This is a genomic window from Novosphingobium panipatense (genome assembly GCF_900182875.1).
Classification (GTDB): domain Bacteria; phylum Pseudomonadota; class Alphaproteobacteria; order Sphingomonadales; family Sphingomonadaceae; genus Novosphingobium; species Novosphingobium panipatense.
Genome location: NZ_FXUI01000004.1, coordinates 282,622 through 336,693, shown reverse-complemented (window position 1 = coordinate 336,693; position 54,072 = coordinate 282,622). Strand labels below are relative to the sequence as shown.

Genomic DNA, 54,072 nt, shown 5'->3' with positions numbered 1-54,072 from the left:
CAAGGGCCGCCAGGTTGGCTGCAACGTCAGCCATGCCAACAACAAGACCAAGCGTGTCTTCCTGCCCAACCTGCAGAACGTAACGCTGCTGTCGGAAGGCCTGGACCGCAGCTTCAAGTTCCGCGTTTCGACGCACGGCCTGCGTTCGGTCGAGCACAACGGCGGCCTCGACAACTGGCTGCTGAAGACTGCGGACACGAAGCTTTCGCCGCGCGCCGTCAAGGTGAAGCGCGAGCTCAAGAAGCAGCAGGCCGCCTGATCGTCCGCTCCCTTCGGGGAGCGTGCCAGGATACGGTTCTCGAAAAAGCGTGCGAAGGCATTCTTCGCGCGCTTTTTCGCGTTGAAGAATGGGTTAGCGGGGGCCCGGCAGGTCGGCGGGATGGACCGACAGCTTCCAGAGCAGCGTACGCTGCAGCACCCGCATCGCGTTGTCATCGGACATTAGCCAGACGACGATACGGCCATCCTTGCCAGGAACGGCCGCGATGGCTTCGAAGTTGTCGCCGGGCAGCACGGAGGCAAGTGAGGCCACGGGCGTTGAGCGCCACACGGTGCCGGGCCTGATCTGGGCCGTGTCGGCCAAAACGATTCGGCCTGCGTACCGCATCGGCAGGGGCCAGAGCAGCCGCCGCATCAGGACAAGCGCGCGGCCATCCGGCAGCACCGCCATGTCGACGACCGAAAAGTTGTCCGGCCCTTCGAAGTGGAACGCCTGCGCCACAGGATGGTCCACTGGATCGCCCGCGAACAGCAAGGCTTCGTGGCGTCGGCTTTCGAGGATCGACGTCGTGACCTCGCGTATGACCACGAAGCGCCCGTCGCGCAGACGGGCCATCGCTTCAGCGCCGCTGTTCCGGCCCCACCGCGCCATTCCCGCCGGATGAACATGCCCCGTCTCCCGCAGCTTCGGGGAGAGACGGACGATGCGGTTGCTGCCTTCGAGGGCTACCCACTGCCGACCGGTCTTCGGGTCGAAGGCCACGGACTCGACGTCGCGTCCCGCCTTGTCGTTTCGCGGCAACGAGAAGCGCAGCGATACGGTGCGCGCGCCGCTGCCTGGTCCCGGTGGGCGCGGAAAGGACAGGACTTCTCCGCTGTCACTGAAGGCACGCAAGCGGCCGTCCTTCAACGCTACCAGGGCTGAATACCCGGAAATCCGCTGATTGGGGGAGCGGTACTGCCACGCCCCCTCCAGGCGCAAAGGTCCAAGGTAAGCGTCAAGAACCGGGCGCGCGGGCAGCTTCTGCCGCTCGATCGTCAATTCCGCATCGGCGCCCTGCACCGTCTGCGGCCGCTCGCTGCGCGCCCACGTGGCCCACAGAAGGGGAAAAGCGAGGGTCACAAGAGGAAGGCTACGGCGCACGGGGCGTGCATAAGGTCGGTCGCCGGAATGGCAACCGCCTTGGCCCGCTCAGGTCATCGGCCCTGTGAACAGGAGCGGATCGAGGCGCGCGTCGGCCCACTTGATCGACCAGTGCAGGTGCGGCCCGGTCGCGCGGCCCGTCATGCCGATGCGGCCGATCACCTGCCCCTGCTTCACATGCTCGCCTTCCTTTACCAGGATCTGGGAGGCATGCAGGAAAGCGCTGTTGAGGCCCATGCCGTGATCCAGCATCAGCAGGTTTCCCTCCAGCGAGAAGGGTCGCTCGGCAGACAGGATCACGACACCGTCGGCGGGCGCCACGAACGGTGCGCCCGCTCCGCCCGTACTGATATCGAGGCCTGAATGGTAAGCGCCCGGCTCCCCGCGATAGACGCGCTGCGAGCCGAAGCGGCCGGAAATCCTTCCCTGAGCGGGCCAGATGAAGCGCTGACGCCAACCCTGCGCATCCGTCACCCGCGCCCGTGCGGCTTGGATTAGAGCAAGTTCGGGGCGGCGCACCTTCATGAAGGCTTCGGAGGGGCCGCCCGGTCGCCGTGCGACGTTCACATGCTCGATCCGCCAGTCCCGCGGGGCGACCGCCAGGTGCTGCTCGCCCGCGCTGCCGTCGGCATAAGTGACGCGCAACAGCGCATTTGGGGCAGCATCGCGATCGAAGGCGACGAACCACTGGCCGTCCTGGGCGACCTTCACCGGTGTTCCATCCAGCGACAGCGCGCGCACTCCGGCCGGCAGGGTCCCGCGCAGCCATCCCCCTTGCGTCAACTCACCCGTAAACGGCAGCGTCACCGGCCTTGGCGCCAGGATTCCGCGCGCCGGGCGCGGCTTCGCGGCTGCCCCCAGGGCGACGGGCAGCCCGAGAAGCAAGGCCACCATGAAGAACGTACGTTTCGAGATGCGGCGCCCGGTCCGCCGGGTCATGCCGGCTCCAGAAGGCGCCGTGTCGCGATCTCGGCCGTGGCATAAGGCTCCTGCCGGTCCGCGCTCCAGTAGCGGAGAGCTTCCAGCGCGATCTTCTCTCCGGTGACGGCACAGGTGACGTAATGGCCGGGGCTGAGCACGCGAAAGCCATTGGGGCCATAGGCAAGCTTCGCCGGACGGTCTGCAGAGGACATCAACATGGACCGATCCTAGCAAAACCTTTTCGTCAGAACAAATCGCCCTGCCGCGAGGGGGCGCGTGCCGGTCGCGCAGGCTTGCGAGAGGCCGGCGGCGGCGATGTCTGCCCTTCCCGCAGGACTGACAATTCTCCGTCACGAAACTCTATCACGAGCCGGTTCTGCGCCGCTGCGGCCTCCTTGCTGGTCAGAGCCGCCCCGTCCGGCGACTTGACCAGCGCATATCCGCGCTGCAGCGGCAAGCGCGGATCGAGCTGGGGCAGCACCCGGGCCGTCGGAGCGAGTGCGTCGCGTGCGAGCGCCCACCGGCGCTCAAGCAGGCGCGGCGCAAGGCCGATCCGACCGAGGCGTTCGTCGCAAAGCTGCACACGGTGGCGCAGCAAAGGTAGCGAGAGCCGGCCCGCCACCTGCTGTAACGCCCGCCCCTTGGCTGCGGCCTCATCGCGCAGGCCGCGCCGCAGCCGCTCCGAAAGTTCATCGAGCCGCTGCGCCCTGGCCGCTAAGATGGCTTCCGGCTTCGGCAGACGCTGCACCCGCGCCTCGAGCCGCTCACGGCCCAGCATCACCGGCCGCAGCGCGCACTTGCGCTTGCGAAGCGCCAGATCGGCAAGCTGCGCGGAGAGTTCGAACCGCACCGGCACCGCCATTTCCGCAGCGGCCGTGGGCGTGGGCGCGCGGCGATCCGCCGCGTGGTCGCACAGCGTCGTATCCGTCTCGTGCCCAACCGCCGAAATCACGGGGATTGTCGATTCGGCGACGGCGCGCACAACGACTTCCTCGTTGAAGCTCCACAGATCCTCGATCGAGCCACCGCCCCGGGCGACGATCACCAGATCGGGGCGCGGTATCGGGCCGCCGGGTTGGATTGCGGAAAACCCGCGCACGGCGCCTGCGACCTGCGCGGCGGCACCTTCGCCCTGCACGAGCACCGGCCAGACGAGCACCCGGCTCGGGAACCGATCGGCGAGACGGTGCAGAATATCGCGAATCACCGCCCCGGTGGGCGACGTGACCACGCCAATGACCTGCGGCAGGAAAGGCAGAGGGCGCTTGCGCTCCGGCGCGAAGAGTCCTTCAGCGGCAAGGCGGGCGCGGAGCTTCTCCAGCAGCGCCAGCAACGCGCCCTCCCCCGCGATCTCCATCGTTTCGATGACGATCTGGTACTTGGAACGCCCCGGATAAGTGGTCAGCTTGCCGGTCGCGATGACTTCCACGCCGTCCTCGGGCCGGAAGGCCAGCCGCTGTGCGCCGCCTTTCCACATCACCCCATCGATAACGGCCTTGTCGTCCTTGAGAGCGCAGTAAAGATGCCCCGACGCCGCCCGCTTCACACCGGACAGTTCCCCGCGCAGGCGCACGAAACCGAAGCGGTCCTCCACGGTCCTCTTCAGCAGGTTCGAAATCTCGCTGATCGAAAGCGGCGCGGCGTTGTCCCCGGCGGTCTCCTTCGCTACCAGCCCCCCGGAACGAGCGTCATCGTTATCATCGAAGAACTGACTGGAAGGCACGGGAAATGAACATCCTGCTACTGGGTTCGGGCGGCCGCGAACATGCGCTGGCCTGGAAGCTGGCGCAATCCCCGCGCTGTGATGCCCTGTGGGCGGCGCCTGGAAATCCCGGGATCGCGGAAGAGGCAACCTGCATCGATCTGGACGCCACCGATCACGCGGCCATCCTGAAGTTCTGCGACGAAAAGGCGATCGGTCTCGTCGTGGTCGGCCCGGAAGCGCCGCTGGTCGACGGCCTGGCGGATTCCCTGCGGGCGGGCGGGGTCGCCGTCTTCGGCCCCAGCAAGGCCGCCGCACAGCTTGAAGGGTCGAAGGGGTTTACCAAAGACCTGTGCGCACGCGCCGGCATCCCGACCGGCGGCTACGAACGCGTCTCCACCCTGGCCGATGGCCAGGCCGCGCTGGAGCGCTTCGGTGCCCCGGTCGTCATCAAGGCCGATGGTCTTGCCGCGGGCAAAGGCGTCACCGTCGCCATGACGATGGAGGAGGCGGAAGCGGCCATTCAGGACATCTTCGCCGGACGCTTCGGGGAAGCCGGCGCGGAAGCCGTGATCGAGGAGTTCCTCGAAGGTGAGGAGGCGAGCTTCTTCGCCCTGACCGACGGCGCCACCATCGTTCCCTTCGCCTCGGCGCAGGATCACAAGCGGGTGGGCGATGGGGACACCGGGCCGAACACGGGCGGCATGGGCGCCTACAGCCCCGCGCGCGTTCTCACGCCCGAACTTCAGGCCGAAGCGATGACCCGGATCATCGCGCCTACGGTGAAGACTCTGGCGAATGAAGGCATGCCCTATTCCGGCGTGCTGTTCCTCGGCCTCATGCTGACCGCCAAGGGGCCGCAGCTAATCGAGTATAACTGCCGTTTTGGCGATCCGGAATGCCAGGTCATGATGATGCGCCTCGAAAGCGATCTCGTCGAACTGCTGCACGCCTGTGCCGAGAACCGCCTCGCGGCCATTCAGCCTCCGCGTTTCTCGGACGATGTCGCGCTGACGGTCGTGATGGCTGCCAACGGCTACCCCGGCACGCCCGAGAAGGGCGGAACGATCCGCAACATCGACGCGGCCGAAGGCGAAGGAGCGAAAGTCTTCCACGCGGGCACGGCCATGAAGGACGGGAGCCTTGTCGCCAGCGGTGGCCGCGTCCTGGCTGTCACCGCCCGTGCCGGAAGCGTGACTGAAGCGCAGGCAAGCGCTTATGCGGCGGTCGATCGGATCGACTTCACCTCCGGCTTCTGTCGCCGCGACATCGGCTGGCGAGAGGTGGCGCGCGAAAAGGCCCATGCTTAAGCACGCCGACCCCATCCTGAAGCTCTGCCTGGCGCTCGGTACCCTTCTGGCCGGGGCAGGCGTGGGCTACTATTTCGGTATATACCTGCCCGCGCAGGACATCCGCCGACAGACGCTTGCCATGGCGGAAAAGCAGTCCCGCGCGGCGGAGCAGGCAAAGGCCCTCGCCATCCGCGCGCAGCGGGAGCGGGAGGCGCAGGCCGCTTATGAACAGTGCGTGACGTCCAGCGAAATGGCCTATCGCCAGCGCTGGAACCAGGCATGCGAGGCGATGCACGATGCGGATCGCGCGGCTTTCGACGATTGCGCGGACGACTTCTTCAGCACGCGCGGCGGCTGCCTTGCGCGGCATCCGATCCGGCCTGCGCAGGATTGCGCACTGCCCAGCCGGACCGCGCAGTCGCTTTCGGATGCACGGGATCAGCGCAAGGGACAGTGCGCCGCCCAGCTGCAGACGGCGCAACGGGCGCAGCCCTAGTTCCTGCAGCAGGACGGAGGCGAGGTGTCAGACCTCGCCGTTCACCAGAAGGTTGACCATGAGCGCAAGCCGCTGGGCATCGTCGCGTGCAAGGTGCTGCCGGGGAAGCCGCTTTCTCGCCGCTTCCACCGCAGCGGCCACCTGATCGCGGGTGAAGCGGTGTTCCTGCAGCAATTCGCCAAGGTGATGAACGGGAAACGGCAAGGGTCGGCGCACCGCCTGGCACAGGACTTCCAGCCAGTACTGGTCGAGATCCGCATCGGCGTAGACACGGCAGTCCTTGGCGAAATCCGCCATCTCGTCGAGGACGTGCTCCGCGGTAAGGCCCTGTGTCTCCAGCAGCGCGCGGGAGATGCCGTGCAGGGCCTCTGCCTCGGGCGACCAGTCCCAGTAGCGCCAGGCTTCCACCGGGCGGATCAGCCAGGCGCGGCTTGAGCCGTCGCTGCGCGCCAGGGCAACTTCGATGGGGTAGGACTGCCCATAATCGGGCAGGCAGCTCGCTTCGAAGTCGATCAGCGCGGGACAGCTCAAGCGCGTTCCTTTCCGGTTCAGCCCATGCGGCGGTTCACGTACTCTGCCAGATCGCATTCCGGGCGGGCCCCGTAGTGCGAAATGATTTCGCTGGCACAGATCGAACCCATCTGCAGGCACTCCTGCAGGGATTTGCCCCGAACGTGACCATAGAGGAAGCCGGCCGCGAAAAGATCCCCGGCGCCGGTGGTGTCGATCACCCGGTCGATCGGCTGCGCGGCCACCTCGGCCCGCTCTCCGTTCGTAAGCGCCACGGCGCCTTCCGCGCCCTTGGTGACGACCAGCACCTGCACCTTGTCCGACAGCATGGCGATGCCGTCTTCGAACGAGGACGTGCCGGTGAGCGTCGCCATTTCATGTTCGTTGCAAAACAGCAGGTCGATCGCACCCTCTTCGATCAGCGCGAGGAAGTCGCCCCGGTGCCGCTCGATCACGAAGCTTTCCGAGGGCGTGAAGGCGATCTTGCGGCCCGCGTCCCGTGCGGCCGCGATGGCCTTGCGCATGGCCGCGCGCGGCTCTTCCGGATCCCACAGGTAGCCTTCGAGATAGAGGACGGCGGCCTCGGCGATCTTTGCCGCGTCCAGCTTCTCGGCCGGCAGCAGGTGCGAGGCGCCGAGGAAGGTGTTCATCGTGCGCTGGCCATCGGGCGTCACGAAGATCAGGCAGCGCGCCGTCGGCGGCTGACCCGGGCGGGCCGGGACGTCGAATTCGATGCCGGCGGCGCGGATATCGTGCGTGAAGACCTCGCCCAGCTGATCCTCGGCGACCTGACCGATGAAACCGCACTTCGCGCCGAGCGCGGCAAGGCCTGCAAGGGTGTTCGCAGCGGAGCCGCCTGATATTTCCCGCGCCGGGCCCATGGCGTCGTACAGGGTGCGCGCCTGGTCCGCGTCGATCAGCATCATGCCGCCACGGGAAAGGCCAAGCTCCTCGATCTGGGTATCCGAGCAGTTGCCAATGACGTCGATGATGGCGTTGCCAATGGCGATTACGTCCAGACGGGGTTGCGTCATGGGGTTGATAAGTCCTTCGTGTCCGGAAAAAGTGTTGCCAAGGCGAGTAGCGTGCGGCTTGCCGCTCGGCAAGCGCTGCCCGGACGAAGGGGCGTTGACTCGAAAGCCGGGGCGCGCAATGCCCCGGCCCGACCATGAGCAACACCCTCAATGCCCGAGCCGCCCTGAACCGCCGCCTTGCCGCACCGCTTGCGGCGGTGACACTGGCGCTCGCCGTCTCGGCCTGCGCCGGTGGCGCGATCCCGAGCACGTCGGCTCCGAAGCGCATAAAGGGCGTTCCGGCCGTGCGGCAGCCCAGCCGGGCCGCGCCGCGCGATGCCGCCATCCAGATGGCCCCCGGCCTTGAAGGCGTGATCGGGGCGAACCAGGGCCAGCTTGTCCGCACCTTCGGACAGCCGCGCCTTGACGTCTGGGAGGGTGACGCCCGCAAGCTGCAGTTCAGCGGAACCGCCTGCGTCCTCGACGTCTTCCTCTATCCCAGCTCCACCTCGAGGGAGCCGCACGCAACCTACGTCGAGGCACGCCGCAGCTCCGACGGCCAGAACGTCGACCGCGCCGCTTGTGTCGCCGCTCTGAAGAGGTAGCCTCAGCTTACCCGGATCGGCGGGAGGATGTCCTTGCCCGCCGCGCCCGCTTCATCGACCAGACCTTCAGGGTCGGTGTGGATGAGGATTTCGGTATCGGGAAACGCGCTTCGCAATTTGCTTTCCAGCGCGTCCGTGACCTTGTGCGCCTCCCGCACGGTCATGTCGGCATCGACCCAGACGTGGAACTGGACGAAGTCCCTGTTGCCCGATGTGCGCGTGCGCAGGTCGTGAACGCCGCTGATGTCCGGATTGCCAGCGAGAAGCGCCAGCAGGCGCTCCTTTTTCTCCGACGGCCATTCGTGATCCATCAGCTGGTCCAGCACCTGCTTCGAGGCGCCCCAGGCCCCCCAGCCCAGCCAGCCTGCGATGGCGAGACCGAAAAGCGGGTCTGCGCCCGACAGCCCCGCATACCGGTCGAGGACAAGCGCCGCGATCACCGCCAGGTTAAGCAGGAGATCTGATTGGTAATGGGTGCTGTCCGTGCTGATGGCGAGGCTTCCGGTGCGGCGCACCACGTGGCGCTGCCAGCCGACCAGCAGCAAGGTCACCGCGATAGCCGCCAGGGAGACGCCGATCCCGTTACCGGCTGACTGCACGCGACTGCCCGCGAAGAACTGCTCCACCGCCCGGCTGGCGATACCCAGCGCCGAGAGCGAGATCAGCACGATCTGGAAGAGAGCAGCGATCGCCTCCGCCTTGCCATGGCCGAAGCGGTGCTTGTCGTCGGGAGGATGCGCCGCGATCCCTACGCCAATCAGAGTCGCAACGCTCGCCACCAGATCGAGCGCGGTATCGGCCAGGCTGCCCAGCATCGCCGTGGAACCGGTGGACCAAGCCGCCCAACCCTTGATCCCGAGGAGGATCCCCCCCGCCGCGATGCTGGCCATCGCGGCGCTGCGGTTGAGGTCGGCCGAAGTGCGGCTCACGGGTAAAGCAGCGTGCTGGCCCACCCGTCGGGACCGTGTTCGAAGCGGCGGCGTTCGTGGAGACGGAACGGCCTGTCGTGCCAGAACTCCATCGCCTGCGGCCGGACCCGCCAGCCGCCCCAGTGCCGGGGCCGCTCGACGTCCTCGCCCTCGAACCGTGCGCGTGCGCGCTCATAGCGGGAGAGGAAGGTGGACCGCGCATCCAGGGGGGCGGACTGGTCGGAAGCAACCGCGCCCAGTTGCGAATCGCGGGCACGCGAATGGAAGTAGGCTTCGGCTTCGGCGTCGCTGACCGGCGACACCACACCTTCGATCCGTATCTGGCGGCGCAGGCTCTTCCAGTGGAAGAGCAGCGCGACGTTCGGGTTCGCCACGATCTCGCGCCCCTTGCGGCTGTGGCCGTTGGTGTAGAACACGAAGCCTTCCGGCCCATGATCCTTCAGCAGCACCATGCGAACCGAAGGCAGGCCGTCCGGCGTGGCCGTGGCCAGCGCCATCGCATTGGAATCGTTCGGCTCCGAAGCGCGCGCTTCCTCGTACCACTGCGCGAACAGCCTGAAGGGATCGCCATGAGGGATGACCTCACGGACCTGCTCGGGATCGCCGCTGACGATGGATTCGGTGGGAGACGAAGGGGTCATGATGTGCATGTCCTGCCGTTGAGAAAGGGCAACTCGCCCGCCGTTGCCCCGGTTGCGCAAGGCTGCGCCTTGATCATGGACAATTCGAAAAGCGATTAAGGGACCTGCCGTAGACGTGCAACCCACCGGAATAGCCACACGACCGCTTGTCCAAACCCCGGCCGCAACCTAGCTAGGCCACATGGCAGCAGATCCTTATTCCATCTTGGGCGTTTCCCGCGGCGCAAGCGAGAAGGACATCAAGTCCGCCTATCGCAAGCTGGCGAAGGAACTTCACCCGGACACCAACACGAACAACCCGCGTGCGGCGGAACGCTTCAGCGAAGTGACCGGCGCCTACGACCTGCTTTCGGACAAGACGAAGCGGGCCCAGTTCGATCGCGGCGAGATCGATGCGGAAGGCAATCCGACGAACCCGTTCGGCGGTGGCTACGGGGGCGGCTTTGGCGGCGGTCCCGGCGGGCAGCGTGGATTTGGCGGCGGCTTCGGCGCAGAAGACGGTATCGATCTGGAGGACATCTTCGGCGGTATCTTCGGTGGCGGCGCCGGTGGACGTGGTGGCGGCATGGGGGGCATGGGCGGCGGACGCGGCCGTGCGGCCCCGCGCGGCGCGAATGTGAACTACCGGCTTGCCGTGTCGTTGACCGACGCGGCGGAGCTGAAGCCGCAGCGCATCACCCTCTCCGACGGCAAGACGATCGACCTCAAGCTGCCAGCCGGTGTGGAGGACGGAACTCAGATGCGGCTGGCCGGCAAGGGCGAGCCCGGGCCCGGCGGCGCTGGCGATGCCACTGTCACCATCCAGATCCAGCCTCACGCCTTCTTCAAGCGCGATGGCGACGACCTTCGCCTGGACCTTCCCGTCACCCTGGATGAGGCGGTGGCCGGGGCCCGGATCAAGGCTCCGACCGCGTCCGGCGCGGTGATGCTGTCAGTTCCGGCCGGCGCCAGTTCCGGCAAAGTGCTGCGCCTGAAGGGTCGCGGCATGACCCGCAAGGACGGCACGCGGGGCGACCAGCTCATCACCCTCCAGATCGTCCTGCCGGAGGCGGCGAGCGAAGCGGCAGCCGATCTCGCCCGCCGTCTCGAAGGCTGGCAGGACACGCGCGACGTACGCGGAAAACTTGGCGTCTGACGCGCCGACGCGCGCCGCCCCGGCGGAGCATGAACGCACCGACGCTTTGCGGCGGAAGCTGAAACACAACATTCGCCGCCGGGCCGGGCCGGGGACGCGCGTCTTTCGGGTAGTGATGCGCATTGCCGGCGGCACGTGGGACGACGGCTTCATTCACGCCGGGAACCTTGCCTACATGTCGCTGCTGGCGCTGTTTCCGTTCTTCATTGCCCTTGCCGCCATCCTGTCCGTGCTGGGAGAGCAGGACCAGATGGGCGCTTCCATCGACACGATTCTCCACACCCTGCCGCCGCGTGTCGCCGACGTGCTGCGGCCGGTGGCCTACGACGTAGCCGCAGCGCGGCACGGCTGGCTGCTGTGGATCGGCGGCTTTCTCGGCCTGTGGACGGCGGGCAGTCTGGTGGAGACGATCCGCGACATCCTCCACCGGGCCTACGACGTGAAGAAGCGCCTGCACTTTTGGCGCTCGCGCCTCGTGTCAAGCGCGGTCATCTTCGGATCCGTCCTGCTGCTGCTCATCTCCCTGTCCTCGCAAGTGCTGCTTTCCGCCGCCGAGACGATCCTCGCCACGCTTTTCCCAAGGCTCGGCACTCTTTCGGACCAGATGGCGGTCTCGACGGCCGTCAGCGCGGGCGGCATCTTCGTGTCGATTTACCTGCTGTTCTATCTGCTTACCCCATCCGACTATCAGGGGCGCGGCTACCTCAAATGGCCCGGAGCGGTCTTCGTGACAGCCTGGTGGCTGCTCGTCGCCTGGGCCCTCCCGAAAGTCCTGCAGAGCTTTCTCATGTACGACCTGACATACGGAAGCCTTGCCGGAGTGATGATCGCGCTTTTCTTTTTCTGGCTTGTGGGACTAGGGATGGTCATAGGCGCCGAACTTAACGCGGCGCTTGCGCAGGCAAACGAGGCGACAGTCGGCCCCGCAAGCCCGCCATCGACGGCCGACACGGCCTCACGGCCCAACGACGAATAGTTTACAGGAAGAAACGAATGACCGGTCTGATGCACGGTAAGAGGGGCCTCATCATGGGCCTTGCCAACGACAAGTCGCTGGCCTGGGGTATTGCGAAGAAGCTGCACGAACAGGGCGCCGAACTGGCGTTCTCCTATCAGGGCGACGCCCTCGCCAAGCGGGTGAAGCCGCTGGCCGCAAGCCTCGGCTCCGATTTCCTCATCGACTGCGACGTGTCGAGCATGGAGGCGCTCGACGCGGCCTTCGCCACCCTGGCGGAGCGCTGGGAGACAATCGACTTCGTCGTTCACGCGATCGGCTTCTCGGACAAGAACGAACTGCGCGGCAAGTACGTCGACACCAGCCTCGACAACTTCCTGCTTACCATGAACGTCTCGGCCTATTCGCTGGTAGCCGTCACCAAGCGCGCGATGGCGATGATGCCGAACGGTGGGTCCATCCTCACGCTGACCTATTACGGCGCAGAGAAGGTCGTGCCGCACTACAACGTGATGGGCGTGGCCAAGGCCGCCCTCGAATCCTCGGTCATGTACCTTGCCAACGACCTTGGCCCGCAGGGCATCCGCGTCAACGCGATCTCGGCGGGACCGGTCAAGACCTTGGCGGCCAGCGGCATCGGTGATTTCCGCTACATCCTGAAATGGAACGAGCTGAATTCGCCGCTGCGTCGCAACACCACGATCGAAGACGTCGGCGGTTCGGCACTCTACTTCCTGTCCGATCTGTCCTCGGGCGTGACGGGTGAGACGCACCACGTCGATTCGGGTTACCACCTCGTCGGCATGAAGCAGGAAGACGCGCCTGACATTGCCCTGGCCTGACCGGCGCCACCACGACGAAAGGGCCGGAGGGAAACTTCCGGCCTTTTGTTTTTCTGATGACGCTCTACGGGGTCTCCACGGCCCGGGCGGGGGCGATCGCCTCGATCTTCACCTTCTCGGGCGCTGTCGCCTTGACGAAGAGCTGCCACGACGAAATCGCGAGCACCGCCGCCAGCAGGGGCTGCAACACGCGGTCCGGGGCGTGCGTGGACAGATAGCTGCCAACCACGACGCCCGGGATGGAGCCGATCAGCAGGTTCGTTAGCAGGGTTCCGTCGACGTCCCCCATGATCCAGTGCCCGGTGCCGGCGATTAGCGCCAGCGGGACGGCGTGGGCGATGTCGGACCCCACGATCCGTGCGACCTGAAGCTGGGGGTACAGCACGAGCAGCACGGTAACGCCGATCGCACCGGCGCCCACGGAGGAGATTGAGACGGCAAGGCCGATGAGCGCGCCGAGCACGATCGTTCCGCCCACTTCTCGGCCCGCGGATCGGCGGGCGCTGCAATCATGGGCATGGCGAAAAAGCCACTTTCGCCCAATGACCGCCAGCGAGGTCAAGGCGAGAAGGCAGGCCAGCGATACCAGAATGATCTGCTCGGTTGATTCGCCCACCTTGCCGATCAGGGCCAGGACCACCAGCGTGACGAGAGCGGCGGGGATGCTGCCAAGTGCCATGCGCCTGACGATCGTCCATTCCACCGTTTCCCGGGAGCCGTGAACGGCCGAACCGGCAATCTTGGTAAGGGCGGCAAAGAGAAGGTCGGTGCCGACTGCGGTCTTCGCGCTGACGCCGAACAGGAGCACCAGCAGGGGCGTCATCAGCGAGCCGCCGCCTACGCCGGTAAGGCCGACGAGGCCACCCACGAACAGCCCCGCGATAGCATGGTAGATGTCGATCGTTTCGGTTACGCCCAAGGCTCGCCCCTCCCGCACAGGGGCATGCGCAGGGATGCGCCCGCTTCATGCCCCTTACCCCCGTCTTGCAGCCGGTTCCCCAGCGCAAGACAAGCAGGTTTACCGTTTCAGCCGGGCAAGCCCAGCTTACTTGCGGGGTGACTCGCCCGGAGGAGGAAGCGGTGCGTCAGTACCTCCTTCGGCGGTGTCGCGCTCAGCCTGCTGGCGCTGCTGCTGCTCGAAGTAGGCCTGCTCGGCCTCTTCGACCCGAGCCTGCTCCGCCGCGGCCTGAGCGTCGATCGTCGAGAGCCGCTTCTCACGCTCTTCCTCGATCAGTTCGCTGAAGCGCACTTCCGAGCTGTTCGCCCTTTCGGCGAAGGCGCGGTTCACGAGCTGCTGCGTGCAGCCGAGAGAGCCGCCCGCCCCGACCGGGGAACAGCTGAGCGTGCCGAAGCGGCCCACCGTCTCGTAAGCCTGCACCTTGTTCGCCCAGGCTTCCGATTGAGGCTTGTCTATGCCTCGTAGCGGTTCGGGTATACGGTAGCGCTCTTCCTCCGGCTTGCGGGCACAGACGGTGATCTCCCCGGACGCCGACGTCGGGCACGGATCGTCACCGTAGACGATAAGCTGGTTCACCTTGTCACCGCCGGGATCGACCATCGCACCTTCCTGAGCGAAGGCAGGCGCGGCCGCCAGCGAGAGAGCTACGATAGCGGCGGAAGCGAGGCGGCGGGTCATCGGTTGCTCCAACAGGTCAGATCGGCGATTTTTCCGCCCTGCCATAGGGAAGCGGCGGATTGAATGACAGCTTAAGGGAAGAACCCCGGGACGATCATATCCGTTCCGAAAGCTTTATGGCGACCCGGCAGCCCAGGCGGATGGCGTTGAACAGCACCGGGTAGGCCGGCGCCTTCTCCGCTCCGGCGGCAAGCGCGGCATCGCGATGCTCCCGCTCCTCGTCGCGGAACTTGCGGATCGTTGCGCCGAGTTCGGGATCTTCATCGCCCAACTCCTCAAGCTGTTCGGTGTAGTGCCGGTCGATCTCGGTCTCGATCGCCGCCGTACAGGCCATCGCCGCTTCGGGTCCGATCAGCGCGGTCGCCGCGCCAAGGACGTACCCGGCGGCGGACCAAACCGGCTGGAGCAGTGTCGGGCGCACGCCGCGCTCGGCGATCATGGCATCGAATTTGGCCTGATGCTCCGCCTCCTGCGAGGCCATGCTGGCGACTTCGGCCGAGTGCGGCGCGCGCGATCCCATCACCGCCAGCTGGCCCGCATAGATCCGGGTGGCGCCGTATTCACCCGCCTGGTCCACGCGAAGCATGCGCTCCTTGGTCTTGCTCATTGCCTTCACGTCATGCCTTTCCTTCACTGCGGGCGATGAGGCCGAAGATGGCCAGGGCGCCGGCCGTTGAGAACAGGAAGTTCCATCCTGCCAGAGAGACGCCCAGGACGCTCCAGGGTGCCACATCGCAACGAATCACCGGCGCACTCATGATCGCATCCAGCGGATCGCCACCGGCCGCGAAGGTATCTGCGGTGCAGGCGCTCATCCCCTCCCACCAGCCGTATTCCACGCCGGCATGGAAGCCGCCGATCAGGCCGGAGGCCAGGATCGCCAGCGCGGCCACGGCCACAAGGGGCCGGGCCGGGCGCCAGAAGAACGCCAGCCCCGCCAGCACGATCGCAACCGCATGCGGGTAGCGCTGCCACCAGCACATCTCGCATGGATAAAGCCCGAAGACGTATTCGCTCACCAGGGCACCGCCGAGCAGGCCGACAGACAGACCAAGGGCGAGCGCGCGGGCGGCGCGCACGGGTGCGGCAACCGGAATAGGCATTCGCGACCCGACCGTCAGTTCTTCGTCGCGGCGGCGAAAGCGGGTTTGCCGCTGGTGCGCTGGAGCGTGCTGATGGCGTAGTGAAGCTGGAAGTCCTTGATACCCTGCTTTTCGAGCTCGGCGGCCGTGACCTTGAAACGGGGGTCGTCCTGCTTGTCGGTCTCGAGATCCTTGTCCTTGATCGCCGCCTCGTTGATGAGATGACCGCGCAGATCGGATTCGCGCACGGCACGCTCCGCCCTGGCCCGCGCATCCGGGTCGGAAAGCTGGGGCACCTTGATATCGGGCGTGATGCCGCCCTCCTGCACCGAGTGGCCGGCGGGCGTGAAATACCGCGCCGTGGTGAGCTTGATCGCGCTTTTCGAATCGAGCGGCAGGAACGACTGGACCGATCCCTTGCCGAAGGTGCGCTCACCCATCACGACCGCGCGACGCTGGTCCTGCAACGCCCCGGCCACGATTTCGGAAGCGGATGCGGAGCCGGCGTCCACCAGCACCACCACCGGCAGATCCTTGGCCGCATCGCCGCGGAACACGGATTCGGCGCGGTAGAACTGGTTCTCACTGGGATTGCGGCCACGTTGCGAGACGATATCCCCCTTTTCGAGGAACAGGTCGGACAGGGCGACTGCTTCGTCCAGCGAACCGCCGGGGTTGGAGCGCAGGTCGAGCACGAGGCCGGCCAGTTTGCCGCCGCCCTTCACCGCCGCCTGCTTCTTCAGGTCGGCGATGGCGGTGTTCACGTCGTTGCCGACATCGCGTGAGAACTCGTTCACGGAGATGACGCCGACGTTGTCCTTGTACTCCCACGTAACGGGTTCCAGTTCGATCACGCCGCGCGTGACCGTCACGTCGAAGGGCTCGTCGCGGCCGGGGCGGAAGATCGTCAGCCGGATCGACGTTCCTGCCTCTCCGCGCATCTTCGACACGGCTTCATCCAGGTCGCGCTCGTAGTAGAGCACGCCGTCGAGATGCGTGATGTAGTCACCCGCCTTCAGCCCCGCCTTCTCCGCCGGGCTGCCCTTGAAGGGCGACACGATCTTCACGGCTCCGTCATCTTCCACGACCGAGAGGCCGAGGCCGGTGTACTTACCATCGATCATCGTTTCCAGACGCTGAAGCGACTGGCCGTCCAGGTAGTTGGAGTGAGGATCGAGGCTGGCAAGCATGCCGTCGATCGCACCCTTGAGCAACTTGTCGTCATCCACCTGGTCGACATAGTTGTCCTTGACGATCTGATAGATCGTGAAGAGCTTGTCGAACTCATGGCTGGTGCGCGAGTCCACCGCCGCAAGGCCGGATGTCGCGACGGGCACGACGGCCACGGCCGAGACCAGCAGCGCGGCGCGAAGGAAGGGGGCGATCTTCATCAGGCTGATGCCTTCTTCTTATTCGATCCGGCGCAAGACGCGCCGATCCGGTGTCATAGTTCCATCCTATCGCCCGTTGACCTTGAACGCCAGCGGAACGGCGGTGTCGCGGCACATATAGGAACGGCTCCGAAGGATGTCCTGAGGCTAGGAGAAGAATTCTGCGCCGCCCCCGCAGATGCGCCTGGTCAGCGCAAATCACAGCGATCGGACATACTGCAACGGGTTCACCGGCACCCCATCGTGCCGCAGCTCGACCATGATCCGCGGCGATAGCGGTCCGGCGGTCCCGATCGGAGAGCCGGCGACGACGCTTTCACCCACCTCCACCGCCGCCCGCGCAAGACCTGTGACAAGCGATGTCCAGCCGCTCGCATGCTCCACGATGACAATGCTGCCATAGCCGCGATAGGGTCCTGCGAAGGCGATCCGTCCGGCCGCCGGCGCAATGACCTGCGCATGCGCGCGCGGGGCCAGCACCAGCCCTCTTGAACGCGCCTCCCCGGGAGCATCCTCTCCGAAACCGGTCAGCACACGGCCCGTCACCGGCAGCACATAGCTGGAGAGCCCTTCCGGCAAAGCATCGAAGTGTCCCGACCCTATGACCCGCGCGTCCTCCGGGCGAGCCGGACGCATGATGGGGCCGGGCAGAGCGGCGAGTTGCGCCCGTAGTCGCCCCTGCTTGCCGACTTCGGTCACGAGATCGCCCAGATCCCGCGCCTTCTCCGCAAGGGCAAGCGCACGCTCGCTCTCTCGCGCCGCGATGCCGCTCACCTTGCGTCCGTCGAGACGCTGGCGTGTCTCGATCGCGGCAAGCTGCTGGCGGCGTTCGCGCAGGACTGATTGCGCACGCACCAGACCCGCAGCGGCCGCCTTTGCCTGCTGCTCCAGGGCCCGCCCCTGCTCGATCGAGGCGCGAAGGCTTCGGGTACGCCGCTCCACCTCGGGCAGCATCGTGTCCAGCAGCGCGCGCATGTAGACCGCGTCCCTGACCGAACCCGGCCGCAGGACAGCGAGCAGCGGCGGCCGGCGGGAGAGGCGCTGCAACGAGGCCGTCAGCCGCGCCAGAGGTTCCTGCTTCTTCGCCAGCTGCCGCCGCAGGACGGCGCGCTGGGAGGTGATGAGGCGTAACTGCGCGTCCTGAACCGCGATCTGCGCATCGGCTTCCTGGATACGAGCGGCGACGGCAGCCGCTTCCCTGGCGGTGGCGTCCGCCTGCCGGGAAACGGCACGCGCCCTGTGCTCCAGTTTCTCGGCCCGGACGCGAGCGGCCGCCCCTTCCCGCTGCGCCGCGAGCATATCCTGCCGCGCCTGCCCCGCGCTTACGGACGGGTCGAGGACGACGAGCCCGCCCGGCTGCGTCATCGCCCGTGTGCCGAACACCACGCAACCGGCGACCGCAAGAGTCAGGACGAGGCGGGCGGCAGACTTCACGCCGCGTGATTAGGGCAGGCCGACTCGCCCGAAAAGAGAGGAAATGGAAATAGCGCTGCCATCAGCGTGGATGACGGGCCGCCAGAGCCACGCCGGCAAGGTTCTGCGCGCGGCGCACCCAGCGTATGCGAAACGGCGGCAGTTCACGAGCCAGCGCCACGAGCCGCGCCGCATGCGGCTGCGGCCCTCCCCCGGTCTTCAAAGCATGGTTGGCCTGCCGGACCACTTCCAGAGCGTCTCCTACGAAGTCCACCTCGCCGAGATTGTGGTCACGGCTCAGTTCGAGGGCGTGGATCAGTGCGCACCATTCCGCATCGCTGTTCGTACCATCCGCCAGACCGGTGAACACATGGGCGGTGCCGCGGATCACCACCGCAACCTCCACCGGCCCCGGGTTGGGGCGGCAGCCGCCGTCGAAGTAGATCTTGAGCCTTCGTCCCACGCTTTCGCCCCTGGGTTTCACGTTGCGATTGGAGCGCGTCAGCCGGAACGGTGGTAGGGGTGCCCGGCGAGAATGGCCGTCGCCCGCCACAGCTGCTCGGCCAGCATGGCGCGGGCCATGAGATGGGGCCATGTCATCCGGCCGAAACACAGAAGACGGTCGGCACGGGCGCGGGCTTCGTCGCCGTGCCCGTCCGCCGCGCCGATCAGGAAGCGGCATTCCCGCACCCCTTCATCCCGCCAGCGGCCCAGCAGAGCGGCGAACTCCTCCGAGCTCATCGCCTTGCCGCGCTCGTCGAGCAGCACTTCGCGTACGGGGGTTTGAGTGGGGGGCGGCACCTTGCCGCCGACGTCCGGCAGTTCGCTGTGCCGGAAGGGCCATGTGATGCGCTTCGCATACCGATCGAGCAACTCGCCCTCTGGCGAACGGGCGATCTTCCCGCGAGCGATGATGTGAAGCAGCATAAGCCAGGACGCGGGGACGGAGCAGTGTCGCCCGCGTGGTTTCCTTTCAAAGACCGGCCGCGCCAGCAGCCGGGCAGAAGAATCGAGCGCGTTCCCTTGCGGCGATCAGGCCGCGCCGGACGGTCCGTCGAAGCCCCACATCCGCTCAAGGTTGTAGAAGCTGCGCACTTCCGGACGGAAGAGATGTACGACCACGCTGCCAGCGTCGACGAGGACCCAGTCCGCAGCGGGAAGGCCTTCCACGCGCGGGTGGCCGAAGCCTGCGTCCTTCAGGCGTTCGCCCAGCTTCTGTGCCATCGCGGCAACCTGTCGGGTCGAACGGCCCGAGGCGATCACCATGAAGTCAGCGATGCTGGATTTGCCCTCGAGGTCGATAGTGACGAGTTCCTGTGCCTGGTCGTCATCAAGAGACCGAAGCACGAGGTTGAGCAACGGATCGTCGCTCTCGACTATCGCCGCGGGCGGGGTGGCGCCGGTTGAGTCCGGCTGTATCTGTGCCTGTGGCATTTGGGTTAGGTTCTGCTCCTTTCAAAATCGGCGAGACAGGATGGAAGCCACCCTGCCGCGTTCGATCGTATGCCGTGTAAGCCGGATATGCGGTAAGAAGGCCTGAAGGCCGTTCATTCCGCCGTCCCGGGGATGGGGTGGTGCGTGACTGCGTCCCGCGAAGGCCCTTTGCCGAACCTCCGTGCCCAGTCCGGATCTGCTCGGCGTAGTGCCGTGGCAGACCGCGTATCGGGGTCAAATCGCAATGTCACAAGCGCTGGTGCGCTCCACCTTTCCGGACCGCGAAGACTGGTCAGGGGTCTCCGGAATCTCCCCAGCCAGGCCATCGCGGGGCTCGCGAGGGCGACGCCATCATACCCCGGACGCGCGATTACCGCAATCGGCATGAGTCGGGCCAGATTCCGCCAGTCTCTCCAGCGGTGCAACTGGGCCAGATTGTCGGCTCCCATGAGCCAGATGAAGCGGCGTTGAGGGTAGCGGCGAAGAAGCGCGCGAAGAGTGTCTACGGTGTAGCGCGTGCCCAGTTCCCGCTCGATCGCGGTGGGCCTGATGCGGGCACGACGCGCCTGCGCGCGGGCGGAGGCGACGCGTGCCGGCAGCGGCGCCATGCCGGCCGCTGGCTTGAGCGGGTTCCCCGGTGACACCAGCCACCACACCTCGTCCAGCGCCAGCGCCTTCATGGTGAAAAGGGTGATTCGGCGGTGCCCACCGTGCGCGGGGTTGAAGCTGCCTCCCAGCAGACCCGTCACCGGGCCCCTGCGGATCTTTCCTGTCCTGTTCAACGATGACCTCAGGGGCGGGTCTGGCCCGCACCGCGCACCTGCCACTTATAGGTGGTCAGTCCCTCCAGCGCGACGGGTCCGCGAGCGTGCAGCCGTCCGGTGGCGATGCCGATCTCCGCCCCCAGGCCGAACTCCCCGCCGTCAGCGAACTGGCTGGACGCATTCACCATCACGATCGCGCTGTCCACTTCGGAAAGGAACCGGTCGGCCGTTTCCGCATCGTCCGTCACGATCGCATCGGTGTGGTGCGAGGAGTGCGCCGCGATGTGCTCCAGCGCTGCCTCCACCCCATCGACCACGGCGACGGACAGCACGGCATCGAGGTACTCGGTGTCCCAGTCCTCGCTCGCGGCGGGCCGGACGCGCGGATCAAGGGCCTGCGCCCGCGCATCACCGCGCAGTTCGCAACCGGCGTCGATGAGACTGGCGATTACCGTCTCACTTGCGGGGAACTGGGTATCAAGGAGAAGCGTCTCCATCGCGCCGCAGATACCGGTACGCCGCATCTTGGCATTCAGCGTGACCTGGCGCGCCATCTCAGCATCGGCGGCGGCGTGGACGTAAGTGTGGCAGATGCCATCGAGGTGAGCCAGAACCGGCACGCGCGCATCCGCCTGCACCCGCGCTACGAGGCTCTTGCCCCCGCGCGGCACGATCATGTCGATGAGGCCGGCGGCAGTCAGCATGGCGCCGACGACCGCGCGATCCTGTGTGGGTACCAGCTGGATCGCCGCAGGCGGCAGTCCGACGCTCTCCAGCCCTTCGGCAAAGGCGGCACGGATCGCGCGGTTGGAATTCAGCGCTTCGCTGCCGCCACGAAGGAGAACCGCATTGCCCGAACGCAGGCACAACGCGGCAGCGTCGGCGGTGACGTTGGGGCGGCTTTCATAGATGATGCCGATGAGGCCGATGGGGATGCGAACCCGCGACAGCTTCAACCCGTTGGGTCGTTCGCTCGCCGACAGCACTTCACCCACCGGATCGGGAAGGGCCGCCACCTGGTCGACCGCGTCGGCGATCCCGGCAAGGCGCGCGGGATCAAGGCGCAGCCGGTCGAGGAGCGCGGCCGAGAGGCCCTTCTCCTCCCCGGCGGCGATGTCTCGGGCGTTGGCGGCAAGGATGTCGCCCTCAGCACGGCGCAATGCCGCTGCGGCGGCGCGCAGGGCCGCTGCTTTTTCGGCATCGCTGAGCCGCGCGAGGACGCGCTGCGCCGCGCGCCCGTCCCGGGCAAGTTGTTCCACGAGCGCCTCCGGGGAGAGCGGCGCGGCGGTATCGGCGAGCGGAGCGATCGTGGTGGTCATAACGATCGGGTAGCATCGGGAAACGCGGCTGTCACCGACGCTTGGGTTGCCACCGGCGCGAGCCGCCCCCCCGAGTCCCAGCGAGCAGTTTTGACCATTACTCGTGAAGCCGGAAAGCACTTCGCAGCATCACGACGGATGTTTCCCTCAATTCACCCGACGACTACCGCGTTTCGGCGCGAAACAGCACTGGTTCGAGGCCAACCGATTCGCGTTCGATTTACACCGCTGCTAGCTGCGCGCCAAATTCACCACAGACAATTTGCCAGCGGGGTCGTTTTGCAGTTCACATCAGCCGGGATGCTTTTGCAGCGTCTCCGGACAGTATTCCCTGAACGTGAATTCATCATGCGTTCGCAGGGTCAGGTCCGTTTCCTTCGTGTCTCTCCACGCAGCCAGATGATCGCGGCCGGCGCCGTGCTGGGCCTTGCGGTTGCTAGCCTCGCTTCAGCGGCGGTGTCGCAATACTCCTCCCGAAGTGCCCTTGCCGACCTGAACCAGCGGGAAGCCCAGGTCGCCCGGGCGGAAGGCGAGGTGCAGCGTTACCGTAAGGACATCAGGACGCTGACGTCCGATCTCGCTCACCGGCAGCAGTTCATCGAGCAGATGATCGACGCTCATGTCGCCGAGATTCCCGAAGGGCAGCCCGACACGCAGGTAACTCCCAAAACCCGCGCGATGGTGAATCGCGTGAGCACCGCCTTCCCTGACGCCAGCGCGCTGGCTCATATCGAGGCTGAACAGCTTGCGCTTGTGGAGCGCCTGACGGAGCACGCCGATGCGCGGTCCCAGGCCGCGATCGCATCCATCCGCAAGCTGGGACTCAACCCCCAGACGCTCCTGGCTTCCAGTCGCAAGGCCGGCCAGGGCGGCGAAGGTGGTCCGCTGGTGAAGCTCGCGACTCAGGCCGATGGCCGCCTCGACTCGCGCTTCGCCCGTATGGGTCGCAGCCTTGCACGAATGAGCGCACTGGAGAACGGCCTCACCTTGGTACCGCAGGTGAGCCCTGCGCATGTGGCCTACGTCTCGTCCAGTTTCGGCTATCGCTCCGACCCATTCACGGGTGGCGCGGCGTTCCACGCCGGGCTCGACTTCCCGGGGCCGATGGGTTCTCCCATCTACGCCGCCGCCAAGGGGCGGGTCACCTTTGCAGGCCAGAAGCACGGCTACGGCAACTGCATCGAAGTCACTCACGGTAACGGTCTCATGACCCGCTACGGCCATCTTTCCGGCTTTCGCACCCGCGTAGGCCAGGAAGTCGAAGCCGGTGCGCTGATTGGTGCGATGGGCAGCACCGGTCGCTCTACCGGTCCGCATCTCCACTTCGAGGTTCGCGTGAACGACCGTCCGGTCAACCCGCGACCGTTCCTCGAAGCGGCACGTCTTCAGGGGGGTACCAACAGGGGTCAGAGGGAGACACACTAACATGGCCAAGGCTTTCATAAGCGCGCGCTCGACACCCGTCGGCTCAAGCTTCTCCATGCTCGGCGCCGACGTGACGGTGAATGGCGACATCACCGCCAGCGCCGACCTTCACGTTGACGGCAACGTACAGGGGGACCTGAGCTGCAACGCACTGATTCAGGGCGAAGGCAGCGAGATCCACGGCGCGATCCGTGCGCAGTCCGTTCGCATAGGGGGGCTGGTTCGCGGCTCTGTCTCCGCCCGCGATGTGGTCATCCTCAAGACCGCGCGGATCGAGGGTGACGTGTCCTACGAAACGCTCACGATCGAACAGGGAGCTCGGCTCGACGGCCGGCTTTCGCCAGGCGCGACGCAGACGGCAGCGACCCCGATTGCTCGCCTGCCGAAGCTGGACGACGACCTGATCCTGCCGGCTGCGGCAGAGTAGAGGTTTTCAGTAGCCCGACGCTGGGCGAATTAGACCGAGCACGAAAAAAGGGCCGCGGAAATCGACTTCCGCGGCCCTTTTTTGTCTTCGGCCTGCGTCGGCTTACTCGCCCCGGCTCTCGGCGGCCTCAGCCGCGCGCTTGGCCTCAAGCCAGGCAGCGACTTCCGCTTCCTGAGCGGCTTCGCTGGCGGCCCGCGACGCGGCTTCACGCTCGGCACGAAGCTCGTCGATCAGGGCCTGACGGTCATCGACCAAGCGTTCGTCGCTCTGACGGTCCTCTTCGATGCCGGCCTTCTTGGCGGCCTTGGCCACCAGAGCGTCCAGTTCGCGCTGCGAGCACAGGCCCAGCGTCACCGGGTCCTTGGGCGTGATGTTGTTGATGTTCCAGTGCGAGCGATCGCGGATCGCCGCGATCGTGTTGCGGGTCGTGCCGATCAGCTTGCCGATCTGCGCGTCCGACACTTCGGGGTGGTTGCGCAGGATCCAGGCGATGCCGTCCGGCTTGTCCTGGCGCTTCGAGACCGGGGTGTAGCGCGGGCCCTTGGTACGGTTCTGCGCGAGCGGCACCTTGTGCATGCGCAGCTTGTACTCGGGATCGGCCTGCCCCTTCTCGATCTCTTCCATCGTCAGTTCGCCCGAGCGCACGGGATCACGGCCGGTGTACTTGCTGGAGGCAAGATCATCGGCCATCGCCTGAACCTCGAGCATGTGCAGACCGCAAAACTCGGCAATCTGCTCAAACGTCAGCGCGGTATTGTCGACCAGCCAGGAGGCGGTCGCGTGCGGCATCAGCGGAGTGGGCTGGCTCATGTCTCTATCTCCGGCGGAAACAATAAGGGCCGCCCCTTCGCGGAGCGGCCTCACCGGTACCGATTTAGGAAACTTTTGCCGGGGGAGCAAGCAAAAGGGGCGGGAATTTGCGTCGTGCCCCCGATAGGTTCCACGTGGAACGCTATTTTCCGCGCGAAGGAGTGCGGCGCCAACAGGCCTGGCTCATGCAGCCGAGAGGACGATCTTGCCTACGTGATCTCCGGCTTCCATCCGGGCGTGCGCAGCCGCCGCCTCGGCCAGCGGGAACTGCACGTCCATGACCGGTCGCAGCAGGCCCTCCTCCACGAGCGGCCAGGCGTTGTCGAGGATCTCTTCTGCCACGAGCCCCTTGAACTCATCCGAACGGGGGCGCAGCGTGGAGCCAGTCAGCGTGTACCGCCGTGTCATCACGACCGCCATGTTCAGCTCCGCCTTCGCACCACCCTGCACTGCGATGGTCACATGCCGCCCGTCCGGCGCAAGGCACTTGAGATTGCGCGGAACATAGCTGCCGGCCACCATGTCCAGCACGACGTCCACGCCGCGCCCCTGCGTGATGCGCGCGACTTCCTCCACGAAGTCAGTCGCCTTGTAGTCGATCGCATGGTGAGCGCCGATCGCCAGCGCCGCCTCGCACTTCTGCGCCGACCCGCAGGTGACGATGACTGTCAGACCGAAATGACGACCCAGCATGGACGCCATCGTGCCGATCCCGCTCGTTCCCCCATGAACGAGCAGCCACTCGCCCTCCCGCGCGTGTCCGCGCTCGAACACGTTGTGCCACACGGTGAACAGCGTTTCCGGCAAGGCTGCGGCCTGATCCATGCCCAGGCCATCCGGCACGGGCAGGCAGTGGCTGGCCTTGGCGATACAGTACTGCGCATAACCGCCGCCGGACACGAGTGCGCACAGCGGCTCGCCCGGCACGAACTGCGTCACGCCCTCGCCCAGCGCGGCGACAGTGCCGGAAATTTCCAGCCCCGGAATGGGCGAGGCGCCGGGAGGCGGAGGGTAACTGCCCTGACGCTGGACGACATCGGGGCGGTTCACCCCCGCATAGGCAACCTTGATCAGCACTTCCCCGGCGCCGGGCCGTGGCACCGGCAGGGTCTCGGGACGGAGGACTTCAGGACCGCCGGGGGCGTCGAAGCCCACCGCCGTCATCGTTGCGGGAAGGTCTGCTACCATGAGCTTCCCTGTGCCACAGGATCGCGGCTCTGGGGAACACCCTTTCCGCGCCCGCCCTTGCCGGCCATTGACTCGAAGGGGTTCCCGTTGGATGCTGCGGTGCAATGGACGACGATGATCGACCGCCGCTGCGGTCGTCCAAGTATGACTTGGGCGCTGCCAGCCTTCTCGCCAGCGAAAGCCTGGAGCGCTACTCGCTGGATGAGCTCGACGCGCGACTTGCCCTCCTTGACGCAGAAATTGACCGCATTCGACAGCATCGCGAAAGGTCGGCGGCCCATCGGCTTGCGGCGGAAGCCTTGTTCAGGCCCCGATCAGAATGACGGGCGCAGCCTCAGCCGGCCGCTCTAAAAGGTTGGTGAGGGGCAACCTCGCAAGACTATCGATCGTTTCCTATATCAAGACCCAAAGCATGGCTCGCCAATCTCCCCTGCGGGCCATTTACCTCCCGGGAGAGCCGTCCCTCACAATGAAGGTCGCTTAAATGCCAAGTTTCGCCCAAAGCCTTGAAAAGACCCTGCACTCGGCTCTGTCTCACGCGTCTGAGCGGAGCCACGAGTACGCGACGCTCGAGCATCTCCTGCTCGCGCTGATCGACGACAGCGACGCAGCCCAGGTCATGCAGGCTTGCGGCGTGGAGCTTGGCGACCTCGGAGACGTGGTGCGTCAGTACCTCGATCAGGAATACCAGTCGCTCAAGACCGAGGAAAAGGGCGACCCCGCCCCTACCGCCGGCTTCCAGCGCGTGATCCAACGCGCGATCCTGCATGTCCAGTCGTCCGGCAAGGACACCGTGACCGGCGCCAACGTGCTCGTCGCCTTGTTCTCCGAACGCGATTCGTATGCGGTCTACTTCCTGCAGCAGCAGGACATGAGCCGTCTCGACGCCGTCAGCTACATCAGCCACGGCATCGGCAAGGGCGGCAAGCGGGTCGAGGATCGCAGCCCGAAGGGATCGGAGGAAACCCCGCCGACGCCCGAGGACAAGGCCGAGGCCAAGGCGTCCGCCAGCAAGAAGGACTCCGCGCTCGACCAGTTCACCGTCAACCTCAATGAAAAGGCGTTGTCGGGCAAGGTGGACCCGCTGATCGGGCGCGGCCCCGAAGTGGACCGCACGATCCAGATCCTGTGCCGCCGTTCCAAGAACAACCCGCTCTACGTCGGCGATCCGGGCGTCGGCAAGACCGCCATCGCCGAAGGCCTCGCGCGCAAGATCGTTGAGGGCGAAGTGCCCGAAGTGCTGGCCGAAGCTGTCATCTACTCGCTTGACATGGGAAGCCTCCTGGCGGGCACGCGCTATCGCGGCGATTTCGAAGAACGCCTCAAGCAGGTCGTCTCCGAACTGGAGAAGATGCCGCACGCGGTCCTCTTCATCGACGAGATCCACACTGTGATCGGCGCTGGCGCCACCAGCGGCGGTGCGATGGATGCGTCGAACCTGCTCAAGCCGGCCCTGTCGGGCGGGACGATCCGCTGCATCGGTTCGACCACCTACAAGGAGTTCCGCAACCACTTCGAGAAGGATCGCGCTCTGCTGCGCCGGTTCCAGAAGATCGACGTGAACGAACCCACCGTGGAGGATACGATCAAGATCCTGCGCGGCCTGCGCAGCGCGTTCGAGGAACACCACCGCGTCAAGTACACGCCTGACGCGATCAAGACCGCCGTCGAGCTTTCGGCCCGCTACATCAACGACCGCAAGCTGCCCGACAAGGCGATCGACGTGATCGACGAAGTGGGCGCGATGCAGATGCTGCTGCCGCCCAGCCGCCGCAAGAAAACCATCACCGCGCGCGAGATCGAAGCCGTGATCGCGACGATGGCGCGCATCCCGCCCAAGTCGGTTTCCTCGGACGACAAGAAGGCGCTGGAGAACCTCGAGCGTGACCTGAAGCGCGTTGTCTTCGGCCAGGACAAGGCCATCGGCGTCCTCTCCACGGCGATGAAGCTGAGCCGGGCAGGTCTGCGCGACCCGGACAAGCCGATCGGCTCGTTCCTGTTCTCCGGCCCCACCGGCGTCGGCAAGACCGAAGTGGCCCGCCAGCTCGCCACGATCATGGGCATCGAGCTGAAGCGCTTCGACATGTCCGAGTACATGGAACGTCATTCCGTCAGCCGCCTGATCGGTGCGCCTCCGGGCTATGTCGGTTTCGACCAGGGCGGCCTGCTGACCGACGCGATCGACCAGAATCCGCATTGCGTCCTCCTGCTCGACGAGATCGAGAAGGCGCATCCTGACCTGTTCAACATCCTGCTGCAGGTGATGGACAACGGCCGCCTGACCGATCACCACGGCAAGACGGTCGATTTCCGCAACGTTGTGCTCATCATGACCACCAACGCGGGCGCGTCCGACATGGCCAAGCAGGGCATCGGCTTCGGTGACACGTCCAAGGCCGACGCCGGGGAAGAGGCCGTGAAGCAGATGTTCACGCCGGAATTCCGCAACCGCCTCGATGCGATCGTGCCCTTCGCTTATCTGGCCAAGGACACCATCAGCCGGGTTGTGGACAAGTTCATCCTTCAGCTGGAACTGCAGCTGGCGGACCAGAACGTCCACATCCAGTTCGATTCCGACGCCCGCGCATGGCTGGGGGACCGCGGTTACGACAAGCTCTACGGTGCGCGCCCGATGGGCCGCGTCATCCAGGAGAAGGTGAAGCAGCCACTGGCGGAGGAACTGCTGTTCGGCAAGCTGGCCAATGGCGGTGAAGTGCATGTTTCGGTCAAGGACAACGCGCTCAACTTCGAACTGACTCCGTCGCCTCCGAAGATGGCCAAGGCGAAGAAGAAGGTGCCCGTGAAGCAGGCGAAGAAGCCGGGCAATCATCCCGAGGCCAGCGCCGACGATTGATAGCGAGGGCTTTGCCTGACGATTGACGATGGGGCGGGAACAAGGTGGTTCCCGCCCCATTTTCCTTGAATGGCCCGCGATTTCTCCTGGATCAGACCCGAGCCCTGGGGAATTCACGTCGTTCCTGCCGATTGCTGGATCGATCCGTCCCGGCCCGTCGACAGGGCCCTTGTCACTCACGGCCATGCCGATCACGCGCGCGGCGGCCACGGGTCCACTTTCGCCACGCCTGAGACGCTCGCTATCATGAAGCTGCGCTACGCCACCGAGGCAGGGGCGGTGCCTGTGCCTTACGGAGAGCGCATTGCCCTGCCGGGCGGCGTTGCCGCCACCTGGATACCTGCCGGTCATGTACTCGGGTCAGCCCAGATCCTCCTGGAGCATGCCGGGGAGCGCATAGTCGTAACCGGAGATTTCAAGCGCCGTCCCGATCCCACCTGTCCGCCGTTCGAAGTGACGAACTGCGATGTGCTGATCACCGAGGCCACCTTCGGCCTTCCGGTCTTCCGCCATCCTCCGGTGGAACAGGAGATCGCCAAACTCCTTTCCGCCCTTGCCGCCAACCCCGAGCGCTGCGTCCTCGTTGGCGCTTACGCGCTGGGCAAGGCGCAGCGCCTGATCGCGGAGCTGCGCCGCGCGGGGCACCGCGACACGATCTGGCTTCACGGGGCGATGGAACGCATGTGTCGGCTCTACGAGGATTGGGGGATCGACCTCGGCCCGCTCAACCTTGTGTCCGAAGCCGGAAAAGGTGAGTTGGCCGGTGCGATCATCGTCGCTCCGCCCTCTGCGCTCAACGACCGCTGGAGCCGCCGCCTGCCCGATCCGATTACGGCAATGGCATCGGGCTGGATGCAGGTCCGTCAACGCGCCCGCCAGCGCATGGTGGAGCTACCGCTCGTCATCTCCGACCACGCGGACTGGAACGAGCTGACGCAGACCGTGGTGGAGGTAAACCCGGCTGAGACGTGGATCACGCACGGCCGGGAGGAGGCGATGCTGCGCTGGTGCCAGCTGAACCAGCGCAAGGCGCGGGCTCTGGCGCTCGTGGGCTATGAGGACGAGGATGACTGAGAGCCGCCGACCGGGCGCGACGGCCCCCCTGCTCCGCGCCGCCGGCTCACCGCCTGAGACGCACCGGAGGGCCTTCCTCTGATGGAGGAGTTCGCTGCCCTTCTCGACGCGCTTGTCTACACGCGAAGTCGCAACGCCAAGCTCAAGCTGCTGGCCGATTACCTCCGCTCGACCCCGGACCCTGACCGAGGTTGGGCGCTGGCGGCGCTGACGGACGGGCTCGATTTCCCCGCCGTGAAAAGCTCCACCATCCGCAACCTGCTCATGGAGCGGATCGATCCGGTGCTGTGGACACTCAGCCGCGAATATGTGGGCGATTCGGCGGAGACGGCGAGCCTCCTGTGGCCTGAGCCGACCGAGGCACCTTCGCCCCCCACCGTTGCCGAAGCGGTGGACGCCCTCTCCCGCATGACGCGGGCCACTGTCATGGCCGAACTTCCCCGGCTGCTCGACCGGCTCGATGGCAACGGCCGCTACGCACTTCTCAAGCTTGCGACGGGAGCCATGCGCATCGGCATTTCCGCGCGTCTCGCCAAGACCGCGTTCGCACAGGCCTTCGATGTCTCGGTCGAAGACGTGGAAGAGCACTGGCACGGACAGACCCCGCCCTACACCGCCCTGTTCGACTGGGCCGCTCACGGTGCCGAGCCGCCGAACGCCGATGACATCCCGCTCTTCCGGCCTTTCATGCTCGCGCACGGACTGGAGGACACCCAGGTCGATCTCGCGGATTATGCGGCAGAATGGAAATGGGACGGCATCCGCGTGCAGGTGGTACGTGCTGGAGGCGCAACACGCGTCTACTCCCGATCGGGCGATGATATTTCAGCCACGTTTCCCGAAATCGCCGAAGCGCTCCACATCGACGCCGTGCTGGACGGAGAACTCCTTGTGCGGGGCGCACACCAAGGCGGAGAGGAAGGCGGCGCGGCCAGCTTCAACGCCCTGCAGCAGCGGCTCGGGCGCAAGACGGTCAGCAAGAAGATGCGCGAGGAGTACCCCGCGTTCGTCCGGCTGTACGATGCCCTGATTGTGGAAGGGAAGGATCTGCGCCCCCGGCCCTGGTCCGAACGGCGAATGGCCCTCGAAGCTCTCGTTCCGCAGCTTGACCCGGCGCGTTTCGACCTCTCGGCCGTGATTGCCGCTGCGGACTTCGCGGAGCTTTCGGCCATCCGCGAGCGCGCGCGGGACGACGCGATCGAAGGTGTCATGTTGAAGCGGCGGGACAGCCCTTACGTGGCGGGGCGGCGGACGGGATTGTGGTACAAGTGGAAGCGCGACCCGCTGCTGGTCGATTGCGTGCTGATGTACGCGCAGCGCGGTTCGGGCAAGCGCAGTTCCTTCTACTCGGACTATACCTTCGGCTGCTGGGATGGCGATCCGGACGAAGGCGCAGACCTGCTTCCCGTCGGCAAGGCTTACTTCGGGTTCACCGACGAGGAATTGAAGTGGCTCGACAGGTATGTGCGCAATCACACCGTCGACCGCTTCGGCCCCGTTCGGGAAACGGACAGGTCGCTGGTCTTCGAGGTCGCGTTTGATTCTGTACACGTCAGCAAACGCCATAAGTCCGGCGTGGCCATGCGTTTCCCCCGCATCAGCCGCATCCGCACGGACAAGCCCGCCCACGAGGCGGACCGCATGGACACCCTGCGCAAACTGATCCGAGATTGACGAGGATCAAGTTCCACGTGAAACGCCGCGGCTAGGAGGGCAGAACATCAACCTGCCCCGGAGACCGCCGTGCCCGCCGATCACAGCGCCGATAGCGTCGACTTGCCCGACACCCCCTTTCACCGTCTTGGCGGCGCGCCGGTCTTCGAGGCAATCTGCAACCGCTTCTATGACCTGATGGAACAGGATCCGGCCTACGCCGAACTGAGGGCGATGCATGCGCCTGACCTCGATCCGATTCGCCGCTCTTTCCCGAAGTTCCTGGCCGGATGGGCCGGCGGTCCGCGCGACTGGTTCGACTCCAATCCGGGACGTTGCATGGTCAGTCTTCACAAGCCCTTCGTCATCAACCCCGCAGTGGCGGCCCAGTGGGCCGAAGCGATGCAGCGCGCGATTGCCGATGTGGCACCCCAACCGGCGGCGATGGCCACCGCCATGGGTGAGGCGCTCGCCACTCTTGCACGAGGAATGAGCCGTTAGGTGACGCGGAACTGCTTGTCGCGCGAAGTTGCGCCGCGCAGCAGTTCGAGACGAGAAGGCGCAATCCCCAGAGCCATGGCCAGCAGATCCCGCACCGCCGCGTTCGCCTTGCCGTCTTCCGGCTTGGCCCTGACCTTCGCCTGCAACCTGCCTTCGACGATCTCCAGCCCTTCGATTCTTGCGCCGGGCGTCACCCGCAGCGCCAGGCGCCCGGCGTCATCGATCAGCTGCCGGACCGCCTCAGCCGGTGGTATCGCCGCAGAGGGGCGCGCCATCAGCCCTTCAGCCCAAGCGCCTCGGCATGCAGTCCGGCGTTGATGACATAGCCCCGGACGCCCGCCTGGTTGGCTGCCACCGCCGCGTCATCCAGATCGCGCACGTATTTGGCGGGCCGGCCCATCCAGAGCTGTCGCGAGGCGATGCGCTTGCCGGTAAGTTGCGACCCCGCAGCGAGCATCCCGTCGGATTCGATGTGACTGCCGTCCATCACGATCGCACCGAGCCCGACGAAGGCGCGGTCCTCCAGAGTGCAGCCGTGCAGCATCGCCATGTGACCGATCAGCACGTCCTCGCCGATAATCGTGGCGTAGCCCTCCGGCCGCGAGGGTTTGGGGCTGTCGCAATGAACGACGGTCCCGTCCTGTATGTTGGTGCGCGCGCCGATGACGATGCGGTGAACGTCGGCCCGAATTACGCAGTTGTACCAGACGCTGGCGTCCGGCCCGATCTCCACATCGCCGATGATGCGGCAGCCCGGGGCGATGAAGGCGCTCGAATGGATGCGGGGCGCCTTGCCGTGGATGCTGGCGATGGTGATGTTGTGCCTGTCTGCGGCGGTTTCGACGGTCATGGGTTCCCTGTCATCCTGCTCCAGCGCACGTACGGGAGGATGGACGCGTGATCGTCCGTCCAGGGGCGCGACGCCCGCTCTTCCAGCACCGTCCATGGCGCATCGGAGCGGGCCCGCGCAAGCCCGTCCAGCACAGAGGCCTTGGCTGAAAGCGCGATCCAGCGCGAAGGCGCGTAGCGGCTCTCGTCGCTCGGCCGGTCCTCCCGGGAAAGCGCACGGAGCCCGTTCGCCTCGGCATTCGCACCGACCACGGGCGCAAGCTCAATGTAGCGGTTCGAGATATGCAGCAGCAGAAGCCCCCCGGGCGCCAGCACCCTGCGGTAGACCTGCAGAGCCTCGGATGTGAGGAGATGCATGGGAATGGCATCCGACGAGAAGGCGTCGATGACCAGCACGTCCAGCGTGCGCGGCGGAAATTTCGTCAGCTCGAGGCGGGCATCGCCGAGGACGACGTGGGCATCGGGCGTACAGTCGCGCAGGAAGGTGAAACGGCCCTCGGTCGAGAAGCGCAGCACGACCGGATCGATTTCGAAGAAGGTCCATTGCTGTCCCGGTCGCGCCTGACAGGCGAGCGAGCCGGTGCCGAGCCCGACGACCCCGATGCGCGCGCCCGGTCCGATGATGTGCGGCGTGGCGGCCAGCGCTAGCCCTACCCCGGAAGTGGGGCCATAGTAGGTAAGCGACTGCCTCGCCCGCGCTGCATCCAGCGCCTGCATCCCGTGCAGCGTCGTGCCGTGGGCGAGCGTGCGAACCTTTCGCTCCGCATCATCGCGCAAGGTGTAGATCCCGAAGTAGCTTCGCGTCCGGTCGCCATCCAAGGTCGCGCGCATGGTCCACCAGCCGCCCTGCGCAACCATCGCGACAAGCAGCACCACCACGAAGGCCCAGCGCCAGGCCATGACCATCACGCCGACGCCCACGAGAAAGATGGTGAGGAGAAGCACGAGAAGATCGTTGTCGCCCTCTGCACGGCTCTGAAGCAGTTCCCAGCCGAGGAAGAGTGCGGCCACCATCAGCAGGCCCAGAGCGATGCGCGCCATTCCCGGCTCGACGCCGTTCGAGTCCCGCCATCTCAGCAGCGGCTTCAGCGGCATCAGAAGTGCCGCCGCAAGGATAAGCAAGGGGTGCTCCCAGGCCCAGTCGAACGCCAGCGGCGCGATCAGCGCGGTGAAGAGGCCGCCCAGCGCGCCGCCCGCCGACGTGGTGAGATAGAACCGCGTCAGATGCTCGGGGCTCGGCCGCAGGTCGTAAAGACGCGAATGCAAAGCCGTCGCTACGCAGAACAGCAGGAGGCACGTTCCGCCCACGATCCACAATGTGCCCGAGCCATTGGACAGCATGGCGTAGCTTCCCGCGAAAAGCACGAAGAGCGGAGCGATGCGGGTGACGGAGCGCGCGTTGGTGCGGCCGTCCGCGAAAGCCACCACGAAGCTCAGAAGGTAGAGGCCGAGGGGAATGACCCACAGGAGGGGCATGGCGAAGATGTCGGTCGTCAGGTGCGTGGTGGTGGACAGCATCAAGCCGGAAGGAACGGCGGAAAGCACGAGCCACAACGCGACGGTCCGCCTGTCGATCGGAGCGCCACCTGAACCTCGCGCTTGGGTGAAGCTTCGCGCCGTCTGTGCGGGCGCGTTCCAGCGGCTCAGGGCAGAGAGGCCGACCAGCAGCACCAGCAGGCCGAAGCCCGCTGACCATGCAAGGCTCTGCGCCCGCACGCTTAGCAGCGGCTCGGCCAGCAGGGGGTAAGCGATAAGTCCCGTGAAGCTGCCCAGATTGGACGCCGCGTAGAGCGCCCATGGTGCCCCGGCCGCCGGGTCCGCCGCGAACCACCTCTGCATGAGTGGCGCCTGTGCCGAAACGGCGAAGAACACCGGCCCGATGCTCGCCCCGAGCAGAAGCGGCACCCACGCCGCCTCCGACAGACCTGTGATCGGAGGCAGGTCCACCAGAGCCACGGGCAAGATCAGGGCTGCAAGAAGAAGCAGGGCCAGATGAATCGCGGCCTGGCGGCGCAAGGTGAACCGGCCCAGCCAGTGCGCATAGGCGTAGCCGCCGAGCAGAAGCGCCTGATAGACCAGCATGGCGCTGTTCCACACGTTCGGAGCGCCGCCCAGCCGCGGCAGCGCCATGCGCGCGACCATGGGCTGAAGCAGAAACAGCAGGAAGCTTCCCACTAGGATCGTCGCCACGAAGAGCCCCCGCCTTGCGCTCTTCCCGGCTGTTACCCCGTCCGTCGTTTCTTCAGCCGTTTGCCTCATGCCGGATATCGCCCCGTCTGTTCACGAACAGGAGACGTACCTGCCGGGGCTGCTCAAGAACAGGTCATTGCGCCGAAAACACCTCTTGCGCGCTGCCGAAAGGGCATGAGGCGGCGCGCCGATCGGCGGAACTTACCCGCGCAGCAGGCGTGCGGCGTGCGCGGCGTGGTAAGTCAGCACGCCGGAGCACCCTGCCCTCTTGAAGGCAAGCAGTGTCTCCAGCACCATCGCGTCCCGATCCGCCGCGCCTGCCGCGACCGCGTGCTCGATCATCGCGTACTCACCCGAGACCTGGTAGGCGAAAACGGGAATCTCGAAGGTTTCCTTCACCCGGCGGACGATGTCGAGATAAGGCAGCCCGGGCTTGACCATGACGCTGTCAGCGCCTTCGGCCAGGTCCATCTCGACCTCGCGCAGCGCTTCCTCCGCGTTGGCCGGGTCCATCTGGTAAGTCTTCTTGTCACCCTTCAGCAACCCGCGTGAGCCGACGGCGTCCCGGAACGGTCCGTAGAAGGCCGAGGCGTACTTCGCCGCGTAGCTCATGATCTGGACGTTGATGTGCCCGCCTTCTTCCAGCGCATCGCGGATGGCGCCGATGCGGCCGTCCATCATGTCCGAAGGGGCGATGATGTCAGCGCCCGCGTTCGCCTGGTTGACTGCCTGCCCGACCAGCGCCGCCACCGTCTTGTCGTTCAGGACATAGCCGGCCTCATCGATCAGCCCATCCTGGCCGTGGCTGGTATAAGGGTCGAGCGCGACGTCGGTGAGCAGCCCGATACGGTCGCCCAGCGCATCGCGCACCGCGCGTATCGCGCGGCACATGAGGTTGTCGGGATTGAGCGCTTCGCGCCCGTCCTCGCTCCGGCGCTCCGGCTGGGTATGGGGAAACAGGGCCAGCACCGGGATGCCAAGGTCAACGGCCTCGCGCGCGCGCTCAACGATGAGGTCCACGGACCAGCGCGATACACCCGGCAGAGCCTCCACCGGCTGCTCCACACCGACGCCCTCGGTGATGAACAGCGGCCAGATGAGGTCCGCGGGGGTAAGCACGGTTTCGCGGTGAAGCGCACGGCTCCACGCGGTTGCACGGGTGCGGCGGAGGCGGGTGTGGGGATAAGTGCCGGTCATGCGCGGTGCTTGCCGGAAAACGGCGCTGCGTTCAATCGCACGCGCTTGCCAAGGCCGACGCGTGGCTTGCGTTCCACGCGCCTGCCCCTAGGGCGCGAGCTTGTCGATCTCGCGCTGCGCCTGCGCGCTGCCGCTACCCTCGAGCGCCAGCGAGCCGAGCGCCGCCCCGGGTTCGACCGCCAGAAGAGCGTTCAGGCGGGCCTTGAAGGCGTCGCGCTCACGCCCGTCGATCTGCGGACGCTGGACCACGGCGATACCCGCCGGATTGATCGTCCGGCCGTTGCGGTACGCCTCGAAATGGAGATGCGGCCCGGTGGAGAGGCCCGTGGATCCCACGTAGCCGATGACCTGCCCGGCCCGCACCTGCCCGCCGTTGCGTACGGCTATGCGGCTCATATGCGCGTAGCCCGTACCCAATCCGCCCCCGTGCTGGAGCCGGACGTAATTGCCGTGGCCGCCATGACGCCCGGCATACGTGACGGTGCCATCCGCGACGGCATAGATTGGAGAGCCGTGACGCGCGCCGAAATCGATCCCGGCGTGCATGCGCATATAGCGCAGGATCGGGTGGCGCCGTGCGCCGTAGTTTGATGTGATACGCCCGGCGACGGGCTGGCCAATCGGCACGCTGCGAGGCTGTCCCACCGCGCTCGCGGCAAACATCGCCCTATCCTTGCCCCACTGCACCAGTTGCAGCCTGGGCTTCCCGCCCCGTTCCACCCCGGCGTAAAGCAGGTCGCCCACCTGCCGCTCGCCCTTCGCGGACCGGCGGTAACTCACGATCATGTCAAAGCCGTCCCCGGACCGCAGGTCGCCATCGAGGCTCAAGTACTTGTCGACGGCCTGGAGGTAGGACTGGATGGCGCCCACCGGTGCACCGGCGTTGCGAGCGGAGCGGTAGAGACTGGAGCCCACGGTGCCCCGGATCCGCAGCGGCGTGTCGTCTACCCGGATCGGGTGCTGCACCACGGCCAGGCCGCTACCCTTGCGCTCGATCGACAGGTCGAGGTCGAAGCGGGCGCGGAAATCCAGGCTCTCGAGAAGCCGCGCCTCGCCTTCGGCCGGGCGGCGGCCCAGCGTGATGTCGAATTGCGTGCCGGACGCGATGTCCTCGTTGGGAAGAACATGCGCGATCAGTTGCGCCACGCGAGCTGCATCACCCGCCCCGACGCCGGCCCGTTCCAGCAGTCGGCCGAGACTGTCCCCTTGCCCCAGCGTGGACACCAACTGCACCCGCGGGCGCTCGGGCGCATCCGCCAACGGACTGACGCGCGGAGTAGCGCCCATGTGGCGGCCACTGTCGGCGCCCAGCGCCAGCGGTGCGATGGACTGGCTGCGAAACTCCTCGCGCTCTTGCTGGCCAAGTGGCATCGCCGCTGCCGTTTGGACGCTGGTGAACCCGGGGCACAGCGCAATCGCGGCTGTTCCCAGCCCCAGCAAGGTCGCAAGGCCGCGCAACCAGGTGCGGCTCCCGATGTCGCTGGCAAGGTCCGGCGCCAGATCGACCCTGGCACACCAGGACTCGATGGCTGCCCGCAGGCTGGCGCCCCGGACCGGTTCTTCCTGAACGCTCGCGCTCGACGGAAAGGCAAGGATGACGGGCTCGTCGCATGCCGCTGCGCGTACCCCCGCAGCCCCTGACGGCCCACTTTCGTGGTCAATTTCCGCCCGTTCGGTGTGAGCGCGCTTGACGGCTTTGAACAAGATGCGCGGTTCCCTCGTAGCAACCCTTTTTCGGCCCGCGTGGTGGACCTCGCTGACTTTCCCTGCCCGAACAAGGTTACGAACATCCTAAGACTGTGGATTTGCGTGCGTGTTTCGGACGTTGCGTCCCTTGCGAGCGGCGGGTCGCAGTGCCACATCTATCGTCATAATGGTTCAGCACCGGAACGGTTCGGCTTTGAAGGATGCTCCTGGCGGGGTGAAGGCGGTTCTCGGGCCGACCAACACGGGCAAGACTCACCTCGCCATCGAGCGTCTCTGCGCACACTCCAGCGGCATGATCGGCTTCCCGCTGCGCCTTCTGGCGCGCGAGGTCTACGATCGCGTCGTGAAGATCAAGGGCGAGCGAAGCGTCGCGCTGATTACCGGCGAAGAGCGGATCGAGCCGAAGGAAGCCCGCTATCGGCTCTGTACCGTCGAAGCCATGCCCGTGGCGGAGCGGTCCATGGCCTTCGTCGCCATCGACGAGGCGCAGCTGGCGGCCGATCGCGAACGCGGCCATGTCTTTACCGATCGCCTGCTGCACGCCCGGGGACGCGAGGAGACGATGATTCTCGGCTCGTCGACTGTGGAGCCGCTGGTACGGGCGTTGGTGCCGCAGGCGGAAATCGTTACCCGTCCGCGCTTCTCCACCCTCTCCCATGCAGGCGCGAAGAAGCTCAGCCGCGTTCCGCCGCGCAGCGCCATCGTGGCGTTCTCGGCCGAGCAGGTCTACGCCATTGCCGAAATGCTGCGCCGCTTCCGAGGGGGTGCGGCGGTGGTGATGGGCGCACTTTCTCCCCAGACCCGCAACGCGCAGGTGGCGCTCTACCAGTCGGGCGAAGTGGATTACCTCGTCGCCACGGACGCCATCGGCATGGGCCTCAATCTCGATGTCGAGCATGTGGCCTTCGCCGGGCTGTCCAAGTACGACGGGCGCCGCCATCGCCGCCTGACACCACCCGAGATGGCGCAGATCGCCGGACGCGCCGGTCGTCACCAGAAGGACGGTACGTTCGGCACGCTCACGGGCACCGGCGGGCACGACTCCGATTTCGAGCCCGATGAGATCTACGCGATCGAGGAACATCGCTTCGCGCCTCTCACCAAGCTGTTCTGGCGCGACCCGGAACCGCGGTTCGACACCCTTGCCACGCTCATCGCCGATCTCGAGGCGCCCCCTTCCCGCCCCGAGCTTGCCTCCGCCCCCGAAGCCATCGACCTTGCCGTGCTAAAGCGCCTGGCGGATGAAGGCGCGGTGGCCGACACCGTGCGCGGCATCGGTCAGGTGCGCCGCTTCTGGGACGTCTGCCGCTTGCCGGACTTCCGCCAGCAGGGCGTGGAGACGCATTCGCGCTTCGTCGCCAGGCTTTGGCAGGATCTTCGCGCTGGAGAGCTTGGGGCCGATTTCGTGGCGGCGCAGATCGCGCAACTTGATCGTACCGGCGGCGATATCGACACGCTGCAGGGTCGCATCGCCGCGATCCGGTCCTGGGCCTATATCGCACAGCGCCCCGACTGGGTGCTCGCCCGCGATGAGATGGCCGCCCGCGCCCGCGCCGTGGAGGCTCGACTTTCAGACGCACTTCACGGCAAATTGACGGAACGATTCATCAACCGCAGGACAGCTGTTCTGATGAAGAAACTTGGCCCGGACACCGGCCTTCTTTCGGTACGGCTCGAAGACGAGGAGGTGCTGGTCGAAGGCGAGCACATCGGCTCCCTGCGTGGCTTCACCTTCCAGGTCGATCCCGGGGCGCGGCTGTCGGACTGCAAGCTGCTTCTGGCAGCGGCGGAAAAGCACCTCGCGACTCTGCTTGGCAAGCGGGCGGACACGCTGGTGGATGCGGTGCACGAAGGCTGTGCCGACATCGCACTGGATAACGGCGCGCTCGTCTGGGACGGCCAGAAGCTGGCGACCCTGGCTCCCGGCCGCTCGCTGCTGACGCCGATCCTCGTTCCCGACCGCGCGCTGGATGCCGTGCCCGGGCCGTCGCGCAAGGCGCTGGTCGCCGCGCTCGAGCGCTGGCTGGAGACGGCGCTTGCTCCCCTGGCGCCGCTCACCAGGCTGGACGAGGCAAGCCGCTCGACCGAGGCCGGTCCGGATTTGCGCGCCTTGCTCATCGCTCTGGTGGAACGTGGCGGGATCGCCGCCCGCGAAGGGTCCGGCGTCGACCGCCTCGACAAGCAGCGGCGCACTATGCTTTCCCGCCTGGGCGTGAAGGTCGGTGCGCTCGATCTCTTCGTCCCGGCAATGCTGCGGCCGCAGACCATCACGCTCTGGCGCCAGCTGGCGCGCGTGGCCGGAAAGCAGGACGGTGCAGCGCCCGACCCCGCGATGCCCCCCGCCCTGCCCGCCGGCAGCCGTCGCCCGCCCGCCGGCTACCGCAACCTCGGCAAACAGTTCCTGCGTCTCGACATGGCCGAGAAGCTGCTGCGCGAGGCGCACAATGCACGCGGCGGCGAGAAGCACGCCGGCGAGAAGCGCGCCGGCGAGAAGCGCGGCACCTTCGCACTCGATCCTGCGCGCGCCGTATCCATGGGTTTGACCACCGCAAGTTATGCGCGCCTGCTCAAGCTGGGTGGCTTCCAGGCTATCGTGCCGCGTGCGCTTGCCGAGGGCCAGCACGGCCCACCGGCTCCCGTCCGCTGGCGCTGGCGTCCCTCTCGCCGGCACACGGATGCAGAGCCTGCAGCCCAGGTGCGGCGGGACAGCGCGTTCGCGGCGCTTGCGGACATGGTGCGGTGAGGGTCGACAAGCTCCTCTGGTTCCTCCGCCTCGCAAAGACGCGGCCCGTCGCACAGACCATGGCCGAGGAGGGCCACATGCGGCTCAACGGGCGGCGGATCGACCGGGCACACCAGAAGATCGCGGTCGGCGATGTGCTCACCCTCTCCATAGGTGGCACTGTGAAGGTGATAGAAGTCCTTTCTTTGCCCCTGCGCCGCGGACCCTATAGCGAAGCGCAGGGTTGCTACAGAGTGCTTGACGGCAGGGCCATCGATCCCATAGCAGCGCCGCCAACCAACTGACGCGTGAAGGAAGGAAAGCGCACTCATGACGTACGTCGTCACCGACGCCTGCATCAGGTGCAAGTACATGGACTGCGTCGAGGTCTGCCCCGTGGATTGCTTCTACGAGGGTGAGAACATGCTGGTCATCAACCCCAGCGAATGCATCGACTGCGGCGTGTGCGAACCGGAATGCCCGGCGGAGGCGATCCTTCCCGACACCGAAAGCGGTCTCGAGCAGTGGATGGAGCTGAACGCCAAGTACTCGGCGGAATGGCCTAATCTCACGTCGAAGAAGGACGCGCCTGCCGACGCCGACGAGATGAAGGGCGTCGAAGGCAAGTTCGAGAAGTTCTTCTCGCCCGAACCGGGCGAGGGCGACTGATTTTTTCTGCAGAAAGCAGCCCGTCCGAGGAAGACTGCTTTTTTCAAACATTCAGAACCGCGTAGCAGGGCACGACCCTGCTGCCGCAGTGAGCCGGGGGGCGCGAAAACGAAAAGGTTTCCGCGCCTCTGGCTTTTTTGCCATATCGGTGCTATATAATCGCTCAACTGCCCGGGCTTCTGCCCGTTCGGCAGGCATTTTCAGTGCGAGGCAGGGTTCGAAAGAAGACGGTTGGGGAGAAGAGTCTGACCGGACGGCGGAGACAGCACGTCTCCATGTCGCACCCTCCGGTTTATCTCCCGATTCGAAACGAACGGCAACCCTGCAGGTGAAAGGACGATACATGGCAACCAGGGCCGACGCCTTCGATGTTGGAGATTACGTCGTTTATCCTAAGCACGGCGTAGGCCGTGTGATCGAGCTGCAGAAGCAGGAAATTGCCGGGATGCAGCTCGAGCTTTATGTTCTGCGGTTCGAAAAAGAGCGGATGACGCTGCGCGTACCGGTGAACAAGGTCGAATCCATCGGGATGCGCAAGCTGTCCTCCGACAAGACCCTGCGCGAAGCCCTGGACACGCTCAAGGGCAAGCCCAAGGTCAAGCGCACCATGTGGTCGCGCCGCGCGCAGGAGTACGAAGCCAAGATCAACTCGGGTGATCTGGTTTCGATCGCCGAGGTGACCCGCGACCTGTTCCGCGCGGACGACCAGCCGGAGCAGAGCTACTCGGAACGTCAGATCTTCGAAGCCGCATCCTCGCGTCTTGCGCGCGAACTCGCAGCGATGGAAAAGACCGACGAGCCGGCAGCGCTCAAGAAGATCCTGGCGATCCTCAACGAGTACGCACCCAAGTACTACGACAGCGCCGAAACCGCCTGACACAGGCGTTCCACGTGGAACCAGGAGGCCGCTTCCCCCGAAGCGGCCTCTTCGTTTATGAGCGCCCCATCGGCGCTTGCGCCGGCATGAGGCCAAGGAAGGATACTGGAATGATCCGCCGCTCTACGATCGTGCTGACCCTGGCGTCTGCCTTCCTGCTCTCCGGCTGCGTCCGTACCGCCGCCAGCATCGTCACCGCACCCATCCGCGTGGCAGGCAAGGCTGTCGACTGGACCACGACCAGCCAGTCCGAAGCCGACGAGAAGCGTGGGCGCGCCTTGCGCAAGCGCGATGAGGAAATCGGCAGGCTGGACAAGCAGTACCAAAAGCACATGCGTCAGTGCGACAAGGGTTCGGAAGAGGCTTGCGAGCGCGCCCGGGACGTCTACGCGGACCTGCAGGACTTGCGCTCACGCGCGATCTGACGCCTCAGTGCACCGGTGGGTCGACCGGCGGCACGGTGGCAATGGGCGCGACCGGCTCTCTCGGCTCGCGCGGGGGCAGGGCGTTTTCCGGGACCTCGTCGATCTGCATGGCCCGTGTGGGAACCTTGGCCAGATTGCGTGCGGTGACCCGGACCTGATCGCCTTCCACGACAATTTCGTTGAAGCTGGGCGGGGTCGAGCGGATCCGCTTCGACAACGTGCCGGCGCCGATCATCCGCAGTGGACCGGCCGCCGTTTGCTCCGTGAGATCGAAGGCGTCATGAACATGCCCGGAGAGCACACCCATCACCTTGCGGCCGGCGAGCGCTTCCATCGCGCGCGTCCCGTTGATGGTCAGCAGCTTGCCATCCGCTCGCCGCTCGGTCAGCGGATGGTGGCAGGCGATGAGGATCCGCGTTCCTGAAGGAAGGGCGTCTATGGCATCCAGGGTGTGACGGAGAGCGCGCTCCGTCACCCACCCGTTCGACCAGGGAAACCGCTGGTACTGGGCGCGCGTGGTCGTGCGAAGCGGTACGATGGCCAGATCAGGCAGGTCCAGCTCCGTCTCCACCAGCCGCTCGATTGCCTTGAACCGCTTGTACGGCGCGAAGAAGCGCTGGTAGAGATTGAAGTAGGGAATGTCGTGATTGCCGACTTCCACCGTCACGGGCACCTTGAGGGCCGTGATCCACTCACAGGCTGCCCGGAATTCCGGATGGCGCGCCCGCATGGTCAGATCGCCGGTTATCGCGATCGCGTCCGGCTTTTCGGTTTCGATGCAGCTCTTCACCCAGTCCAGCGCACGGGTGTCTTCCAACCCGAAGTGAATGTCGCTGATGTGAAACAGCCGCAATGGACCATTGCGCATCACTGCGGCTTGCCCGTGCATTACGTCTCGAACTCCTTCGTCGTGACCAGGTCCACCTCGCAGGTGCCCAGCTCGAATTCTTCTTCTTCGGCCCCGTCGAACGGCTCGCCGTCTATCAGCAAGCCCATCTGTTCGCCTGCGGGGCAGACCAGCCGCAGGCGTGGATGCCGCCCCAGGTCGTCATGCGGGCCGTCGCGGAAGTTGCGGTTGAGCAGCGCGATGCCCTGCCCGGCATAATCTGCAAGCGACTCCGCATAATAGCCGCTGGCGTGCAGCCCATCCTCGTGCGGGACCACCGTGATCGCCGCATAGCCTTCCTCCCGGCCGCAATCGATCCCGGCGCAGTGAACCTTGGGGCCGGCGGTGGATTGCACGATGGCTTCGCGGGTGGAAGCCACGAAATCGATGACGTTCAACGCCCGCATCGCCTCGCGCACCTCGTTCCACACCGTACCGGGGCCGGCCAGCGCGCCGGTGAGCCCGATCCCGTGGCGGGACCGGATCACGCTGGGACGGACGGTACGCAGCGATCCCGTCAGCCGCCCGACGATCTCGGGAGCGGGCACTTCGCCATGCATCCGCTTGGCCAGCAGGTTCATCGTCCCCCCGGGCAGCACCAGCACGGGCTTGTCCCAGCCGCAGGCCTTCATGACGATGGAGTGCGTGGTGCCGTCTCCACCGAACACGGCCAGCATCTCCACACCCGCGGCGTCCAGATCGGCCGGGGAGGGCGCCGGGTCGTCCGGGAACCGCAGGAGGCGGTCGACGGTCATTCCGGCGCCTGCGAAAGCCTGGACAAGCTCATCGACGGCCGCATCGTTGTTGCTGCCGCTGGCCGCATTGCAGACGAGCCAGACTTTGGACGGTTTCGTGCCGCGTGCAGGTGTCATGCGCCAAAAAGCCTCCGATGCCCTGCGAAGTTCCCGTAGCCTTGGACGTTCATACCCGACCGGTGAAGATCAGCCACGCCGACAGCGTATTGAGGCCGCTGTAGAACACATAGACGAGCGCCCAGCCGGTCGATCCCGCCGCCACCATCACAAGCGCGCCGAGCAGCATCACGAACTCCACGATGAGGCTGAGCCTGCCGCCCAGTGCCTGGAAGAACCAGGGCACCTGCATCAGCATCGGATGATTGCTGTCCAGCACCGCCCTGTGCGCGGCGAAATTGAGCACCCCAAGGCAGAAGACGATGATCAGCGGCAGCATGCGGGCGCAATCCTAGCGCGGGAATCGCCGCAGCGCCACGGGTGAGGGCGATTCGTCCCTGACGGATGCCGTCGCCCGCCATCTTCCATGTCGTTCGTCGGCTGCAAACGTCACTTGTCCGGCGCGCTTTGCCTTTGTCGATCCCCCTCGGCTGAAAATCGACCTCCGGATGCTGGGCCGCCCCGGGTGGTGCACATGACACTCATCGAGCCGGACGGAACCTTCTTCCCCAAGGCTCACACCATGAGGAGGAAAGCATCATGTTCAAGACCCAAGCCATCGTCGCCGCCGCTGTCTGCACCGTCAGCCTGTTCGCCGCGCCCGCCGCTTTCGCGAAGTCCATCGAAGTGACTTACGGCGACCTCGACCTGACGACCGTATCCGGCCAGGCCGAACTGGACAAGCGGATCACCACCGCCGCGCGCAGGGTCTGCCGCGTCGACCGCCCGACCACTGGAACGCGCATCGCCGGCATGGTCGATCACGCCTGCTACGAGCAAGCCCTGTCGAACAGCCGCGAACCGGTTGCCACCGCGATCGCCCGGGCCGACGACGGCACCCGTCTCGGCGGCTGAGCCCCCCTTTCACCGAGGTCCCAAAAAGAGAAAAGACCCGGAAAAACACTTGATGGCGGGCTTAACGGCCCGCCATTTTCTTTACCGCCGGAAGATAGGTCCGGCCGATGCGCAAGGCTTCTCCGTCGAGCGTTTCCGCCGACCACACGCCCAGGCCTTCGTGGCGAAGACCCGTGACATGGCTTCGCTGCAGAATGCAGCTGCGGTGAATGCGGATGAACTGCCCCGGATCGAGCCGCTCCTCCAGACTGGTGATCGTCTGGAGCAGGAGATAGCTCTGCGACCCGACATGGAGCCGGACGTAATCCCGCTCCGCGTCGATGCGCTGCACCTCGGCGGCGGCAACGCGGACCAGTTCCGAACGGTGCGGCACCCAGAACTCCTCCAGCCACTCGCTGCGCGAAGGCTGCGACCGCTCTCCCCGGCGTGACACCACGCGCCCGACCGCCCTTTGCAACCGATCCGGGGCCACCGGCTTCAGCACGTAGTCCACAGCGTCGAGATCGAACGCCTCGACGGCGAATTCGTCGTGCGCCGTGACGAAGATCACCGCCGGTGCGTTCGCCCTCCCGCCCAGGTTGCGCGCGACGGTCAGCCCGTCTGTCTCGGGCATCGTGAGATCGAGCAGCACGAGATCGGGCGAGAGCGCGTCGATCAGGCGCAGCGCGGCCTGCCCATCGCTTGCGGTCCCGATGACGGACACGCCCTCGATCCTTGCGCAGATCACTTGCATGCGCTCCACCGCCAGCGGCTCGTCATCGACGATGAGGGTACGCAACGGCCCTCCGGCGTTCTGCGGCTCAGACATTCCCGGCCTCCAGCGGCATGCGCAGCACCGTTGCAAAGCCGCCCCCGGGCAGCTTGCCGAAGGTGAGAGTGCCCGCCTCTCCGTAGCGCGCGCGGAGACGATCGCGCACGTTGGCAAGGCCGATGCCGCAGCCTTCCGCCCGGACTTTCGGATCGCGGCTGCCGCCCGGTCCATCGTCATGGACGGTAATCACCAGCTGGCCGCCTTCGCGGCGCGCCTCGATGGCGATCGTGACGGGTTGCTGCGTGGCGGCAACGGCGTACTTCACGGAGTTCTCAACGATGGGCTGCAGGATCATGCCGGGAACTTTCGCATCGCGCACGGCCTCGTCAACATCGATATGCGTCAGCAATCGATTGGGGAACCGTACCGCCTCGATCGCGAAGTAGAGCCGCTGCAGCTCGATCTCGTCAACCAGGGACAAATCGTTGGTGGGATCCCCGGACAGCGTACGCCGATAGAAGGTGGAAAGGGTCTGGATCATCTCTTCCGCGTCGTCCTGCCGCCCGACCATGACGAGGGCCGAAAGGGAATTGAGCGTGTTGAACAGGAAGTGCGGATTCACCTGATAACGCAGGGACCGCAGCTCCGCCGCCTCCGCAGCGCGTCGGTATTCCCCCTCCCGGCGCTCGGCGGCGCGGGCTTCCTCGGCTTTGGCCAGGGCAAAGTAAAGCGCGGCCCATGCCAGCACGAGGAAGTATCGGCCAAACGCCGTGTCGGCGATGGCTGCCCAGTGCCCGATGTTGTAGCCGAGGAACGATCCGGTCTTGATCGTTATGGCCGCGCCCCGCTCTGGCGGCACCTCCTCCGTCGGCGGGGTCGGGGGCGGCGGCGGCTCTTCCGATGCCCCGGGCAGGGGCGGAGCGGGGGGAGCGGGCGGATTGATCTTGGGCAGGTCCACCAGGATGTTGCCCGCCTCGTCACGCGAAATGCGCACGTTCCCCGCCTTCATGGCCGCGACATCCTCCTCGTCACCATAGGCCCTGTGCTGAAGATCGGCGAAGATGACATCGTTCACGACGCTGAGCGCCAGCGAGAGCGGCAAGGCGCCGACCAGCACGATCGCCAGCCGGGCCCCGCCGGACTTGCGCTCCAGCAACTGGAGAAGGGGCCATACGGCGGCCATCACCAGCATGGACACGATGCAGATCGTCAGGCGCCGCGACAGGATCGGCCAGTCGAGGTCGAACCCCATGACGAGACCGCGCAGGCTCGCAACGATGAAGTAGCAGGCCCACAAGGCCGCCAGTGACAGGAGCACGGTTCGCGCCGGGACGCGGGGGAAGGGTGCAGCGTGGGACATTCTACCGGGTCTAGCGCGAAAACGCTTCACCGCACCAGCGCATCGGTCGGACGAGGTTTGTTGTTGGTCGAAGGGTGAGGAGGAGGGCAGCGCCGTGGCTCCAGACCGGTGCCGGAGCCACGGAGCCATCATCAGACCAGCAGCTGCTCTTCCGCGATCCTCGCCTTCCACACCGGCGGGGCCAGCGTGTGGACGTTGTTGCCCTCGCTGTCGACGGCGACGGTCACGGGCATGTCCTCGACGGTGAACTCGTAGATCGCTTCCATGCCGAGGTCCTCGAAGCCGACGACCTTGGCTTCCTTGATCGCGCGCGAGACGAGGTAGGCCGCGCCACCGACGGCCATCAGGTAGGCGGACTTGTGCTTCGCGATCGACGCGGTCGCTGCCGGGCCGCGCTCGGACTTGCCGATGCTGGCCAGCAGGCCGAGGTCAAGCATGGTGTCGGAGAACTTGTCCATGCGCGTCGCGGTGGTCGGGCCCGCCGGGCCGACGACTTCCTCGCGGACCGGATCGACCGGGCCGACGTAGTAGATCACGCGGCCCCTGAAATCGACCGGCAGTTCCTCACCCTTCGCCAGCATGTCGGCGATGCGCTTGTGCGCGGCGTCACGGCCGGTCAGCATCTTGCCGTTGAGCAGCAGGCGATCGCCCTGCTTCCAGCCCTGCACTTCTTCGGCGGTCAGCGTGTCGAGGTTGACGCGCTTCGCTTCCTTGCTGGGCTTCCACTCGACCTTCGGCCACTCGTCCAGCTTCGGGGTTTCGAGGAAGCTCGGGCCCGAACCGTCGAGCGTGAAGTGCGCGTGGCGGGTGGCGGCGCAGTTGGGGATCATCGCGACCGGCTTGCCCGCGGCGTGGCACGGCCAGTCGAGGATCTTGACGTCGAGGATGGTGGCAAGGCCGCCAAGGCCCTGCGCACCGATGCCGAGCGCGTTGACCTTGTCGAAGATCTCGATGCGCAGCGCCTCTATGTCGTTCTGAGGGCCGCGCTGCTTGAGCTGGGCCATGTCGATCGGCTCCATCAGGCTCTGCTTGGCGAGCTTGACGCAGTGCTCGGCGGTGCCGCCGATGCCGATGCCCAGCATGCCCGGCGGACACCAGCCCGCGCCCATCTGCGGCAGCATCTCGATGACCCAGTCGACGATGGAATCGCTCGGGTTCATCATCTTGAATTTCGACTTGTTCTCCGAGCCGCCGCCCTTGGCCGCGACGTCCACCGAGACCTTCGAGCCCGGCACCATGCTGACCGACAGCACGCACGGCGTGTTGTCCCTGGTATTACGGCGGGTGAACGCGGGATCGGCCAGCACCGAGGCGCGCAGGCGGTTCTCGGGGTGGTTGTAGGCGCGGCGCACGCCGTCATCGACGACGTCCTGCAAGCTGCGATCGGACTCGAGGCGGCAGTTCTGACCCCACTCGATGAAGACATTGACGATGCCGGTATCCTGGCAGATCGGGCGGTGCCCTTCGGCGCACATGCGGCTGTTCGTCAGGATCTGGGCGATGGCGTCCTTCGCCGCGGGGCCTTCCTCAGCCTCGTAGGCGTCGCCGAGCGCGCGGATATAGTCCATCGGGTGGTAATAGCTGATGTACTGCAAGGCATCGGCGACGGACTCGATGAGGTCCTCTTCGCGGATGGTGACCATTTCTGCCATGGAAAATGCGCTCCGTTTCTTGTCCCGTGCGGGCGGATAACGTCGGATTTGCGCCGCTCCATAAGGCGGGCGGGGGTGATCGTCAAAGTGCTTGATCGGATCGACCAGTGTCGTCGCATAGGGCTTGGCCTGAGAGGCCGCTTGGCATAGAAGCGCGGCATCAGTGCCGTAGCCGCGAGTGCAGCGTATTCCCGCTTCTTTCGCGAGCGAGTGAGGAAATACGCAGATGACCCTGACCGAGGACCGGTCCGCCCACGCCAGCACCTTCGAAGAAGCCCGCCGGACCATGATCTCCAGCCAGCTGCGCACCAGCGGCGTGAATGAGCCGTGGGTGCTCGAAGCGATGGCACGGGTGCCGCGGGAGAATTTCGTCCCGACCGAACTGCGCGATGCCGCTTACATCGACCGCGCGGTGCCGCTGGGCAACGGCCGCTCGCTTGCCGCTCCTCTGGTTCAGGGCATGATGCTGAGCGAAGCCGCGCCCTCCGTGGAGGACAAGGCGCTGCTCGTTGGCGACGGGGAAGGCTATCTCGCGACGCTGCTTCGTCCGTTCGTCGGCTCGCTTTCCGCTGTCGCTCCGGAAGCGGCGGCAGACGCCGGTGACGGAGATTACAGCCTTATCGTGATCGACGGCGCAATCGAAGTGCTTCCGGACGCCCTGTGCGCGCGTCTGGCCGAAGGGGGCCGCGTGGTGACCGGTCTGGTCGAGCGCGGCGTAACCCGTCTCGCTGCCGGCACCAAGGCGGCCGGCGCCGTCACGCTGTTGCCGCTTGCGGAAATCGGAATTCCGGCTCTGCCCGAATTCGCCGCTCCCAAACGCTGGAGCTTCTGAACATGGCCCGGTTCGCTAAGCGCGCCGGGCTTCTCGCGGGGGGATGTCTGATACTGACGGCGGCGGGCGCTCCTGCGCAGGCCGACACTCTGCGCGATGCCCTGGTTTCGGCATATCAGACCAATCCGACCCTGGAGGCGGCGCGCGCCCAGCAGCGCGCAACCGATGAAGGTGTGCCGATAGCCAGGGCGCAGGGGCTGCCCAACGCCTCTGCCACCGGCACGTACACCCGCTTCCTCAAGCAGAGCGAAAACTCGTTCAACGCGCCGACCCAGGTGTTCACCGCCGATGGCCAGATCGGCGTACCGATCTATTCGGGTGGTGCGGTCAAGAACGGCATCAAGGCCGCGAAGATCCGCGTCGCTGCCGGCCAGGCCGACCTCCGGGCGACAGAGGCTTCGGTTTTCTCGCAGGTCGTTGCCGCCTACATGGACGTGATCCGCACCGAGGCGATCGTCGGACTGAACCGCAAGAACGTCTCCGTGCTGCGCACCAACCTCGAGGCGACGAGCGATCGCTTCGAGATCGGCAATCTCACCCGCACGGACGTGGCCCAGTCCCAGTCCCGCCTTGCCGTCGCGCAGAGCGACTTGCTGACGGCGGAGGCGAATCTCGCCGCCGCTCGCGAAACTTACATACAGCTCGTCGGCCATGCGCCCGAAACCCTTGAGCCGCCGCCGCCGCTGCCTGGCCTTCCCGCCGATGCCGACAACGCCTCGGCGATGGCGCTGGATTCAAACCCGGACCTGATCGCCGCCCGGGAACGGAGCCGCGCCGCCGATAAGGACATCGATGTCGCCGGTGCCGGTCGCCTGCCGACGCTGAGCCTGTTCGGTCAGGGCAGTTACAACAACTATTTCAACACCCTGGCCCGGGGTGTGCCGAGTTCCGGCGTATCGCAGACCGACACCGCCGCGCAGGCCGGTGCCCAGCTCTCCATTCCCATCTTCCAGGGTGGATTGCCGGCGGCCCAGCGCCGCCAGGCACAGGCCAACGCATCGGCGGCGCTGGAGCAGGAGATCGCAACGGAACGCGACGTCATCGCGCAGGTGCGCTCCGCCTTCACCGCCTACGTCGCCTCCAACGACCTCATCCGTTCCTCGCAGGTTGCGGTCGATGCCGCCGCGCTCAGTCTTGAAGGCGTCCGCGCGGAAAACTCGGTCGGCAGGCGCACGGTGCTGGACATCCTCGATGCCGAACAGGAACTGCTCAACGCCCAGGTCACTCTCGTGACGGCGCGGCGCGACGCCTATGTGGCCGGCTTCACGCTCCTCGCCGCCATGGGCAGGGCTGAAGCCCGGGACCTCAACCTGGACGGAGGCGTTCTCTACGACCCGAACGTCAACTATGAACGGGTGCGTGGCAAGTTCTTCGACTGGGACGATGACGATGCGCCGGTCGTGCGGTCGACCAGCACCATTGACACGCCTGTCCAGGACGGCAAGATTCCCGCTTCGCAGGAGCCGTGATCCCGTTTAGGGGAACGGCTTCGTATGCGCTGAACGGGGACAAGGCACAGATGCGTCAGAACGGTGAACCTTCGGTCGAGGAGATCCTCCAGTCGATCAAGCAGGTCATCGCGCGCGACAGCCGCCTTGACACCCGCACCAGTCGGACCGAGCGGCTGACGCGCGATGCCGAAGCCCTGTTCGAGGGTGAGGACCTGGAGGAGGACGATGTCCTCGAATTGCCGGAAACGGCGCAGCTCCCCTCGTCGCCTGAACCGGAAGAGGCGCCGTTGCTGCATGACCATGCGCGCGAATCGATGCGCGAATCGCTGGCGGCCCTCGCCATGCTGTCGGAACCGGGCGCACAGCCTCAGATCGTGCGTTCCGGGGAAACGTCATTGGAATCGCTGACCCGCGAACTGCTCCGTCCGGCGTTGGCCGACTGGCTGGATCGCAACCTGCCGCAGATGGTGGAACGTCTGGTCGCTGCGGAAATCGCACGTATCGTCGGCAAGAAGGGTTAAGCCACCTGCGGCTCAAGGGTGGACCTTCGCCGGTCCGCTTCCTACCTTGCGGGCATGCCGAAGCCTGATCCCGCGCTGCTCGACCCCGCACGCTACCCGTTCTTCTCCGAGATCGAACCGCGTTTCGCCGATCTCGACCTGAACATGCACATCAACAACGTGGCGATGGCCGCCTATCTGGAAGACGGTCGCGTGCGGTTCCACCGCGCCTGCGGGTATCGCGACATTTTAAGCGGTTTCTCCTCCATGATCGTCAGCCTGGGGATCGAATACCTCGGGGAGGGTCACTATCCCGATACGCTGCAGGTCCACAGCGCGGTGGAGCGGGTGGGGCGCTCCAGCCACGGCCTCGTGCAGCTGCTGCGCCAGAACGGCCGTCTGGTGGCCTTCGCGCGCTCGACAATGGTCGCCGTAGGCGAGGATGGGCCGGAGGCGCTCCCCCCCGACTTTCTTGCGGGCGTGGAGGAATGGAAGCTGCGGTCATGACAAGCGCCCACGATATCCACAAAGCCGAGGAAGCGCTGGCCAAGGCGGGCGGCACCGGCATCAGCCGCCACATCTTCATCTGCGCCGAACCCCAGAAGGGGGAGTGCTGCTCGCCGGAAAAGGGGCGTGCGGCCTGGAAGTACCTCAAGAAGCGCCTGAAGCAACTGGGGCTGGACGGTAAGGGCGGCGTCGCGCGTACCAAGGCCGATTGCCTGCGCGTCTGTTATGCGGGCCCCGTGGCGGTCGTCTGGCCCGACGGCGTCTGGTATCACTCCTGCGACGAGGATGTGCTGGAACGCATCATCCAGCAACACCTGATCGGCGGCCAGCCTGTCGAGGAGTACCGGCTGCGGCCGCGACAGGACTGAACCGGCTACTTCGCGCCCTCATCCTCCAGCGGGTCGATGACGGATTCGTCATGGCCCGTTCCGCTCGACAGGAACGCCAGACCCATGAGGGCGGAGGCGAGCAGCATCGTAAAGCCGATCCCCAACGCGGTCGCGATGTAGAAGTGGATCGAGACCATCCCGTTCGACCGGTAGAGCAGGATCATGGAGCCGATCACCAGGCCCACGGTGATCGTCATCATCCAGCGCATAATGCGCCGATAGCGCGCCCAGGCATGAGCGGCCCTGTGCGGTTGCTCCAGCGGCGAAGGTGGCGGCGTTTTCATGCCGTCTATCTGGTCCCATTGCCCCACGGCCGCAAGCGCCAAGCGCAGCGTGGCATGCCACGACCGGCTGTGATACCCTGCCGCTGGAGGGCCCGCTGCGGGGAACAGATGCTCCTTCAACACAGGGAGAGCTGACGATGACGATAGGTCGCATTATCGAAGGCCGTACGGAAGTGATCACCTGCGACGCCGGCACAACCGTGCGCGACGCCGCCGCCCTTCTGGCGGAACGGCGCATCGGTGCCGTTCCGGTGATAGAGGATGGCGGCTTGGCCGGTATCTTCTCGGAGCGGGACGTCATCTACAAGCTGCGCGAGGTCGGACCTGACGTGCTCGACATGCCGCTCAAGAGTGTCATGACGGTCACGCCCGTCACCGTGACACCCGAAACCTCCGTCATGGGTGCGCTTTCCCTCATGACACGCCGGCGCATCCGCCATCTGCCGGTGGTGAAGGACGACCGCATGGTCGGCATCGTCTCCATCGGCGATCTGGTCAAATATCGAATGGACAAGATCGAGCACGAGGCCGAGGCCATGCGCGACTACATCCAGACCGCCTGAGCACCGGCTGCGCGCGGCGGGCGGGGCTTGCCCCTTGCTCCGAAAGCGAGCCCTTTCCCACGCTGCACCGCTGCCGGCGCCGGGTGCGGAACTTGCCGCACGCGGTCCACGCGCCTACATCGGAAGGCATGGACCAGCCCAATCTTACACTCAGCCCGTCAGCCGCCGCCCGCGTGGCGACCATCGCCAGCAAGCAGGGCAAGCCTGCAATCCTGCGGCTTGCGGTGGAAGGCGGCGGCTGTTCCGGCTTCCAGTACAAGTTCGAGCTCGCCGATGGACCGGAGACGGATGACAGCGTTGCTGAAACCGATGGCGTGAAGCTCGTCGTCGATGCGGTGAGCCTCGATCTGGTTCAGGGATGCGTCGTCGATTACGTCGAATCGCTCGGTGGCGCGGCGTTTCGCGTCGAGAATCCCAATGCGGCGGCAGGCTGCGGCTGCGGATCCAGCTTCTCCGTATGAAAATCGCGACCTTCAACATCAACGGGGTGAAGGCACGTCTTCCCCGTCTTCTGGAGTGGCTGGACGAAACGCGGCCTGCGGTCGCCTGCCTGCAGGAGATAAAGACCCAGGACGAGGGGTTCCCGATCGCCGAGTTCGAGAAGCTTGGTTACAAGGGTATCTGGCACGGACAGAAAGGCTTCAACGGCGTTGCCATCCTGGCCGACGGCGAGCAGCCGGTGGAAGTGCAACGCGGCCTTGAAGGTGAGCCTGAGGACGAACACTCCCGGTATCTCGAAGCAGACGTCTTCGGCGTGCGGGTGGTGTGCATCTACCTTCCCAACGGCAACCCGGTCCCGGGACCGAAGTTCGATTACAAGCTCCGGTGGATGGAACGGCTGCGGCGCCGCATGACCGCTATTCGCGACGAGGAGGTTCCCGCGATCGTCACTGGGGACTACAACGTCATTCCCACGGATCGCGACGTCTGGTCACCCGGCGCCATGGCGGCGGACGCCCTCATGCAGCCAGGATCGCGCGACGCCTATTTCCGCCTGCTTGGCGATGGTTGGACCGACGCGGTGGCGACGCACAACCCGCGTGGCGGGGTCTGGACGTACTGGGATTATCAGGCCGGTGCCTGGCAGCGCGACCACGGGTTCCGCATCGATCATTCGCTG

Annotated in this window: 61 protein-coding genes (2 of these 61 cut by a window edge); 28 read left to right on the top strand and 33 right to left on the bottom strand. The window is 66.0% G+C overall.

The genetic code is table 11. From position 1 onward, the window contains the following. Positions 1–259, top strand: the 3' portion of a protein-coding gene (gene rpmB, locus QOL62_RS09290) for a 50S ribosomal protein L28 (RefSeq protein WP_103729289.1). It extends 26 nt beyond the left edge of the window; 259 of the gene's 285 nt are visible here — the last part of the coding sequence; the start codon falls outside the window, past its left edge; its stop codon occupies positions 257–259. 93 nt (positions 260–352) lie between these two features. On the opposite strand, the gene QOL62_RS09285 is transcribed toward rpmB, so the two are convergent. Genes QOL62_RS09285 through xseA form a run of 4 tightly spaced genes read right to left on the bottom strand, consistent with a single transcriptional unit; the run spans position 353 to position 4,007 of the window. Then, on the bottom strand, positions 353–1,363 hold the full coding sequence (locus QOL62_RS09285; RefSeq protein ID WP_283406022.1) for an esterase-like activity of phytase family protein: 1,011 nt from the start codon (positions 1,361–1,363) through the stop codon (positions 353–355). Between the two features lie 48 nt (positions 1,364–1,411). Beyond that, positions 1,412–2,257 carry a M23 family metallopeptidase gene (locus QOL62_RS09280; RefSeq protein ID WP_379511654.1) on the bottom strand — a complete coding sequence of 282 codons (846 nt, stop codon included), beginning with the start codon at positions 2,255–2,257 and terminating at the stop codon, positions 1,412–1,414. A 41-nt stretch (positions 2,258–2,298) separates the two neighbouring features. Further along, positions 2,299–2,502: a DUF2093 domain-containing protein gene (locus tag QOL62_RS09275; protein ID WP_103729287.1), complete on the bottom strand. Its 204-nt coding sequence runs from the start codon at positions 2,500–2,502 to the stop codon at positions 2,299–2,301. 26 nt (positions 2,503–2,528) lie between these two features. Then, positions 2,529–4,007, bottom strand: a complete 1,479-nt coding sequence (gene xseA, locus QOL62_RS09270) for an exodeoxyribonuclease VII large subunit (RefSeq protein ID WP_103729286.1) — start codon at positions 4,005–4,007, stop codon at positions 2,529–2,531. A 5-nt stretch (positions 4,008–4,012) separates the two neighbouring features. Between xseA and purD the strand changes: the two genes are divergently transcribed. Both purD and QOL62_RS09260 read left to right on the top strand, forming a co-directional pair. Next, positions 4,013–5,296: a phosphoribosylamine--glycine ligase gene (gene purD / locus QOL62_RS09265; protein WP_283406020.1), complete on the top strand. Its 1,284-nt coding sequence runs from the start codon at positions 4,013–4,015 to the stop codon at positions 5,294–5,296. Next, positions 5,289–5,774: a hypothetical protein gene (locus QOL62_RS09260; protein WP_283406019.1), complete on the top strand. Its 486-nt coding sequence runs from the start codon at positions 5,289–5,291 to the stop codon at positions 5,772–5,774. Before purD ends, QOL62_RS09260 begins: the two co-directional genes overlap by 8 nt. A gap of 27 nt (positions 5,775–5,801) precedes the next feature. Here the strand turns inward: QOL62_RS09260 and QOL62_RS09255 are convergent, their stop codons facing one another. Beyond that, positions 5,802–6,305 (bottom strand): 3'-5' exonuclease, encoded by a 504-nt coding sequence (locus tag QOL62_RS09255; RefSeq protein WP_103729283.1) that lies wholly within the window; start codon positions 6,303–6,305, stop codon positions 5,802–5,804. A 17-nt stretch (positions 6,306–6,322) separates the two neighbouring features. Next, positions 6,323–7,318, bottom strand: coding sequence for an adenosine kinase (locus tag QOL62_RS09250; protein WP_103729282.1), 996 nt, complete (start codon positions 7,316–7,318; stop codon positions 6,323–6,325). Positions 7,319–7,452: 134 nt separating this feature from the next. On the opposite strand from QOL62_RS09250, the gene QOL62_RS09245 reads away from it, so the two are divergent. After that, a complete protein-coding gene (locus QOL62_RS09245) occupies positions 7,453–7,902 on the top strand; it encodes a hypothetical protein (RefSeq protein ID WP_283406018.1) in 450 nt (149 codons plus the stop codon). 2 nt (positions 7,903–7,904) lie between these two features. Here the strand turns inward: QOL62_RS09245 and QOL62_RS09240 are convergent, their stop codons facing one another. Then, positions 7,905–8,792 (bottom strand): cation diffusion facilitator family transporter, encoded by an 888-nt coding sequence (locus tag QOL62_RS09240; RefSeq protein ID WP_283406043.1) that lies wholly within the window; start codon positions 8,790–8,792, stop codon positions 7,905–7,907. Between the two features lie 35 nt (positions 8,793–8,827). After that, positions 8,828–9,472, bottom strand: coding sequence for a pyridoxamine 5'-phosphate oxidase (pdxH, locus tag QOL62_RS09235; RefSeq protein WP_283406017.1), 645 nt, complete (start codon positions 9,470–9,472; stop codon positions 8,828–8,830). Between the two features lie 181 nt (positions 9,473–9,653). On the opposite strand from pdxH, the gene QOL62_RS09230 reads away from it, so the two are divergent. The 3 genes from QOL62_RS09230 to fabI all read left to right on the top strand — a co-directional run bounded on the left by QOL62_RS09230 (position 9,654) and on the right by fabI (position 12,404). Further along, on the top strand, positions 9,654–10,607 hold the full coding sequence (locus QOL62_RS09230; protein WP_283406016.1) for a DnaJ C-terminal domain-containing protein: 954 nt from the start codon (positions 9,654–9,656) through the stop codon (positions 10,605–10,607). A 115-nt stretch (positions 10,608–10,722) separates the two neighbouring features. Next, positions 10,723–11,583 (top strand): YihY/virulence factor BrkB family protein, encoded by an 861-nt coding sequence (locus QOL62_RS09225; protein WP_283406015.1) that lies wholly within the window; start codon positions 10,723–10,725, stop codon positions 11,581–11,583. A 17-nt stretch (positions 11,584–11,600) separates the two neighbouring features. Then, positions 11,601–12,404, top strand: a complete 804-nt coding sequence (fabI, locus tag QOL62_RS09220) for an enoyl-ACP reductase FabI (RefSeq protein ID WP_283406014.1) — start codon at positions 11,601–11,603, stop codon at positions 12,402–12,404. A 64-nt stretch (positions 12,405–12,468) separates the two neighbouring features. On the opposite strand, the gene QOL62_RS09215 is transcribed toward fabI, so the two are convergent. The 11 genes from QOL62_RS09215 to QOL62_RS09165 all read right to left on the bottom strand — a co-directional run bounded on the left by QOL62_RS09215 (position 12,469) and on the right by QOL62_RS09165 (position 21,443). Continuing rightward, the gene (locus QOL62_RS09215) at positions 12,469–13,323 is read right to left on the bottom strand and encodes a sulfite exporter TauE/SafE family protein (RefSeq protein WP_283406013.1); all 855 of its coding nucleotides are present in this window, start codon (positions 13,321–13,323) and stop codon (positions 12,469–12,471) included. 126 nt (positions 13,324–13,449) lie between these two features. After that, a complete protein-coding gene (locus QOL62_RS09210) occupies positions 13,450–14,040 on the bottom strand; it encodes an invasion associated locus B family protein (RefSeq protein WP_103729276.1) in 591 nt (196 codons plus the stop codon). A 94-nt stretch (positions 14,041–14,134) separates the two neighbouring features. Next, positions 14,135–14,647 carry a demethoxyubiquinone hydroxylase family protein gene (locus QOL62_RS09205; RefSeq protein WP_103729335.1) on the bottom strand — a complete coding sequence of 171 codons (513 nt, stop codon included), beginning with the start codon at positions 14,645–14,647 and terminating at the stop codon, positions 14,135–14,137. Between the two features lie 10 nt (positions 14,648–14,657). Continuing rightward, a complete protein-coding gene (locus tag QOL62_RS09200) occupies positions 14,658–15,143 on the bottom strand; it encodes a disulfide bond formation protein B (RefSeq protein WP_103729275.1) in 486 nt (161 codons plus the stop codon). Positions 15,144–15,157: 14 nt separating this feature from the next. Continuing rightward, positions 15,158–16,513: a S41 family peptidase gene (locus QOL62_RS09195; protein ID WP_283406012.1), complete on the bottom strand. Its 1,356-nt coding sequence runs from the start codon at positions 16,511–16,513 to the stop codon at positions 15,158–15,160. Between the two features lie 198 nt (positions 16,514–16,711). Then, the gene (locus tag QOL62_RS09190) at positions 16,712–17,947 is read right to left on the bottom strand and encodes a murein hydrolase activator EnvC family protein (RefSeq protein ID WP_283406011.1); all 1,236 of its coding nucleotides are present in this window, start codon (positions 17,945–17,947) and stop codon (positions 16,712–16,714) included. A 61-nt stretch (positions 17,948–18,008) separates the two neighbouring features. Beyond that, positions 18,009–18,389 carry a ribonuclease HI gene (locus QOL62_RS09185; RefSeq protein WP_283406010.1) on the bottom strand — a complete coding sequence of 127 codons (381 nt, stop codon included), beginning with the start codon at positions 18,387–18,389 and terminating at the stop codon, positions 18,009–18,011. 38 nt (positions 18,390–18,427) lie between these two features. Further along, positions 18,428–18,853: a 23S rRNA (pseudouridine(1915)-N(3))-methyltransferase RlmH gene (locus QOL62_RS09180; RefSeq protein WP_283406009.1), complete on the bottom strand. Its 426-nt coding sequence runs from the start codon at positions 18,851–18,853 to the stop codon at positions 18,428–18,430. Between the two features lie 105 nt (positions 18,854–18,958). After that, a complete protein-coding gene (gene rsfS / locus QOL62_RS09175; protein ID WP_199183814.1) occupies positions 18,959–19,360 on the bottom strand; it encodes a ribosome silencing factor in 402 nt (133 codons plus the stop codon). Between the two features lie 113 nt (positions 19,361–19,473). After that, entirely contained in the window at positions 19,474–20,154 is a 681-nt protein-coding gene (locus tag QOL62_RS09170; RefSeq protein WP_283406042.1) for a nicotinate-nucleotide adenylyltransferase, read from the bottom strand. Continuing rightward, entirely contained in the window at positions 20,151–21,443 is a 1,293-nt protein-coding gene (locus QOL62_RS09165) for a glutamate-5-semialdehyde dehydrogenase (protein WP_283406008.1), read from the bottom strand. Before QOL62_RS09165 ends, QOL62_RS09170 begins: the two co-directional genes overlap by 4 nt. Before the next feature lie 348 nt (positions 21,444–21,791). On the opposite strand from QOL62_RS09165, the gene QOL62_RS09160 reads away from it, so the two are divergent. Beyond that, positions 21,792–22,868, top strand: a complete 1,077-nt coding sequence (locus QOL62_RS09160; protein WP_283406007.1) for a M23 family metallopeptidase — start codon at positions 21,792–21,794, stop codon at positions 22,866–22,868. A 1-nt stretch (position 22,869) separates the two neighbouring features. Beyond that, complete coding sequence (locus QOL62_RS09155) at positions 22,870–23,295, top strand: bactofilin family protein (RefSeq protein ID WP_103729269.1); 426 nt, start codon at positions 22,870–22,872, stop codon at positions 23,293–23,295. 102 nt (positions 23,296–23,397) lie between these two features. Here the strand turns inward: QOL62_RS09155 and QOL62_RS09150 are convergent, their stop codons facing one another. Both QOL62_RS09150 and QOL62_RS09145 read right to left on the bottom strand, forming a co-directional pair. Then, the gene (locus QOL62_RS09150; protein WP_103729268.1) at positions 23,398–24,105 is read right to left on the bottom strand and encodes a DUF1013 domain-containing protein; all 708 of its coding nucleotides are present in this window, start codon (positions 24,103–24,105) and stop codon (positions 23,398–23,400) included. Between the two features lie 183 nt (positions 24,106–24,288). Continuing rightward, entirely contained in the window at positions 24,289–25,293 is a 1,005-nt protein-coding gene (locus QOL62_RS09145; protein WP_283406006.1) for an NAD(P)H-quinone oxidoreductase, read from the bottom strand. Positions 25,294–25,397: 104 nt separating this feature from the next. Here QOL62_RS09145 and QOL62_RS09140 point away from each other — a divergent pair, with 104 nt between their 5' ends. From QOL62_RS09140 to QOL62_RS09120, 5 genes are all read left to right on the top strand, one after another. Continuing rightward, positions 25,398–25,616 (top strand): DUF1192 domain-containing protein, encoded by a 219-nt coding sequence (locus tag QOL62_RS09140; protein WP_283406005.1) that lies wholly within the window; start codon positions 25,398–25,400, stop codon positions 25,614–25,616. A gap of 161 nt (positions 25,617–25,777) precedes the next feature. Continuing rightward, positions 25,778–28,147, top strand: a complete 2,370-nt coding sequence (gene clpA / locus QOL62_RS09135; RefSeq protein WP_283406004.1) for an ATP-dependent Clp protease ATP-binding subunit ClpA — start codon at positions 25,778–25,780, stop codon at positions 28,145–28,147. A 69-nt stretch (positions 28,148–28,216) separates the two neighbouring features. Further along, positions 28,217–29,221, top strand: a complete 1,005-nt coding sequence (locus tag QOL62_RS09130; protein WP_283406003.1) for a ligase-associated DNA damage response exonuclease — start codon at positions 28,217–28,219, stop codon at positions 29,219–29,221. A gap of 81 nt (positions 29,222–29,302) precedes the next feature. Beyond that, on the top strand, positions 29,303–30,895 hold the full coding sequence (locus tag QOL62_RS09125) for a cisplatin damage response ATP-dependent DNA ligase (RefSeq protein WP_283406002.1): 1,593 nt from the start codon (positions 29,303–29,305) through the stop codon (positions 30,893–30,895). Between the two features lie 69 nt (positions 30,896–30,964). Beyond that, positions 30,965–31,375, top strand: coding sequence for a group II truncated hemoglobin (locus QOL62_RS09120; protein WP_283406001.1), 411 nt, complete (start codon positions 30,965–30,967; stop codon positions 31,373–31,375). Here the strand turns inward: QOL62_RS09120 and QOL62_RS09115 are convergent. The 5 genes from QOL62_RS09115 to QOL62_RS09095 all read right to left on the bottom strand — a co-directional run bounded on the left by QOL62_RS09115 (position 31,372) and on the right by QOL62_RS09095 (position 37,315). Further along, entirely contained in the window at positions 31,372–31,650 is a 279-nt protein-coding gene (locus QOL62_RS09115) for a DUF167 domain-containing protein (RefSeq protein WP_283406000.1), read from the bottom strand. The genes QOL62_RS09120 and QOL62_RS09115 overlap by 4 nt on opposite strands. After that, entirely contained in the window at positions 31,650–32,225 is a 576-nt protein-coding gene (locus QOL62_RS09110) for a gamma carbonic anhydrase family protein (protein WP_283405999.1), read from the bottom strand. The genes QOL62_RS09115 and QOL62_RS09110 overlap by 1 nt, the downstream gene beginning before the upstream one ends. Beyond that, positions 32,222–34,483, bottom strand: coding sequence for a spermidine synthase (locus QOL62_RS09105; protein WP_283405998.1), 2,262 nt, complete (start codon positions 34,481–34,483; stop codon positions 32,222–32,224). The genes QOL62_RS09110 and QOL62_RS09105 overlap by 4 nt, the downstream gene beginning before the upstream one ends. A gap of 132 nt (positions 34,484–34,615) precedes the next feature. Next, positions 34,616–35,611: a porphobilinogen synthase gene (gene hemB / locus QOL62_RS09100; RefSeq protein WP_283405997.1), complete on the bottom strand. Its 996-nt coding sequence runs from the start codon at positions 35,609–35,611 to the stop codon at positions 34,616–34,618. 87 nt (positions 35,612–35,698) lie between these two features. After that, entirely contained in the window at positions 35,699–37,315 is a 1,617-nt protein-coding gene (locus QOL62_RS09095) for a M23 family metallopeptidase (protein ID WP_283405996.1), read from the bottom strand. A gap of 169 nt (positions 37,316–37,484) precedes the next feature. Here QOL62_RS09095 and QOL62_RS09090 point away from each other — a divergent pair, with 169 nt between their 5' ends. From QOL62_RS09090 to QOL62_RS09070, 5 genes are all read left to right on the top strand, one after another. After that, positions 37,485–40,061: a helicase-related protein gene (locus tag QOL62_RS09090; RefSeq protein ID WP_283405995.1), complete on the top strand. Its 2,577-nt coding sequence runs from the start codon at positions 37,485–37,487 to the stop codon at positions 40,059–40,061. Next, positions 40,058–40,345 (top strand): RNA-binding S4 domain-containing protein, encoded by a 288-nt coding sequence (locus QOL62_RS09085; protein ID WP_103729256.1) that lies wholly within the window; start codon positions 40,058–40,060, stop codon positions 40,343–40,345. Before QOL62_RS09090 ends, QOL62_RS09085 begins: the two co-directional genes overlap by 4 nt. A gap of 25 nt (positions 40,346–40,370) precedes the next feature. Continuing rightward, a complete protein-coding gene (gene fdxA / locus QOL62_RS09080; RefSeq protein ID WP_103729255.1) occupies positions 40,371–40,709 on the top strand; it encodes a ferredoxin FdxA in 339 nt (112 codons plus the stop codon). A gap of 343 nt (positions 40,710–41,052) precedes the next feature. Beyond that, entirely contained in the window at positions 41,053–41,586 is a 534-nt protein-coding gene (locus QOL62_RS09075) for a CarD family transcriptional regulator (RefSeq protein ID WP_103729254.1), read from the top strand. Between the two features lie 110 nt (positions 41,587–41,696). Then, positions 41,697–42,011 carry a hypothetical protein gene (locus QOL62_RS09070; RefSeq protein ID WP_283405994.1) on the top strand — a complete coding sequence of 105 codons (315 nt, stop codon included), beginning with the start codon at positions 41,697–41,699 and terminating at the stop codon, positions 42,009–42,011. Positions 42,012–42,015: 4 nt separating this feature from the next. On the opposite strand, the gene QOL62_RS09065 is transcribed toward QOL62_RS09070, so the two are convergent. The 3 genes from QOL62_RS09065 to QOL62_RS09055 are packed head-to-tail and all read right to left on the bottom strand — an operon-like array spanning position 42,016 to position 44,088. After that, the gene (locus QOL62_RS09065) at positions 42,016–42,900 is read right to left on the bottom strand and encodes a metallophosphoesterase family protein (protein ID WP_283405993.1); all 885 of its coding nucleotides are present in this window, start codon (positions 42,898–42,900) and stop codon (positions 42,016–42,018) included. Further along, the gene (locus QOL62_RS09060) at positions 42,900–43,769 is read right to left on the bottom strand and encodes a diacylglycerol kinase family protein (protein WP_103729251.1); all 870 of its coding nucleotides are present in this window, start codon (positions 43,767–43,769) and stop codon (positions 42,900–42,902) included. Before QOL62_RS09060 ends, QOL62_RS09065 begins: the two co-directional genes overlap by 1 nt. Positions 43,770–43,818: 49 nt before the next feature. Beyond that, on the bottom strand, positions 43,819–44,088 hold the full coding sequence (locus tag QOL62_RS09055) for a hypothetical protein (RefSeq protein ID WP_283405992.1): 270 nt from the start codon (positions 44,086–44,088) through the stop codon (positions 43,819–43,821). 260 nt (positions 44,089–44,348) lie between these two features. Between QOL62_RS09055 and QOL62_RS09050 the strand changes: the two genes are divergently transcribed. Next, positions 44,349–44,663: a UrcA family protein gene (locus tag QOL62_RS09050; RefSeq protein WP_283405991.1), complete on the top strand. Its 315-nt coding sequence runs from the start codon at positions 44,349–44,351 to the stop codon at positions 44,661–44,663. Positions 44,664–44,724: 61 nt separating this feature from the next. Here the strand turns inward: QOL62_RS09050 and QOL62_RS09045 are convergent, their stop codons facing one another. The 3 genes from QOL62_RS09045 to QOL62_RS09035 all read right to left on the bottom strand — a co-directional run bounded on the left by QOL62_RS09045 (position 44,725) and on the right by QOL62_RS09035 (position 48,426). Further along, a complete protein-coding gene (locus tag QOL62_RS09045) occupies positions 44,725–45,471 on the bottom strand; it encodes a LytR/AlgR family response regulator transcription factor (protein ID WP_283405990.1) in 747 nt (248 codons plus the stop codon). Further along, positions 45,464–46,774: a sensor histidine kinase gene (locus tag QOL62_RS09040; protein ID WP_283405989.1), complete on the bottom strand. Its 1,311-nt coding sequence runs from the start codon at positions 46,772–46,774 to the stop codon at positions 45,464–45,466. The genes QOL62_RS09045 and QOL62_RS09040 overlap by 8 nt, the downstream gene beginning before the upstream one ends. 131 nt (positions 46,775–46,905) lie before the next feature. Further along, a complete protein-coding gene (locus QOL62_RS09035) occupies positions 46,906–48,426 on the bottom strand; it encodes a fumarate hydratase (protein ID WP_103729330.1) in 1,521 nt (506 codons plus the stop codon). A gap of 226 nt (positions 48,427–48,652) precedes the next feature. Here QOL62_RS09035 and QOL62_RS09030 point away from each other — a divergent pair, with 226 nt between their 5' ends. The 5 genes from QOL62_RS09030 to QOL62_RS09010 are packed head-to-tail and all read left to right on the top strand — an operon-like array spanning position 48,653 to position 52,084. Then, positions 48,653–49,258: a protein-L-isoaspartate O-methyltransferase family protein gene (locus QOL62_RS09030; RefSeq protein ID WP_283405988.1), complete on the top strand. Its 606-nt coding sequence runs from the start codon at positions 48,653–48,655 to the stop codon at positions 49,256–49,258. 2 nt (positions 49,259–49,260) lie between these two features. Next, positions 49,261–50,727 (top strand): TolC family outer membrane protein, encoded by a 1,467-nt coding sequence (locus tag QOL62_RS09025; protein ID WP_103729245.1) that lies wholly within the window; start codon positions 49,261–49,263, stop codon positions 50,725–50,727. 50 nt (positions 50,728–50,777) lie between these two features. Then, on the top strand, positions 50,778–51,230 hold the full coding sequence (locus tag QOL62_RS09020; RefSeq protein WP_103729244.1) for a DUF2497 domain-containing protein: 453 nt from the start codon (positions 50,778–50,780) through the stop codon (positions 51,228–51,230). A gap of 54 nt (positions 51,231–51,284) precedes the next feature. Further along, on the top strand, positions 51,285–51,716 hold the full coding sequence (locus tag QOL62_RS09015; RefSeq protein WP_103729328.1) for an acyl-CoA thioesterase: 432 nt from the start codon (positions 51,285–51,287) through the stop codon (positions 51,714–51,716). Beyond that, positions 51,713–52,084, top strand: coding sequence for a (2Fe-2S) ferredoxin domain-containing protein (locus tag QOL62_RS09010; RefSeq protein WP_103729329.1), 372 nt, complete (start codon positions 51,713–51,715; stop codon positions 52,082–52,084). Before QOL62_RS09015 ends, QOL62_RS09010 begins: the two co-directional genes overlap by 4 nt. A 5-nt stretch (positions 52,085–52,089) precedes the next feature. Here the strand turns inward: QOL62_RS09010 and QOL62_RS09005 are convergent, their stop codons facing one another. Continuing rightward, positions 52,090–52,389 (bottom strand): hypothetical protein, encoded by a 300-nt coding sequence (locus QOL62_RS09005; RefSeq protein ID WP_283405987.1) that lies wholly within the window; start codon positions 52,387–52,389, stop codon positions 52,090–52,092. Positions 52,390–52,526: 137 nt separating this feature from the next. Here QOL62_RS09005 and QOL62_RS09000 point away from each other — a divergent pair, with 137 nt between their 5' ends. The 3 genes from QOL62_RS09000 to xth form a co-directional block, all read left to right on the top strand. Beyond that, the gene (locus QOL62_RS09000) at positions 52,527–52,952 is read left to right on the top strand and encodes a CBS domain-containing protein (protein ID WP_103729243.1); all 426 of its coding nucleotides are present in this window, start codon (positions 52,527–52,529) and stop codon (positions 52,950–52,952) included. Between the two features lie 128 nt (positions 52,953–53,080). Then, positions 53,081–53,413: an iron-sulfur cluster insertion protein ErpA gene (erpA, locus tag QOL62_RS08995; RefSeq protein ID WP_103729242.1), complete on the top strand. Its 333-nt coding sequence runs from the start codon at positions 53,081–53,083 to the stop codon at positions 53,411–53,413. Next, positions 53,410–54,072 carry the 5' portion of an exodeoxyribonuclease III gene (gene xth / locus QOL62_RS08990; protein WP_103729241.1) on the top strand. Its footprint extends 114 nt past the window's final position, so only the first 663 of its 777 coding nucleotides appear in the window; the start codon lies at positions 53,410–53,412; the stop codon falls past the right edge of the window. The genes erpA and xth overlap by 4 nt, the downstream gene beginning before the upstream one ends.

Excerpts from the sequence above, each read along its gene's own strand:
- QOL62_RS09280 (WP_379511654.1), bottom strand. The coding sequence starts at position 2,257 with ATGGTGGCCTTGCTTCTCGGGCTGCCCGTCGCCCTGGGGGCAGCCGCG.
- QOL62_RS09275 (WP_103729287.1), bottom strand. The coding sequence starts at position 2,502 with ATGTTGATGTCCTCTGCAGACCGTCCGGCGAAGCTTGCCTATGGCCCC.
- purD (WP_283406020.1), top strand. The coding sequence starts at position 4,013 with ATGAACATCCTGCTACTGGGTTCGGGCGGCCGCGAACATGCGCTGGCC.
- QOL62_RS09260 (WP_283406019.1), top strand. The coding sequence starts at position 5,289 with ATGCTTAAGCACGCCGACCCCATCCTGAAGCTCTGCCTGGCGCTCGGT.
- QOL62_RS09250 (WP_103729282.1), bottom strand. The coding sequence starts at position 7,318 with ATGACGCAACCCCGTCTGGACGTAATCGCCATTGGCAACGCCATCATC.
- QOL62_RS09245 (WP_283406018.1), top strand. The coding sequence starts at position 7,453 with ATGAGCAACACCCTCAATGCCCGAGCCGCCCTGAACCGCCGCCTTGCC.
- QOL62_RS09240 (WP_283406043.1), bottom strand. The coding sequence starts at position 8,792 with ATGGCCAGCATCGCGGCGGGGGGGATCCTCCTCGGGATCAAGGGTTGG.
- pdxH (WP_283406017.1), bottom strand. The coding sequence starts at position 9,472 with ATGACCCCTTCGTCTCCCACCGAATCCATCGTCAGCGGCGATCCCGAG.
- QOL62_RS09230 (WP_283406016.1), top strand. The coding sequence starts at position 9,654 with ATGGCAGCAGATCCTTATTCCATCTTGGGCGTTTCCCGCGGCGCAAGC.
- QOL62_RS09225 (WP_283406015.1), top strand. The coding sequence starts at position 10,723 with ATGCGCATTGCCGGCGGCACGTGGGACGACGGCTTCATTCACGCCGGG.
- fabI (WP_283406014.1), top strand. The coding sequence starts at position 11,601 with ATGACCGGTCTGATGCACGGTAAGAGGGGCCTCATCATGGGCCTTGCC.
- QOL62_RS09210 (WP_103729276.1), bottom strand. The coding sequence starts at position 14,040 with ATGACCCGCCGCCTCGCTTCCGCCGCTATCGTAGCTCTCTCGCTGGCG.
- QOL62_RS09205 (WP_103729335.1), bottom strand. The coding sequence starts at position 14,647 with ATGAGCAAGACCAAGGAGCGCATGCTTCGCGTGGACCAGGCGGGTGAA.
- QOL62_RS09200 (WP_103729275.1), bottom strand. The coding sequence starts at position 15,143 with ATGCCTATTCCGGTTGCCGCACCCGTGCGCGCCGCCCGCGCGCTCGCC.
- QOL62_RS09195 (WP_283406012.1), bottom strand. The coding sequence starts at position 16,513 with ATGAAGATCGCCCCCTTCCTTCGCGCCGCGCTGCTGGTCTCGGCCGTG.
- QOL62_RS09180 (WP_283406009.1), bottom strand. The coding sequence starts at position 18,853 with ATGCTGCTTCACATCATCGCTCGCGGGAAGATCGCCCGTTCGCCAGAG.
- rsfS (WP_199183814.1), bottom strand. The coding sequence starts at position 19,360 with ATGCCACAGGCACAGATACAGCCGGACTCAACCGGCGCCACCCCGCCC.
- QOL62_RS09165 (WP_283406008.1), bottom strand. The coding sequence starts at position 21,443 with ATGACCACCACGATCGCTCCGCTCGCCGATACCGCCGCGCCGCTCTCC.
- QOL62_RS09160 (WP_283406007.1), top strand. The coding sequence starts at position 21,792 with ATGCGTTCGCAGGGTCAGGTCCGTTTCCTTCGTGTCTCTCCACGCAGC.
- QOL62_RS09155 (WP_103729269.1), top strand. The coding sequence starts at position 22,870 with ATGGCCAAGGCTTTCATAAGCGCGCGCTCGACACCCGTCGGCTCAAGC.
- QOL62_RS09150 (WP_103729268.1), bottom strand. The coding sequence starts at position 24,105 with ATGAGCCAGCCCACTCCGCTGATGCCGCACGCGACCGCCTCCTGGCTG.
- QOL62_RS09145 (WP_283406006.1), bottom strand. The coding sequence starts at position 25,293 with ATGGTAGCAGACCTTCCCGCAACGATGACGGCGGTGGGCTTCGACGCC.
- QOL62_RS09140 (WP_283406005.1), top strand. The coding sequence starts at position 25,398 with ATGGACGACGATGATCGACCGCCGCTGCGGTCGTCCAAGTATGACTTG.
- clpA (WP_283406004.1), top strand. The coding sequence starts at position 25,778 with ATGCCAAGTTTCGCCCAAAGCCTTGAAAAGACCCTGCACTCGGCTCTG.
- QOL62_RS09130 (WP_283406003.1), top strand. The coding sequence starts at position 28,217 with ATGGCCCGCGATTTCTCCTGGATCAGACCCGAGCCCTGGGGAATTCAC.
- QOL62_RS09125 (WP_283406002.1), top strand. The coding sequence starts at position 29,303 with ATGGAGGAGTTCGCTGCCCTTCTCGACGCGCTTGTCTACACGCGAAGT.
- QOL62_RS09115 (WP_283406000.1), bottom strand. The coding sequence starts at position 31,650 with ATGGCGCGCCCCTCTGCGGCGATACCACCGGCTGAGGCGGTCCGGCAG.
- QOL62_RS09110 (WP_283405999.1), bottom strand. The coding sequence starts at position 32,225 with ATGACCGTCGAAACCGCCGCAGACAGGCACAACATCACCATCGCCAGC.
- QOL62_RS09105 (WP_283405998.1), bottom strand. The coding sequence starts at position 34,483 with ATGAGGCAAACGGCTGAAGAAACGACGGACGGGGTAACAGCCGGGAAG.
- hemB (WP_283405997.1), bottom strand. The coding sequence starts at position 35,611 with ATGACCGGCACTTATCCCCACACCCGCCTCCGCCGCACCCGTGCAACC.
- QOL62_RS09090 (WP_283405995.1), top strand. The coding sequence starts at position 37,485 with ATGGTTCAGCACCGGAACGGTTCGGCTTTGAAGGATGCTCCTGGCGGG.
- fdxA (WP_103729255.1), top strand. The coding sequence starts at position 40,371 with ATGACGTACGTCGTCACCGACGCCTGCATCAGGTGCAAGTACATGGAC.
- QOL62_RS09075 (WP_103729254.1), top strand. The coding sequence starts at position 41,053 with ATGGCAACCAGGGCCGACGCCTTCGATGTTGGAGATTACGTCGTTTAT.
- QOL62_RS09070 (WP_283405994.1), top strand. The coding sequence starts at position 41,697 with ATGATCCGCCGCTCTACGATCGTGCTGACCCTGGCGTCTGCCTTCCTG.
- QOL62_RS09065 (WP_283405993.1), bottom strand. The coding sequence starts at position 42,900 with ATGCACGGGCAAGCCGCAGTGATGCGCAATGGTCCATTGCGGCTGTTT.
- QOL62_RS09060 (WP_103729251.1), bottom strand. The coding sequence starts at position 43,769 with ATGACACCTGCACGCGGCACGAAACCGTCCAAAGTCTGGCTCGTCTGC.
- QOL62_RS09055 (WP_283405992.1), bottom strand. The coding sequence starts at position 44,088 with ATGCTGCCGCTGATCATCGTCTTCTGCCTTGGGGTGCTCAATTTCGCC.
- QOL62_RS09050 (WP_283405991.1), top strand. The coding sequence starts at position 44,349 with ATGTTCAAGACCCAAGCCATCGTCGCCGCCGCTGTCTGCACCGTCAGC.
- QOL62_RS09045 (WP_283405990.1), bottom strand. The coding sequence starts at position 45,471 with ATGTCTGAGCCGCAGAACGCCGGAGGGCCGTTGCGTACCCTCATCGTC.
- QOL62_RS09040 (WP_283405989.1), bottom strand. The coding sequence starts at position 46,774 with ATGTCCCACGCTGCACCCTTCCCCCGCGTCCCGGCGCGAACCGTGCTC.
- QOL62_RS09035 (WP_103729330.1), bottom strand. The coding sequence starts at position 48,426 with ATGGCAGAAATGGTCACCATCCGCGAAGAGGACCTCATCGAGTCCGTC.
- QOL62_RS09030 (WP_283405988.1), top strand. The coding sequence starts at position 48,653 with ATGACCCTGACCGAGGACCGGTCCGCCCACGCCAGCACCTTCGAAGAA.
- QOL62_RS09025 (WP_103729245.1), top strand. The coding sequence starts at position 49,261 with ATGGCCCGGTTCGCTAAGCGCGCCGGGCTTCTCGCGGGGGGATGTCTG.
- QOL62_RS09020 (WP_103729244.1), top strand. The coding sequence starts at position 50,778 with ATGCGTCAGAACGGTGAACCTTCGGTCGAGGAGATCCTCCAGTCGATC.
- QOL62_RS09015 (WP_103729328.1), top strand. The coding sequence starts at position 51,285 with ATGCCGAAGCCTGATCCCGCGCTGCTCGACCCCGCACGCTACCCGTTC.
- QOL62_RS09010 (WP_103729329.1), top strand. The coding sequence starts at position 51,713 with ATGACAAGCGCCCACGATATCCACAAAGCCGAGGAAGCGCTGGCCAAG.
- QOL62_RS09005 (WP_283405987.1), bottom strand. The coding sequence starts at position 52,389 with ATGAAAACGCCGCCACCTTCGCCGCTGGAGCAACCGCACAGGGCCGCT.
- QOL62_RS09000 (WP_103729243.1), top strand. The coding sequence starts at position 52,527 with ATGACGATAGGTCGCATTATCGAAGGCCGTACGGAAGTGATCACCTGC.
- erpA (WP_103729242.1), top strand. The coding sequence starts at position 53,081 with ATGGACCAGCCCAATCTTACACTCAGCCCGTCAGCCGCCGCCCGCGTG.